Origin of the sequence: Microbacterium sp. 70-16 (assembly GCF_001898315.1) — a bacterium.
In the GTDB taxonomy this organism is placed as follows: Bacteria; Actinomycetota; Actinomycetes; order Actinomycetales; family Microbacteriaceae; genus Microbacterium.
Map to the genome: position 1 here is coordinate 60832 of NZ_MKTQ01000028.1, position 56929 is coordinate 117760.

Consider the following 56929-nt stretch of genomic DNA (forward strand, 5'->3'; position numbering starts at 1 on the left):
TCCTGAGTTATTGTGGTGGCACGCCGACGACCGGCGATGGCGCGGCGCGGCGAGCGGCGAGCGCAGCCTCAGAGCACCGCGTTCCATCTCGGCCGCGCGGGCTCCGCGTCCCACTCGGCGAGGATCTCATCGGCCGAGCCGACCGGGAAGGTCGTCACGAGCCTGCCGCCCAGCGCGTACGCCAGCGCGAAGGGGCCGCCGTCGGCGTGCCGCGCAAGACCGAGGGATGCCACGCTGTCGCCGACGACAGCCGTGCGCGCCTCGGCGCGCGCCAGCAGCCCGGTCATGGCATCCGTCACCCGCTCGAGCGTGGTGCGCGATGACGCCCACGGCACGAACGCGTCGGCGGGCAGCCCGTAGGCCCGCGCGAGGGCGCCGTTGAGCCACCGCTCGCGCTTGAAGCCGTAGGGCGTCGGCACTGTCGACAGCAGGTAGCCGTAGATGTGAAGCAGGCCCGCGTTGCCGATCGGCCAGGCCGCATCGAGCCCCGCGCGTGCGTGCAGGGCGTCGAACAGCGCCTCTGGCACGACGGCGGTTCCGGCGTGCTCGTCGATGACGGTCGACCGTCCCCACCGCGCGAAGCGGCCCGCCGCCGCATCGGCGTCGATCGCCGCGCCGAGCCACGGATGCCGCTCGAGTGCGCCCACCGGGTCGGACTGCGCGTCTGCCACCGCCCCGTCGATGCGCTCGCTCACGGCTCCAGCGTATGGGTGTTCACATGATGTTCACGCCCCGCGGCCATTTCGTCCATACTCATGGGTGATCATGGACACAACGTCCGCCGCTTCGGTGCATACCGGACGCGGACAGAACAAGGAGCACTGTGCGACCCACCATCGTCTTCGACTTCGACGGCACGATCGCCCTCGGCAACGGGCCGATCACGGCGTTCGCACGCGAGATCGGCCGCGCCGCCGGCGACTCGACCTTCGCCGCGCGGGCCGAGCACGAACTCGAGCTGTTCGAGGCCGGAACGGGCGACTACCGCGACGGCTATGACGCCGTCACGCGCACGGCCGTCGCCGACGGGATCACTGCCGAGGTGACCGAGGCGGCCTACGCCGCGTCGCGCGCACAGCTCGCCGCGGGCGAGATCGCCGTCACGCCCCCGCAAGGGCTCGCCGACTTCCTCGCGACCCTGCACACGCGGGCAGATCTCGTGCTCGCCACCAACGCACCCGGCGAGGGCGTGCTCGCGACGCTCGCCGAGTGGAGCCTGGCGGATGCCTTCGACGTGACCCACTTCACGGTCGGCAAGCCCGCGGGGCTCGAGCGCGTGCTGCGCGACGCGCTCGCGCACGGACCGGTGCTGTCGATCGGCGACATCCACGAGTTCGACCTCGCCCCCGCCGCAGCCCTCGGGGCCGACACGGCCCTCGTCGGCGCTACCGCGGCACGCAGCACCGCCGAGGTCACGCTGCGCGCAGCGACGCTCGCCGACCTGTACGACGCGATCCTCGCGTGGGCGGATGCCGCGGCATCCACCCCCTCATGACCCATCCGACCCACCCATCACCAAGCCCGACACCTGGGAACCGAAAGGCACATCTCATGCGCAAGCCCCTCCTGATCACCGGCGTGGCGGCCCTCGCCGCTCTCGCCCTGGCCGGCTGCAGCAGCACGGCCGACCCGTCGGCCTCGACCGACGCCACCACCGAATGGCCCGACTCGATCACGATCTCGCTCGTCCCGTCTGTCGAGGGTGAAGACCTCGCCGAGGCGCTCGACCCGCTGACGACGTACCTGTCCGAGAACCTCGGCATCGAGGTCAAGGGCGTCGTCGCGTCCGACTACGCCGCGACGGTCGAGGCGCTCGGCACCGACCAGGCGCAGGTCATCATCACCGACGCCGGCTCGCTGTACAACGCGACCGAGCGCTACGATGCACAGCTCATCCTGCGCGACGTCCGCTTCGGCGCGACTTCGTACGCGTCGGTCGCGTTCACCAACAACCCCGACAAGTACTGCGACGACGAGCCCACGCTGTCGACGTATGCCGCGAGCGGCATCGAGCTGTCGTACTGCAACGGCATCGAGGCTGCCGGTGAGAACGCGACCGGTCAGGGCCCCGCTGCCCTCGACGCGCTGGCGAAGATCGACGCGGGCACGAAGGTCGCACTGCAGGCGGCGACCTCGCCCGCCGGCTACCAGTACCCCGTCGTCGCGATGCGCGAGGCCGGTATCGACACCGACAACGACATCACGCAGGTGCCGGTCGAGGGCAACAACAACGCCGTCCTCGCCGTCTACCACGGTGACGCCGAGGTCAGCTTCGGTTACTGGGATGCCCGCACGACGGTCACCGACGAGGCTCCCGACGTGGCCGAGAAGGTCGTCGCGTTCGCGTACACCGACATGATCCCCAACGGTGGCGTCGCGGTCTCGAAGTCGCTCCCGGCCGACCTGGTCGCCCAGCTCACCGAGCTCATGGACGGCTACGCCGACTCTTCTGACGAGGCCGCCAGCGTCATGTTCGACCTCGTCGGTCTGTCGGACTGGACGAGCGACACCGCCCCCGAGGAGATCACCCGCTACGGCGAGATCCTCGCGCAGTTCGCGAACTGACACTCATACACGGAGACTCGGTGCATGCATACTGATCCGCACCGCGGACCGCACGGCGCGGAGGTCGAGGGTGCTCCCTCGGCCCCCGCGTCGTGGTCGATCCGCCTGGACGACGTGTCGGTGACCTACCCGAACGGCACGCAGGCGCTGCGCGGCGTCTCGCTCGAGATCGCCGCCGGCGAGATGGTCTCGATCGTGGGGCTGTCGGGCTCGGGCAAGTCCACGCTCATCCGCACGATCAACGGCCTCGTGCCTGCGACCAGCGGCACGGTGGCCGTCGGCCCGCACGTCGTGACGGGCCTGCGCGGCCGGAAGCTCCGCGCCCTGCGCGGCCACATCGGCATGATCTTCCAAGGGTTCAACCTCGCCGACCGCACGAGCGTGTACCGCAACGTGCTCGTCGGCCGGTTCGCGCACTCCCCCACGATCCGGACGCTGCTCGGCATCACGACGCCGCACGACCGCGAGCTGGCGCTGCAGTCGCTGGACTCGGTCGGGATGCTCGAGAAGGTCTGGATGCGCGCGGGTCAGCTCTCCGGCGGCCAGAAGCAGCGCGTCGCGATCGCCCGCGCTCTCACGCAGGAGCCGGCCGTCATGCTCGCCGATGAGCCCGTCGCGAGCCTCGACCCGCCGACCGCGCACGCCGTCATGGACGACCTGCGCCGCGTCAACACCGACGAGGGCCTCACGGTACTCGTCAACATCCACCTCATGGATCTCGCGCGCCAGTACACGACCCGCATGATCGGACTGCGCGGCGGCGAGCTCGTCTACGACGGACCGGCGGCGGATGCCACCGAGGCCGACTTCGAGCAGATCTACGGCCGACCCATCCAGCCCACCGATCGGCTCGACGCGTGAGCGATCTGATCCTCCCCCCGAAGCCGACCGCGCGCCTGCGCACGACCCTCATCGCCGCGGCGTTCCTCGCCTTCACGGTGGCGACGTGCCTGCCCGCGATCGGCGGCATCGAGCTCGACTTCGTCGGCCTCGTCCGCAATTGGGACAACGGCTCGGGCCTCATGGCACAGCTGTTCCAGCCCGACTTCGCCTTCATTCCGCGCACGCTCCAGCCGATGCTCGAGACGCTGCAGATGGCTCTCGTCGGTGCCGTCGCGGCGGCGATCGTGTCGGTGCCGCTCACGCTGTGGGCGGCCGCGCCGACCAACCCGAACGTCTTCACCCGTCGCGCGCTGCGTGCCGTCATCAACGTCATCCGCGCCGTGCCCGACCTCGTCTACGCGACGATCCTCGTCGCGATGGTCGGCGTCGGGGCGCTGCCGGGTGTGCTGACCCTGTTCCTGTTCGACATCGGCATCATCGTCAAGCTCGTCTCAGAGGCGATCGACTCGGCCGACCACGGGTACATGGAGGCGGGATACGCCGCCGGCGGCACGCAGACGCAGATCAACCGCGTGACCGCGCTGCCGCAGTCGTGGCCGCTGTTCGCGAACCAGTGGCTGTACACGCTCGAACTGAACGTCCGCATCTCGGCGATCCTCGGCATCGTCGGCGCGGGCGGCATCGGGCGCCTGCTCGACGAGCGCCGCGCGTTCTACGCGTACGACGATGTCTCGGTCATCATCCTCGAGATCCTCGTCGTCGTGGTGCTGATCGAAGTGGCATCCAATCTCCTTCGGCGGCGCCTCGTATGAGCACCATGACCCGCCCCACACTCGCCCTCGAGGTGCCGCCGCGTCCGTCGCGACTGTGGCCGACCGTCATCACGATCGTCGTCGGACTCGTCGTCGTCGCCGCCACCGCGGGCCTGCCGATCGACTGGTCCGACCTCGGCGAGATCCCCGGCCAGCTCGTGCACTACGGCCGGCTCATGTTCGCGGATCCCAACTGGGAGAAGCTGCCGCGCGCCCTGTTCGAGACGTGGCGCTCGATCTCGATGGCGTGGATCGGCGCGATCCTGTGCGTCGTCGTGTCGATCCCCCTCGGCATGCTCGCGGCGAGCAATGTGGGTCCGGTATGGCTGCGGATGCCGCTGCGCGGGCTGTTCGCGATCATCCGCGCGATCCCCGAGGTGATCATCGCGCTGATCCTTCTGACGGTCACGGGCCTCACCCCGTTCACCGGCGCACTCGCGCTCGGCATCGCGGGCATCGGCACGCAGGGCAAGTGGGTGTACGAGACGATCGAGTCGGTGCAGGAGGGCGCGTCGGAGGCGGTACGCGCCGCGGGCGGTGGCACGGCCGAGGTCACGCGCTGGGCGCTGTGGCCGGCGGCTGCGCCGGCGCTCATGTCGTTCGCGCTGTACCGGTTCGAGATCAACATCCGCACGTCGGCGGTGCTGGGCCTCGTGGGCGCCGGCGGCATCGGCAGCATGCTCGCGAACTACACCAACTTCCGCGAGTGGGATACCGTCGGAATGCTCCTGATCGTCGTGGTCACAGCGACCATGCTGATGGACGCGGTTTCGGGGGCGATCCGCCGCCGGATCACCGGTGGCACGCGCGTGCGGACCCGCCGCGCGCAGCGCGCGACAGTCGAGTAAGAGGAGCCGTGATGTGGACCGGGTCTGCTGACGCCCCGCCGACCGCGCGGATCGCGATGCTCGCGCCCTCGCTGCAGCCGAGCGAGCAGCGCGTCGCCGAGTCGATCGCTGCCGACGTCGAGGCCGCGATCGACCGTACCGCGCAAGAGGTCGCCGACCTCGTCGGTGTGGGGCGCGCGAGCGTCATCCGCACGGCGCAGTCGCTCGGCTACGACGGATACCCGCAGTTGCGCGTCGCGCTCGCGCGCGAGGTCGCGATGGCGACCCCCGCCGCCGAGACCGTCGCCGACGGGACGATGCTGGGCGAGTTGCGCGGCGCCGTCGAGCGGTTCTCGGGCCGGCTCATGCACACGGTGTCGGCGCTGACCGAGGACGACCTCGTCGGCTTCGTGCGGGTGCTCGACGCGTCGCAGCGCGTGCTCGTCGCCGCGAACGGGCTGTCGTCGCCGCTGGGTCTCGATCTCGCGATGCGGCTGATCTCGGCGGGGCGCCCCGCGGAGTACCTGCCCGACACGCTCGGCCAGCAGATCGCCGCAACCCAGCTCGGCGCGGGCTCGGCGTGTCTCGTCGTCTCGGGTTCGGGCGCGAACCGCGCGACGCTCGATGTCATGACCGCGGCGCGCGAGAGCGGCGCGACGGTGCTCGCGATCACGTCGTTCCCGCGCTCCCCTGCCGCCGAACTCGCCGACATCGCGCTCGTCGTCGCGCCGATCAACGACTCGTTCCGTGACGAGCTCGTGCACACGTCGCGCGCGGCGCTCATGCTCGTGACCGAGTCGCTCGTGGGGCTGCTCGTCGCCCAGCGCGGCGAGAGCGCCCGCGTCGCGCAGTCGGCGACGCTGTCGGTGCTGGGGCACTCGCTGTCGGAGTGAGCTTTTCATTCGCCCGAAACACGCCGCCGGTAGCGTGGCGCCATCGCGATGAAGGAGGCGCCATGGCATTCCACGTTCCGATGGTGGACATCTCGGCCTATGTGACGGGCGGGACCGACGCGGAGCGTGCCGACGTCGCCGCCCGCATCGACGAGGCGTGCCGCACGGTGGGATTCATCCAGATCACGGGGCACGGCATCCCGGCATCCATCATCGACGGGCTGACGGATGCCGTGGACCGCTTCTTCGCGCTCGATCTCGCCACCAAGAAGGGGTATCGCACGCCGCCCGAGATCAACCGCGGCTACAGCCCGCCGAAGTCGGAGTCGCTGAGCCTGTCGCTCGGCGTCGAGCAGGCGAGCCGCATGAACGACTTCTTCGAGGCGTTCAACGTGGGGGCATCCGCCGCGGACTACCCGCACGCGACCGACTTGCCGCAACCCGACTACGCCGAGAACGTGTGGCCCGCGGTCGAGGGTTTCGAGCCACAGGTGAGCGCGTACTTCGGTGAGGCGGCGCGGGTCGCGCGCACGATGACGCGCATCTTCACCGACGCCCTCGGGCTGCCGGAGGACTACTTCGCCGTGCGCACCGACCATTCGCTCGATGTCATGCGGATGAACAACTATGCCCTGCCGCCGGGAACCGATGTGACGCTCGACGGTGACCTGGTCGGCATGGGCGAGCACACCGACTTCGGAATCGTGACGATCCTGTGGGCCGACCGCGTGCGGGGCCTGCAGGTGCTGGGCTCGGACGGATCGTGGAACGATGTCGCGCCCGCGGAGGGGGCGCTGCTGATCAACCTGGGCGACATCACGGCGCACCTGACGAACGAGCGATGGATGTCGACGCTGCACCGCGTGAAGCCGCCCGTCATCGACGGGACGATCGAGCGGCGCCGCAGCGTCGCGTTCTTCCACGACGGCAACGTCGACACGGTCATCGAGACCCTGCCGTCCTGCATCGACGAGGAGCACCCCGACTTGTTCGAGCCGGTCACGATCGCCGAGCACATCGCGGCGAAGCTGCGCGGCTCGCGCGCAGGCGTGCTGAACGACCAGGCCGGGCGCGAATCGGCCCGTGTGCTGGCCAGCGATCGGTACTGAGGGACTAGTTACTGGCTGGGCGCCAGTCGCGCGGTATCCGCTTGTGACGTGCGCGGATGCCTATCGCACCATCCGCGCATCGGTGATGAGCGGCGCGTGCGGGTCGATCTGCTCGACTCCGTCGAACCGGAACCGGTTGCGCAGGTAGAACGCGATCGCGCGCGGGTTCTGCTTGGCGACCCACAGCATCGCCGGCCCGGACCCCAGTGCGCCGTCGAGCAGTGCCTGGCCGATGCCTGCGCCGTAGTGCGCGGCGAGCACGTAGATCGCGTACAGCGTGCGCTCGCGCGGCGGCGCTTCGCCCAGTGCTTCTTCGCCCGGTGCGGCTTCGGCCTGCCCTGCTTGGCTCTGCACGGCTTCGCTTGGCCCGACCCACGCGAACCCGACGATGGCTCCGTCGATCTCTGCGACCCGGACGGTCATGTCGTCGCGCGGGTGGGTCAGAACGTGCGCCCACATGCGATGCCGGCGCGCGACGTACTCCGGCGAGAAGTAGTCCTCGGGCAGCAGGTGCGCGTACGCCTCCTTCCACGTCGCGACGTGGAGTTCGGCGATCTGCGACGCGTCGCTCGGGCGTGGCGCACGGATCGTGAAGGGCATGCACCCCATCGTGCCAGGCCGCGTGGCGCCCGCCAGTAGCCTGGTGACGCCGTCAGCGGAGCGCGGCGCGAGGAGACCCATGAAGACGATCGCCGAGAAGCTGCAGATCAAGCCGGGCAACGACGTGCTCATTGCGGGGGCGGATGCCTCGCGGCGCAGCCTGCTCGACCCCCTTCCCGACGGGGTCACGGTGACCGAGGGCATCGGCCGCGCGGTGCGCGACGTCGCGGTGATCTTCGCCGCTGACCGCGCGGCGCTCGACGCGCGGCTCGCGGAGGCGCTGCCTTTTCTGGCCGAGGCACGCGCTTCGTGGATCATCTATCCGAAGGGCAACCGCTCGGACATCAACCGCGACAGCATTTGGCGGCGCGTCGAAGAACTCGGCTGGACTCTCAATGCCAACGTCGCGATCGACGATGCGTGGTCGGCCGTGCGGATGAAACCGCAGGCGTAGTCGACTCAGAACGCGGGGAGATCGGTTGGGTCGAGAGGCGCGTCGAGCAGATACGCCCACGCCGGCCGCCCCGCGGTCGAGGTGACGACGGGTGGCGCGTTCGTGCGGTGTCTTCGCCCCGTTGGCGAGAGGAACTCGAGGACTCCCCCACCGAGTTGCGTGACCTGCCAGGCCGAGGCGTGTTTCAGCGTGTGGTGGTACTTGCAGAGGACCTCGAGGTTGCTGGGGCAGGTCGGCCCGCCGTCTTCGAACGGGATCGTGTGGTCGGGTCGGCGCGGCGGGCGCGGCGACGGCATCCGGGCCACCGGCAGTGCTGGTCACGGGCGGCGATGAGGCGCCGGAGGAGTTTGCTCGGACGGTACGTGTCGAGGCGGAGGGGTTCGTGGGTCACAGGGTGGATCATGACCCGCTGCCACGACGGCGCACACGCCGCAAGAGACCGGGCGATGCCCGGATCGATGGGGCTCTCGCCGTCGAGCAGGGCGGGGTCGTCGTCGAGACCCGCGAGGGTCAGGATCGGGATCGTGACCTGCACCGTCGCACGAATCGCGCCCAGCTCCGTGTCGCCGTCGGCGGTGGGCGCGGCGGTCAGCAGCATGTCGCACATGATGTCGGCGCGGCGCTGATCCAGCGTGCGCTCGTCGGGTGCGTCGGCATCCGCCTCGGCATCCCCTGCACCTTCCGCTCCGGTATCCACCCCGCCATCGCCCGCGCCATCGCCCGCGGCCGCAGCCGCGGCATCCACTTCGCCCTGCGCGATACCCATGGCGGTGAGGCGCTCGAAGATGCCGTGGATGAGGGCCGCGGGGGCGTCGAGCAGCAGGCGTCCCTGGCCGTCGTCGAGATCGTACGTCCGCACCCTCCTCTCTTCCAGGGCACGACGATGGGATGCCTCGATCGTGTCGGGCTGCAGGCGGGCCGCGATCACTCGGGCCTGCGCGCGGGTGGACGGAGCGGTCTCGGACTCGGCGATGGGCAGGATCAGGCGCTCGTACTCGTCGCGGTTCTCGCGCGACAGACACGCACCGCCGTCGATGATCGCCGACGCGTGCCGCTCGTCGATCCGACCCTCGCGCAGCGCCTCGAGGGTCGCGGTGTAGGTGCTGACGAGGGCTGCGCCGTCACCGAGCCAGTTCGAGATCGTCCGCTCACCGACCCGCAACGCCGCCGACAGTTCTGCGAGCACTTCCCGGAGCGGGATGGTGTCGCCGATCTGGTGGCCGGGCCGGGCTGCGTCGCGCTGCGCGACCCGCATCGCGATCAGGTCCAGCGCGTCGGCGCACACCTGCGCACGCTCGGCCTGCAGCCGCGCCATCTCGGCGTGATTCGCCTCAGCACGCGCCACCAGCGCCGACAGCTCCGCCCAGTGCGGGTCGACGCCGGCAGACGCGGCAACGCCGCCAGACCCGGCATCATCGGCACCGAACTCGACCCTCTTGCGGGTCGGTTCCTGCTGCGGATCTTCCATGGCACTCCAGACGTTGGTCATTCAACGTCCGGTTGCACTGCCGGCTCATCCTTGCGACCACTTGAATGGGCGTGGCCGCCGATACCAGACTAGTACATAGTCACTATGATGGCAACACTTTCTGGCATCCATTTCCCGCAATCATTCGTATGAAAATATGAGCTCGACTGCCACGCGCCTGTCGCAAGGCGCCCGCTGCTGTGACGCAGACAGGCAAGCGATCACCCGGCCCACCATCGGCCACGCCCCCTACGCTTGCCCCGTGCCGACTGCAGCCGTGATCACCGAGAGCAGCGACGCCGCGCAACCCGCTCGAAGCGGCCCGGGCGCGCGCCGGATCATCCTCTGGGTCGCCGGTGCGGTGCTGTTGCTCGCAATCACCACCCTGGTGGCGCTGCGCTCGATCTCCGAGGCATCCGGCGACACCGTCTCGGTACTGATCGGCACACTCAACTCGACGCGGCTCTCGAACCTGGTGCTTGCAGCGGCTTTCGCCGCCGTGGCGGTCGGAATCTACCTCATCCCCGTGCCACGGCTGTGGTTGTTGCTGCTGGTTCCCGTGCGCCTCGCGGCGGTGACCGTCGCCGGCCCTGCCGGGCTGGTGGCGCTGGCCAGCTCGTCGGCGACGGCCGCGCCTCTCGTCGCCGACGGGTGCGACACCGGCTACGTGGTCGTCGAGGAGTCCTTCGTGTTCGCCCGGACCGGCACCGTCTACCGCCCGGACGGCTTACTCGCCACTGCCGTCGCCCACACCCGTGGCGAGTACGACTATCGCCCGTTCGCCGACGGCGCCTACACGGTGGTGGACGACGGCGCGCAGCTGGATGTCTGGTACAGCTACGCGTTCGATCCTGCGGCCGCACCCGTGGCGGCCGACGGCGACCCCGCGTTCACACTGCCCACGCTCACCGGCCGCACGCCCGCGTGCGGCCTCAGCACGGGAGCGCGCACACCGATTCCGCCCGAGCCGGCGCTTCCCACCTACACACCCGCCGAGGCGCAAGCACGCCTCGAAGAGATGCTCGCGGCTTCCCTGGACGCGGCGGTCGACCCGGTCTCCGACTCCGCGGGTGCGCCGCTCGACACCGCAGCATTCACGCCGGCCACCACCGCGTGCAACGAGACGGGCACCCGCACGGCGCTCGCACTCACGTTCGCGACCGCCGACAACGCCGCCTCCCTCACGCGGATTCTCCAGATCTGGGATGCCGCGGGCTACTCCCCTGACCGCGCGATGCAGCAGGACATCCGCTACAGCGCGACGCTGCCGGTGGCTCAGATGACCATCCGCGACACGACGACGATCGACGGCCTGATCCACCTGCAGCTCGAGTCGCAGTGCAGCGTGCGCTGAGGCGCGGCATCCCCTCAGCCGCCTCATCAAAAACAATCACGAAAAGATAACGAAGAACCCTTGCCCGCCGTTACCTATCCGTTATAGAGTGCAAGCACGGTAGTTGTTTTGCTGTGGCAGCTACCGACATGTGATTGCAGGACACTCTTGGTGCAAGGGACAAGGGCCGGTCGGAAGCCTCTCCGACCGGCCTCTCTCTTTGCCTGCAACCGCCCGCCACTCACCCGCCGCCACGTAGCCCGCTGTGATGGAATGACCGCATGACCGGCCACGCGATCTCCCTCACCCTCGATGGCACTCCCGATCTGCCCAGCGCCGTGCTGCAGTCGCTCTACCGGATCACCGGCCGCTCGACGGTCGAACTGCGCCGCGCGATCCTCGCCGGCGACGCGCTCTACGCGGCATCCCTCTTCGGCCCCGAACACATCGATGTCGTACCGCGCCTCGAGAAGACGATCGCCTTCCTCACCGACACCGGCCTCGGCTTCACCCTCAGCGAGTCATTCGAGGGCACGGATGCGCCGATCAGCCTCGCCACGCTGCGCGAGATCCTCGAGGTGCCGAGCGCCTGACCGGCGCCCCTCGCACCGCAAGAACGGCGCCCAGACGCGCCATTACTAAACAGAAGCAGAATTCTGACCGATCTTCACACGCAGATTGGCCGGAAGACCCGTCCTTCTTGGGGTCATGCTGGTTGCACGCCACCGAGCCACCGACGGCACGGTCCGCAGAGCTCCACCGCCACCACCGCAAAGGACAGAAGCAATGACTGCTTACGAAGACGACATCCGGGCCGTTCAGTCCCTCAAAGAGCAGCAGGGCGCAAGCTGGGATGCCATCAACCCCGAGTACGTCGCACGGATGCGGGCGCAGAACCGTTTCAAGACCGGTCTCGAGATCGCCCAGTACACCGCCGACATCATGCGCCGCGACATGGTCGAGTACGACGCCGACTCGTCGGTCTACACGCAGTCGCTCGGTGTCTGGCACGGCTTCATCGGGCAGCAGAAGCTCATCTCGATCAAGAAGCACCTCAAGTCGACGAACAAGCGCTACCTGTATCTGTCGGGCTGGATGGTCGCCGCCCTCCGCTCTGAGTTCGGCCCGCTGCCCGACCAGTCGATGCACGAGAAGACGGCCGTCCCCGCGCTGATCGAAGAGCTCTACACGTTCCTGCGCCAGGCGGATGCCCGTGAGCTCGACCTGCTGTTCACGAAGCTCGACGACGCGCGTCTGGCCGGCGACGAGACGGCGGTCGAGTTCATCCAGTCGCAGATCGACAACTACGAGACGCACGTCGTGCCGATCATCGCCGACATCGACGCCGGCTTCGGCAACCCCGAGGCGACGTACCTGCTCGCCAAGAAGATGATCGAGGCGGGTGCCTGCGCGATCCAGATCGAGAACCAGGTCTCGGACGAGAAGCAGTGCGGCCACCAGGACGGCAAGGTCACCGTCCCGCACGAGGACTTCATCGCAAAGATCAACGCGGTGCGCTACGCGTTCCTCGAGCTCGGCATCGACAACGGCGTGATCGTCGCCCGCACCGACTCGCTCGGCGCCGGCCTGACCCAGAAGCTCGCCGTCACGAACGAGCCGGGCGACCTGGGCGACCAGTACAACGCGTTCCTCGACGTCGAGGAGATCTCGCAGGCCGACCTCGGCAACGGCGACGTCATCATCAAGCGCGACGGCAAGCTGCTGCGGCCCAAGCGTCTGGCATCCAACCTGTACCAGTTCCGTTCCGGCACGGGTGAGGACCGTTGCGTGCTCGACTGCATCACGTCGCTGCGCAACGGCGCCGACCTGCTGTGGATCGAGACCGAGAAGCCGCACGTCGAGCAGATCGCCGGAATGGTCGACCGCATCCGCGAGGTGATCCCGAACGCGAAGCTCGTCTATAACAACAGCCCGTCGTTCAACTGGACGCTCAACTTCCGTCAGCAGGCGTACGACCAGCTCGCCGAGCAGGGTGCGGATGTCTCCGCCTACGACCGGGCGGCGCTCATGAGCGTCGAGTACGACGACACCGAGCTGGCGGCGCTGGCGGATGAGAAGATCCGCACGTTCCAGAAGGACGGCTCGGCGCGCGCCGGCATCTTCCACCACCTGATCACCCTGCCGACCTACCACACGGCGGCGCTGTCGACGGATGACCTGGCGAAGGGCTACTTCGCCGAAGAGGGCATGCTCGCCTACGTGAAGAACGTGCAGCGTCGCGAGATCCGCGAGGGCATCGCCACGGTCAAGCACCAGAACATGGCCGGCAGCGACATCGGCGACAACCACAAGGAGTACTTCGCCGGCGACGCGGCCCTCAAGGCCGGCGGCAAGGACAACACCATGAACCAGTTCGGCTGACCGAACGACCAGACAGCGGGGCCCCGGCAGTGAGCAGCCGGGGCCCCGCTCTGTGTCTCGGTGGGGTGGCCCGGACGCCCCGCGAGACTCGCACCGTCCGGCGGGGTGTCACACCCCGCCGCCTCCTCCCCCGCCGCCACCGCCACCGGCCGACCCGCCGCCGCTCGAACCGCCCGAGGTCGACGACGACGAGGACGCCGAGGCCGACAACGACCCGATGCCCGCCGAGAACGACGACGCGTCGAATGACCCGGTGCCGTAGTACCAGTACGGGCCGGATGCCCCCACCGCCGTATAGAGGACGGCGAGTTGGCGCGACCACTCCTTCTCCTGCCCGAACACGACGGCATACGGCAGCAGCTTCTCGTACAGCACGAGCTTCTGGCGCGGGTCGTTCACGTCGATCGGCGCGCGCTCGGCGCCCGACGGCGACTGCAGCATGCGGATGCGATCGGCCTCGGCCCACGCGATGAACTGCTCAAGTCCCTTGAGGTGATCGCGCGTCTCGGCGCCGAGCGCCGTGAGCGGCCGCCGCCCGACGAGCCCGAACACGACGATCAGCACGACCGCGCACAGCACTATCACGATCACCGGCCACAGCGCGGCTGAGCCACCATCGATGATCGCGATGCCGAGCAGGAAGGCGAGCACTCCCGCGCCCACACCGAGCGCGATCGGCCACGCCCGCGTACCTGCCGGGACGGGTCTGCGCAACCCGCGCGTGACGAGTTCGCGTCCCGCCGCCGACAGGATCCGCTGCGCGACCGACGACAGCCGCGTGTCCTGCCGCCCGAACTCGTACTGCTCGCCAGGCCGACCCGACGGGAACAGCCCCTGCAGCAGCATCCGCCCGTCACCGTCGGCACGCGACGGATCGACGAGTTCCGCGGTCAGCTTCGCCTTGCCCATCCACGTGCGAGGACCCTCGATGATGCGCAGCGAACCGACGACGGCCTGCTCGAGCACCTCTGCCGGGATGCCCTTGTTCGGGCGCCCCAGCAGCACCGAACTCTCGAGCGCGTCGACGACGCGTGGCGGCTCGTACTCTGCGATGATCGTCGGCCGCCCCGGCTCATCGGCAAGGGGCTTGCGGCGCGCGCGGATCGCGAGGGCGCCGGCGCCGAGCGCGCCGAGTCCCGCGACGGCCTGGAGCCAGCCGAGCGGCGTCGCGAGGTACGACGTGTCGAACGGGGTGAAGGCGCCGGATTCGAACCCAACCGCCATCGACAGCGTCTGGTTCGGCTCGAGCGCGCCGGCCTCGGCGGTGATGACGGTGCCACCGCCGGCATCGGCCTGCTGCGTGATCGAGTCGCAGGCATCCGTCGCCCCTTGATATCCCTGGTAGCACGACATGCTTCCCGTCAGGCTCGCGGCGAGGTCGGCGCCGACGTGCAAGCGGGCGGTCACCGACCCGAAGTGCTGTGACCAGTCGACGCCGTTTACGTCCCAATAGAACTCGAGGCCCGTGTCGGGGAAGTCCCACGTGACGTTCTCGAGCGTGTAGGTGATGACGTAGGTCTGCTGCCCGTGCACGTACCCGTCGGCCCGCGAGACGACAGAGAACGCGCCGTCGACGTCTTCGATCTCGGATGCCCGCGGGGTGCCGTTCTCGTCGGTGATCGACACCAGGTGTGCGTGCAGCGGCTGCCCGTTGTAGGTGTCGGGGATCATGCGGCGGATGCCCCGGTTCTGGTCGAACTCGGGAAAGACCGCGACGAGGGTCTCGACGACCCGCAGGTGGCTCGTGCCGTCATCGTCGCGGGTCAGGGTGTAGTCGGCGTCGAACGCGTCGAAGGTGAAGTCGTCGACGGAGGCGGGGACGGCACTCAGTACGGTGACGCGGTTCTCTGTCTGGGCCGCGGTCGAGGTTGTCGCCTGTGTTGCGGTCTGGGCTGCCGCGGTTGTCGTCGCGGTTGTCGTCTGCGCGGCGGCGGGGAGGGCGAGCGCGAATGCCCCGAGCAGTCCGGCCAGCAGCGCGATGAGAGTCGTCGAGGTCCGAGTTCGGCTCATGCCCCCACCTTAGGACCGGCCGCCGACGCCGCGGCGTGCCAGCCGCACTACAGTTGACGCCATGACCGATCGTCGCCTCGCCGTGGCCGCCTGGGAGAGTCTCTTCCGCGCGCAGCACGAGGTGTTCCGCGAGGTCAGCAGCGACTTCTGCGACGACGACCTCACGCAGGCCGAGTACGACGTGCTGCTGACGGTCACGCGCGGCGACGAGCACGCGGCGCGGTTGCGCGACGTGACCGCGAACATGCTGATCAGCCAGCCGAGCGTCTCGCGCCTGGTCGACCGCATGGTCACGCGCGGGCTCATCTCCAAGTGCCCCGACCCTCAGGACGGCCGCGGCGCGATCGTGCGCGCGACCGACGCGGGCCTGGCCGCGTTCCGCCGCATCGCGACGGCGCACGGCCGGTCGATCGCCGAGCGGATGTCGGTGCTCAGCGACGACGAGCTCGCGCAGCTGCACGACCTGACGACGAAGCTCCGCCGCGCCTAGGCATCCCCACCCCGGTTTGGGGTCGCGTGGTGTCGCGTCCCGCCCCGCGAAGCGACCACAAGCGACCCCAAACTGGTGCGTCGCCACGTCTGAGGCATCCTCACCCCGGTATCGGGTCGAGTGGTGTCGCATCCCCCAGGGTTTGGGGTCGCGTGCTGTCGCATCCCGCCCCGCGAGGCGACCACAAGCGACCCCAAACTGGTGCGTCGGCCCGACGTGGGCGGCCCGCCCGTCAGGCCGTACGCCGGCGCAGGGTCAGCGCGGCGAGGCCGAGCGAGCCCAGCGCGAACGCCGTGACGATGAGCACCGGCGCCCACAGATCACTGCCGCTCTCGCCCGCCGACACCGCGGTGACGGCGTCGATCGCGTGGCTGAGTGGCAGCCAGTCGCTGATCGCGTAGAGGACATCCGGCATCTGGTCGCGCGGCATGAACAGCCCGCCGAGGATCATCTGCGGGAACACCAGCACGGGCATGAACTGCACGGCCTGGAACTCGGTGCGCGCGAACGCGCTCGCGAGCAGCCCCAGCGCCGTGCCGAGGATCGCGTCGACCACGGCCACGAGCGCGAGTTGCCACAGCGGACCGTCGACGGTCAGCCCGCAGACGTACACGGCGAACGCGACCGTGACGACGGCCTGCAAGACGGCGACGGCGCCGAAGGCGAGCGCGTATCCGAAGATGAAGTCGGCTTTGCCCAGCGGGGTCGTCATGAGGCGCTCGAGCGTGCCGCTGCGTCGCTCGCGCAGCGTCGTGATCGACGTGATGAGGAACATCACGACGAACGGAAACAGCGCCAGGATCGATCCGCCGAACTGGTCGAACACGCCCGTCTGGTCGCTGAACAGCCACGCGAACAGCCCGACGAGCAGGCTCGGCGCGACGAGCATGAGTGCGATCGAGCGCGGGTCGTGGCTGAGCTGACGCAGCACCCGGCCGGCCGTCGCGAGCGTGCGGGCGGGCCTCATGCCGCGGCCTCCCGTTCGATGAGGGTGAGGAACGCGGCATCCGGATCGCTCGTGCCGGTCTCGGCCAGCAGCCCGTCGGGCGTCGTGTCGGCGATGAGCTTTCCGGCGCGCATGAGCAGCAGCCGGTCGCAGCGCAGCGCCTCGTCCATGACGTGGCTCGACACGAGCAGCGTCGCGCCGCCTTCCGCGAGGGTGCGGAACACCTTCCACAGTTCTTCGCGCAGCACCGGATCAAGGCCTACGGTGGGCTCGTCGAGGATGATCAGCTCGGGTGAGCCGAGCATCGCGACCGCGAGCGAGACGCGGTTCTCCTGCCCGCCCGACAGCGACGACACCAGCTGGTCGGCCTGCCCCTGCAGACTCACCTGCCCGATGACACGGTCGATGTCGCCGCGCGGGGCACCGACGACGCCCGCGAAGTAGCGCAGGTTCTGCCGCACGGTCAGGTCGGGGTAGACGGATGCCGCTTGGGTGTCGTACGCGACAAGATGGCGCAGCTGGGCGCTGCCGGCCGGCTCGCCGAGCACCGTCACGGTGCCGCCCGCCGTCTTCTGCACGCCGACGATCGAGCGCATGAGCGTCGTCTTGCCACACCCCGACGGACCGAGCAGCCGCGTGATCGCGCCCGCCGCGATCGTGACGTCGAGCCCGTCGAACACGGTCGTGCGCCCGCGGCGCACCTGCAGGCCGCACACCTCGACCGCTGGCGCTTTCATACTCGGGCCGGGTTGGATGCCTTGCCGTCGAGCCACAGCGTGTCGGAGGCATCGCTGTGCGTCGTGCCGGTGCCGACGTGCTTCGCGTCGATCTTCGGGCCCTTCGTGATCACGTGCACGAGCGCCATGGCGTGGCCTCGCCCGAGGCCGTAGTCCTCGCTCAGCCACGACACGATCTCGCCGGCCTTCGTGCCCGGGCCGAAGCCGCGTTCGCTCGCCTTCTCGATGAACTCGCGCGGAGTGAGGCCGGTCTTGTCCTCGATGTTGTCGAGGTACGCCTGGAAGGACATGCGCTCAGCCTAGGCCTGGGCGCCGACACCTCACCAGCGGTTGTGTACGTCTTCGGCGAAGCCCTCGATGCCCTCGAACGCGATCGTCTCGTCCGCCGTCTCGAACGTGCCTGACCACGCACCGAAGCACTGGTCGGTGCGCGAGGCGACGAATCCGAGGTTCGTCCTCGACCTCTTGTCGTAGAACGGGGTGAACGTCGCGTCGAGGCCACCGCCGGTCACGCGCCACGGCCGCATGACGTCGGCGAGGTCGTAGTTCCAGGCGACCGGCACCGAGATCTTGTGCAGGACGCCACCTGCGATCACGGCGTTCTCGGTCATGCCGGTGCCGTCGGTCCAGCGTCCACCGACCTGGATGCCGAGGCTCCGCCCGTCGGCCAGCACGCCCGATCCGGCGCCCCAGTTCCACGCGATGTCGTACGGCCAGCGGCCGCGTCCGTGGTCGAGCACGGCCCACGCGCCCGCGCGCACGGCGTGCCTACGCCCCTCGATCGCGATGGTGCCGGATGCCGGCAGCGCGACATCCTTCACCGTGTACTGGAACCGGCGATGCGACCACGGCACGACGACGGCGAGCAGGTCGTGATCTGCGGGACGCGTGACGGTGATGTCGAACGAGGCATCCGCCATCTCGGCGTGCAGCCGCCACACCTGCCCGCCGGCGGCGGGGGTCACGGTCGCGGCGAGCCCCTTCGCGCGGGCGATCGCGATGCCGCCGCCGAGCGCCCCCGGCAGCTCGACGTCGTGTGACGGGAGGACCGTCGCGCTGCGACCCCAGGAACGTTCGGTCGCACGGTCGAACACCCACACTTCGTGCACGGCGGCGTAATCGAGCGAAGAGACGGTCAGCGCGACGATGTGCGTCGGCGTGATGACGTTCCAGTACTCCCAGCGCTTGTTGCGCCCCCACCCGTGCCGTCCGCCGATGCCGGACGTGTCGACCAGGGGCGTCCGCGCGAACCCGACCGCGTCGGGATTCAAGGCTCCACCGGGCAGCACGAGCGCGACAGGCTCAGTGAGCTCTCGCTCGCGCGCAGGCGGAACGGGCAGGGCGGATCGGGCGGGCATCGGCATCCTTGCTGACGGACCGAATCGGGTGGATCGATCCTAGCGGTGTGCCGCCGGGGTGGGGGTTGCGCTCGCTTGCGCCCTCACGCGGCGAGCTGCAGGGGCGCCCTCTCCTGATCGGCGTCTGCCGTGCGGCGGAAGATGAGCTTGAAGATGGGGAAGAACACGGCGCACGAGATCAGGGCGTTGATCAGCATCGTCACGACATCGGCGATCGCTTCACCAGCGGGGCCCATGCCCCAGCTTGTGATCAGCAACTCGTAGACGGGCGCCTTGTAGAACCCCTGCAGCGCTGCCGCGCCGAACGTGATGACGACGTACGCGAGGGTGTACCAGAGCGCCGCCCACCACGGGTTGGTGTTGGACTTGAACGTGATGTTGCGCTGTGCGAAGAAGTTGATGACCTGAGCGAAAGCCAGCGTGATCTGAACCGCCAGGAAGTAGGCGAGGCCACCGCCGCCGGCCGGCAGGGCTCCCGCCGCATAGTCGAAGATGAAGTAGTCCGCCCCGACGGGAAGTGCCTGGAACCCGACGTCGACGAGGTCGGTCATCCCGAAGACCCACTTGAACACGGGCATCATCACGAGTTGCAGCACCGTGATCCCGACGTTGAGTCCGGCGAACACGACCAGTTGCGCCAGCGTCGGACGGGCCAGTTCGAAGGCCGCCCAGCGCTGGGCGATGCGAGAGGTCATCTCCCTACGACATCAGCACCGCCGCCGCGCACAGGCATCGATTGCGCAACCGGTCGCTTTCCCCCGCTGAACGGTCGCCGCAGCGTGATTTCAACCAGGCTACGCCGGCCAAGCCCTCGCTACGCCGGGTCGGCTTCCGACAGCAACCGGTCGAGTTCCGCAATAAGTGGCTCGATGTACTTCGCGACGACCACCCACACCGTCTCATAATCGATATCGCCATACTCATGCGCGAGGATGTTGCGCATTCCGATGATCTTGCGCAGATCGGAGATCCGGTCTGCGAGATGAGGGTCGTCGCGTCGCAAACGAACGAGCGCTTCTCCGAGGATTTCCAGCTGACGCTCAACCGCGGAACGCAGGAGCAGCTCCGCGAAGAACCGTTCCTTGGTCACCCCGTCTGTGAACTCGCGTACGGCGTTTCCTGCCGCGCTCGCGTCCCAGAGCAGCTTGGCACTCTCAGGCCGCATACACGTCCTGTGCGCTTTCGAGCACGGACTTCTTGAAGAAGGGGTTCCGCACGGCGTCGGCGACCACCAGATCGACATCTCGCCCGACGATCTCGGCGAGCGCATCCTTGAGCCCGAGGTAGTCATCGAGCCGATCGTCGCGGTCCGGGTGGAAGTCGACGAGGAAGTCGATATCGCTGCGCTCGGGGTCAAACTGATCGGTCAGGACAGACCCGAAGACGCGAAGCCTGCGCACGCCGAATCGTTCGCTCACGCGAGCGATCGCTTCGGTGTCCATCGGCGCGGCGGTAGCCATGGACTCAGTCTCCCAGACGAGGCACGATCGGGCCATGCCGTGAACGCCACCGAACTCCGGCCGCCTACCCCGCCCGGCGCGCGCCGCGTGGGAACAGCAGCCGTAACGAGAACCACTCGCCGCCGGCGTCGATCGAGACGGTGCCGCCGTACGCCGTGGTGGCTGTCTCGATGTTGCGCAGACCGTACCCGTGGCCTTCGCCGCGCTTGCGCGAGACGATCCGCTCTCCCTCGCGGTCCACCGTGCCGTCGAATGTGTTCTCGACGCGCAGCATCACGAAGTCGTCCTGCGCGAACAGCGCCAGGCGCACGAGCCGCGCATCGCGGCTGGGCAGACGCGAAGCCGCCTCGACCGCATTGTCGATCGCGTTGCCGACGATGGCGGTGAGATCGAGTGGCCGCAGAAACTCCAGCAGCGCCCCGTCGGCGACGTACGACACCTGCACGTCGTGTTCCGCGGCGTAGGCGCGCTTCGCCGTCAGCACCGCGTCGAGCACGTGGTTGCCGGTGTGTACGACAGCGCCATACCCGCGGATCGAGTCCTCGAGTTCGTCGACCATGCGGCCACGCGCCGTGGCATCCTGCTCGGCACGCAGCGCGTCGAGGTGGTGCTTCATGTCGTGATACTTGCGGTTGACCTCGTCGATCGAGCGCCGCGTCAGCTCGTACTGCTCGTGCTGACTGCGCAGCAGGTGCTGCATCGCATCGGCATCCCGCCGCATGACCGCCTCGTTGTGCACACGGTGCTGCACGTAGAGCGCGATGAACCCGGCGAGATCGACGAGTGTGCGGATGTAGAAGATCTCCGTGCCGAACCGACTGCTGAACGGAGTGTTCGCACTGATGAAGCTCAGGTTCGAGATGGCGAAGGTCGCGACGGTGATCGCGATCGCCCCGGTGAGCTCCCGTCCACCGACGCGCAGCTGTTGACCCCGGCCGAAGGTGGTGCGCTCGATCCACCACGCGAACGCGAACACGACGGCGTACATGCTCAGCCACAGCAGGGTCTGCAGAAGCGGCTCGAGGTCGGCGGCATAGAACCGATCGAGTTGCCAATAGAGGGATGCCGTCAGCTCGGCCAGCACGAACGCGCGCGCGGCCACGTACCCAGCGCCGACGGCGGTGGCCTCGAGCGACGCCAGCAGCAGACCGAACATGACGGCAGCGGCGGCGAGCATGCCGGGGATCCACAGCGACAGGGGCAGAGACCCGGCCCATGCCTGCGTCGCCAAGAGGGCACCGAGCCCCGCAACGGCGAGGAGAATCGTGCCGATGACGCCGAAGCGCCGCCGCGCGATGACGATGTAGACGAGGCACGCGCCCCACTCGGCGACCGCGGTGAGATGTCGCGGGATGTCCGTGGCGATGTCGACGGCGTCGTTCACGCCGAGATTCCTCGCGCTCCGATGTGCGCCGCGAGAGCGGAGAGGAACTCCTTCTTGCGCGCGCGGCTGATCGGCAGTCTCGTGCCGCCGCGCACGCGACAGTCGTTGGCCTCGGTACCGGTGACGTGCCGCAGGTTCACGAGCAGGCCGCTGTTGCAACGCAGGAACCCGTCGCCTTCGAGCTCGGCCTCCATCGCCTTGATGGTCGAGGCGACCCCATAGTCGGCGTCGAGGGTGTGCACCTCAATGCGGTGCTTGATGCTCTCGATGTACAGGATGTCGCTCACCGCGACCCGATGGTGGGCGCCGTCGACGGCAGTGAACAGCAGCTCGCGGCGCGTGCGCTGCTGCAGGCGCACCAGGACGCGTCGCATCTCCTGCTCGAACGAGGCGTAGGTGACGGGCTTGAGCAGGTAGCTCAGGGCGTCGACCTCGTACCCGCTCACGGCGTAGTGCGGCGAGCTGGTGATGAACACGATGATGACCTCAGAGTCGACCTGCCGGATGCGCCGCGCGGCGGTCATGCCGTCGACCGAGGGCATCTGGATGTCAAGGAACAGGACGTCCCAGTCCGGCCGGTACTCCGCGATGATGTCGGCACCGTCGCGGAAGGCGGCGACATGGAACCGCTCGCCGTGCTCGCGCTGGAACCTGTCCAGGTGAGACAGGACACGGTCGATGGCATGCGGATCATCCTCGACCACACCCACACGGATCACAGGGCTCCCTCCGTCAGCTGAACCCGACCACACGCCGTGCAACATGGTAGGCGAGCGAAGTCACCCGCCGGCCCGTCTCGCCCGGGAGATTGGCACTGGCACCCATCAGCGAACGCCGGGTGCGCGTGTACAGCGCGGGGTGCTCGTCGCGCACCGTACGCCAGAAGTCGTCGCGGGCCGCGAGGTGCTCGGGTGTTCCGCCGCGCGCGAGCGTCGCCGAGGTCACGGCGCAGACGGCTTCGAGGTAGTGCAGCAGTGTCGCGTACAGACCCGCCGGTACGACGCCCGAGCGGACGGCGTCGGCGCCCGGCAGCGCACCCAGCGCGAGGCGGTTCACGCGCAGCTGTTGGTCGGCGCGGCGCACCATGACCGACGCGTTGATCGACTGATCGACGCGCCCGATGAAGTAGCGGTAGAGCTCCACCGGCAGGTAGGCCATCGTCCGCACGTGCCCGAGGGGGAACAGCACGAACAGGTTGTCGACATAGAAGGTGTGCTCGGGCAGGCGCAGACCGCAGGCACGCAACAGCTCGGTGCGGTAGATGATCGCGTGCATCATCAGCACCTGCCTCCGGCTGAACCGGTCGACCTCGTCCCAGCCGAACACGCGGCCGGCGGGGAACACCGAGCCGAACTTCATCGCCTTGGTCGATTTGCCGAGCCGCTCGTGCACGTAGTCCGTGAACAGGGCGTCGACACCACCTGATCGATCGAGCTCGGTGAGCAGGGCCAGCGTCGCGGCGAGCGCGTCACCATCGAGCCAGTCATCGGCGTCGAGCACCTTCAGGTAGGTGCCGCGCGCGGCGGCGATTCCGGCGTTGATCGCGCCACCGTGCCCCGCATTGGCCTGGTGGATCACGCGATACCGGTGCGGATGAGCCTGCGCGTAGGCATCCGCGATCTGCGCCGTGGCATCCTGTGAGCCGTCGTCGATGACCAGCACCTCGACACCGTGCGCGTCGCGCAGCGGGTCGAGGGCTCGGGCCAGGTAGTCCTGCGCGTTGTACGCGGGGACGACGACGGTCAGCAAGACAGGATGCCGGCCGGTCACTTCGCACCCGCCTCAACGGGAGCCTGCTCCGGCACCTGTCGGAAGATGAGCTTGAAGATCGGGTAGAACACCCAGAACGAGATGGCCGAGTTGATGATCATGGTGATCACGTCGGCGACGACCTGGCCCGTCGCGCCCCATCCCCAGATGTTCATGAACAGATCGTAGATCGGGGCCTTGTAGAAGCCCTGCGCCGCGGCGGCGATGAACGTGATGACGACGTACGCCGCCGCGTACCAGGCCGCCGCCACCCACACCGAGGTGTTCGACTTGAACGTGATGTTGCGCTGCAGGAAGAAGTTGATGACCTGAGCGACCAGCAGCGTCAGCTGCACAGCCAGGAAGTACGACAGTCCGCCGCCGCCATCGGGCAGGGGGCCCGCGGCATAGTCGAACATGTAGTACTGGCTGCCGTCGATGTTCGAACCGATCGGCAGCACTTGGAAGCTCACGTCGGTCAGGTCGGTGAACGAGTCGAAGAACCACCGCGAGGCGGGCATCATCGCCAGTTGCAGCACCGTGACCCCGTTGGACAGCAGGAAGAACATGCCGAACTTCGACAGCTCGGGGTGGGAGATCTGGAACCCGGCCCACCATTTCTTGATCGCCGTGAGCATCATGCACTCCTGTTCGATGCGGCCGCGTCGAAGGCGCGCCGCGAGGTCTTCTCTGCGCGACGACCGCTGAAGTAGGCGGCGACGACGCGGCCGAGGCCGCGCAGCGTCTGCCCGTTCACGAGCGTCAGCACCGCATCGGTCAGCCGGCTGGTCGCCATGCCGCCGCTCATCTTCGAGATGACCCGGAAGGGTCCGTTGAAGATGAACAGGATGTTCAGGTCGGGTGTGCCGGATGCCTCGGCCTTGCGGCGCCGGCCGTCGAGGATGCCGAAGGCGAATCGCGCCAGCGGGCTGCGTGCGACCGCGAGGCGATCGATCGAGTCGTTGAGGCCGAGCGGCCCGTCACCCCACACGGCGGAGGGCACCGGCCTGCCGAGCAGGTGGGTGAACGCGGCATCCGTCACCTGATCGAGCTGCGCGCTCTCGTACGCGGCGAGCGCCTGCGGAAGCGCCCGAGCCGGCACCGTGCCGGCGCGCTCGATCTCAGCCCAGAGCGTGGTGTCGTCACTGTGTCGGCCGACCGTGATGCGGAAGCGACCCGCCTCGACCTGCCAGGCTCCGGTCGCGACATCGAAGTGGCGGAAGGTGCGCTCGGTGAACGGCAGGTGCAGCCTGCGCGACTCGCCCGCGGCAAGGCGGACCTTCGCGTACCCCTTCAGCTCAGTGGCCGCGCGCGGCACGGCGCTCTCGCCGACGCGTCCGACGTAGAGCTGCACGACGTCGGCTCCGTCGCGGTCGCCGCTGTTCGTGATCGTCACGCTGGCGCCGTCGTCGCCGACCTCGAGCGCCGTCAGGGCGAAGCTCGTGTAGCTGAGGCCGAACCCGAACGGGAACGCGACGGGGACCTGGGCCGTCCGGTAGTAGCGGTAGCCCACGAACGGTCCCTCGCGGTACTCGGCGGTGCGCTCCGGGCTCGGAAAGACCGCGGCCGGAGTGTCGGACAGACTGTTCGGCATGGTCTCGGCCAGCCGCCCGCCGGGGTTCACGGCGCCGGTGAGCACGTCGACGAGCGCTTCGGCGCCCGCCTGCCCGCCCAGGTAGGCGTGCAGGAGCGCGGCGGTGTCACCGAGCCACGGCCCGGTCTCGACGGGGCCGCCGGCGCTGAGGACGACGACCGTGTTCGGGTTGGCTTCGCGCACGGCGCGCAGCAGGGCGACCTGGGCCGCGGGGAGCTCGAGCGACGAGCGATCGAGGCCTTCCGATTCGGCGATCTCGGGCAGGCCGAGCGCCAGCACGACGACGTCGGCGCGAGCCGCCAGCGCAGACGCCTCGGCGACGAGTGCCGCATCAGGGGTGCCGTCGCGGCGGAAACCGTCGGCGATGCCGACGACATCCAGGCTCGAGGCGGCCGCCGCGTCGGCGAGCGTGCTCAGCCTCGTCGGGTTCACGAGGGAGGATCCGGCACCCTGGTAGCGCGGGTTGCGCACGAAGTCGCCGACCAGGGCGACACGAGTGCCGGATGCCAGGGGCAGCGCCGCATCTTCGTTGCGCAGCAGGACGATCGACTCGCCGGCCGCGCGGCGAGCGAGGGCGTGGTGCGCGTCGACGTTGATCTCGCCGATGCTCGTGCTGATGCGGCGGACGCGATCCACGAGGGTCAGCACCTCGGCGACACGGGCGTCGAGGTCTGCCTCGTCGAGGGTGCCGGCGTCGACGGCGGCGACGATCGCGCGCGCCGAGTCGAAGCCCGGGGAGGGCATCTCGATCGTTCCGCCGGCAGCCACTGCAGCCGCGGCGTCGTTTCCGCCGCCCCAGTCGCTGATGACCGCGCCGTCGAAGCCCCATTCGTCACGCAGGATCTCGGTCAGCAGGTGCGTGTTCTCGTGGGCGTACGTCCCGTTGATGAGGTTGTACGCCGACATGATCGCCCACGGCTGCGCTTCACGGACGACGATCTCGAACGCCGTCAGGTAGATCTCGCGCAGCGTCCGCTCGTCGATCACCGAGTCGCTGACCATGCGGCGCAGCTCTTGACTGTTGACGGCGAAGTGCTTCGGCGTCGCCGCGACGCCTTCGCTCTGGATGCCGCGCACGTAGGCTGCCGCGAGGCGGCCGGCGAGCTCAGGGTCTTCGGAGAAGTACTCGAAGTTGCGCCCGCCGAGGGGGCTGCGCTTGATGTTCAGGCCCGGTCCGAGCAGCACGCCGACACCCTGTGCGGATGCCTCGGCACCCAGAGCCGCGCCGATCTCGGTCGCCAGGTCTTCATCCCAACTGCACGCGACGGTCGCCGCCGTCGGGAAGCACGTCGCCGGCTCAGAGCCGTTGATCCCGAGGTGGTCGGCCGAGCCGACCTGCTTGCGGATGCCGTGCGGGCCATCCGACATCCAGATGGCCGGGATGTCGAACCGCGGGATCTCGCGGGTCTGCCACGTATTCGCGCCGCTGAGCAGTGCGGCCTTCTCGAGCAGCGTGAGTTCGCCGACGAGGGTTGCGATGTCTTTCACGATCGATCTCTCTCGATGTCGTCGTGGCGCGGGGCGCCGGACGTCGTGGGTACGGATGTTCCAGGTGTTGTGGTACGGAGGTTGTGGGTGCCGGCCCGGCGAGCAGAGTTCCGGCCCGGCACCCACGGTTCAGACAGTCGAGGCTGCGGCGTTTCGGTGCCGGCGTACGCGCAGCACGACCATCACGATGGCGGCGGCGATCAGCAGACCCAGAACGCTGGTAATGACGATCTGCCAGACGACCCACGCCGGCGGCGTGTACTCGACCGTCGCCCCGGGGGCCAGCCCGTTCATCGCGTTCGAGTTCGCCACCGTATACAGGATGTTGTGTGTGGCCTCACGGATGTCGGTCACCGCCTTCGCCGACGACGAGTCGTTGAACGACTTGGACGGCTGGAAGGTGAGCATCAGGTCGGACCCGGCGTTGATGCCCTGGTTGGGGTTCATGTACGGGTACAGGTTGAAGTCGGTGATTCCGAAGCCTTCGAAGCCCCACTCGCCGCGCAACACCGTGTCCATGAGAGCGACCGAGCCGCCCGCCCAGGTCGCACCGATCCGATTGAACGAGCTCATAACACCCGCCGCCCCGATCGTGGTCTCCGAGATTGTACCGTCGTCATCCGAGAGGTACTTCACGGTCATCTCGATGTTCTTCACGCCGATCTCGAACGGCTTGAGGTACACCTCGCGGATGGCCTGCTCGGTCGCCCAGGTCGCGATGCCGTTGTTGACGCGGTTCGTCTCCTGCTCGTTCATCGCGAAGTGCTTGATCATCGTGTAGACGCCCTTGGTGCCGACACCGTTGGCGACTGCGGTGAGCATCTGGCCCGACAGCACCGGGTCCTCTGAGTAGTACTCGAAGTTGCGGCCGCCGAACGGCGAGCGGTGCAGGTTGACCGCGGGTGCATACCAGCCGTTGATGTTCTTGAAGATCGCCTCATTGCCGAGCATCACGCCCATTGCCGTCCCCAGTTCGACATCCCACGTCTGTGCGATGAGCACCTCGGACGGGTACGCCGTGCCGTTGATGGCGGAGTTAATGAACGAAGAGAAGCCCGCGGGGCCGTCCGGCTCCAGCGTCTGCGGCTTGCCGATCGAGCCGATGGCGGCCGTCTGGTAGGCACCGTTGAGCAGCATGGCGGTCATGTCGCCCACGCTCAGCGAGTCGAGCAGCTCGTCCCACTGCGCGTCGTCCTTCGCGAGACCGCGCATGTCGATCAGCGAGAGGTCGGAGCTGGCCCCGGTCGTCGGCATGTCGCCGTCGAAGTCGGCCGCGGCCGCCTCGTGATCCCACGCCTCGAAGCCGGCGGCGATCGCGTCGTCGGCGACGAGCATGTCGTCAGTCGGCGCAGTCGGGAACGTCCCGGCGAAATCGGCGCGAGAGAAGACCTGGATCTTGCCCGCCTCACCGTCAGTCGTGAACTGCGTCGACACGTCGTCGAACTGGTTCGTGACCGCCGTCTCGTCCGAGGAGCGGTGCTCGTCGCCGGAGTAGACCACGTCAGCATCCACCGTATAGGTGAACGGCTCGGTGCCTGCGGCGACGGTGTGCGAATCGGTGCGCACGCTCAGCTGGTAGTCGCCCGCCTCGAGCACGTAGGCACGGTTGTCAAGGTAGTCGTACGAGGCCATGTCCTCGACGGCGACCTCGATCACGACCTGCTCACTGGCGCCGGGCTCGATGACGCCGGTCTTGGCGAACCCGCCAAGGACGACCTCAGCCTTCTCGATGCCGCCGCGCGTGTAGGGAGCCGAGTAGTACAACTGCACGACGTCACGGCCTGCGACGGCGCCGGTGTTGGCGACGTCGACGGTGACCGCGATGAGGCCGTCCGTCTCGCCCGCGTCGACGTTCGCGACGGTCCACGAGAAGTCGGTGTAGCTGAGCCCGTAGCCGAACGGGTAGACGACGGCCTCGTCGTAGTCGATGAAGCCTTCGGCGTCGGCGGTCTCGTAGTAGCGGTAGCCGAAGTAGATGCCCTCGGCGTAGTTGACGAACGTTGCGTCGTCGGTGACCTCGGCGTTGGAGGTCGCGCTCTCGGCGACCGAGACCGGGTAGGACGGGGCGAGGTTCGTGTACTGGAAGTCGCCGAAGTTCGCGTAGGTCGGATCCTTCGTGAAGTCGGCGGCCCACAGGTCGACAGTGTGACCGGACGGGTTCACATCGCCGTCGAGGATGCGGCCGAGCGCATTGAACGCCGTCGCACCGGGCGAGCCGGCCAGCAGGATCGCGTCGACGCCGGGGTCGTTCTGCAGGTCTCCGAGCTCGAGCGTCGTGGAGGCGTTGATGACGACCACGACGGTCTCGAAGCTGTCCTTGGCCAGCGCGATGAGGTCGCGCTCGTCCTGGTTCAGTTCGAGCTGGTGCTGACCGGGCTGCGCGTTGGCGTCCCACTCGGTCATGTCCTGGGTGAGGTCGCCGCCTTCGCCGCCGGGGCGGCCGATGAAGATCACGGCCGCGTCGTCGTAGGCGGAGAAGGAGGATGCCTGGGCCTCGTAGTCGGCCACCGGCAGCTCCCCGATGTAGTAGGTGGAGATGTCGGGCCGGTCCATCTCGATGTAGCCGCGCGGGTTGTCGGCGGCGAAGGCCTCGATCGCCGAGAACACCGCGTCGTTCACGCCGAAACCGGCGTTCTCCAGGCCCATGCGGGCGGTGACGGCCGAGTTGGTGTCGACCGAGCCCGAGCCGGAGCCGCCGTAGACGGGGTCTGCGGCGGCCCGGCCGAGCATCGTCACCTGGGCACCGTCGGCGAGGGGAAGTGCGGCGCCCTCGTTCTTGGCGAGGACGATGCCGCCGGCGCCGATCTCCTCGACCAGGTCGAGCGAGGCCGCGTCGACGTCATCGATCGTGTCGTAGTCGGCCTGGTAGTACTCGGTGTCCCAGTCCGCCGATGCATCAGAGTTCGTGAACGTGTAGGTGCCCGATCCGAACTGCGAGGCGATCCACCCGGTCGCGACGTTCATCGCGACGTTGGCGACGACCGTGATGATCGTCACGAGGGCGATGACGGGAATCCAGATCGCCAGGTATTTCTTGTTGGACATTCGAGCCTTGACGGCCGCTCCGCCCGCGGCGGGTCGTGCGTTCACGTCACTTCTCCTTCGGTGCTGTGAGGAATGGGGGTGAGGACGAGCGTTCGAGGACTACTCGGCGACCTCAGTGATGTTGCCGTCCTGGTCGATCTGCCAGGTCTGGCCAGTGGCGGCCGAGTCAGCCTCGATGACGTACTTCCCGTCGGTGATGGTGACCGTGCCGGTGACGCGATCGGCGGCCTCGGACTTGACAAACGGCATCACCAGGAGGCCGTACTTCTCGGTGGGCTGCTTGACGTCACCCGCGAGCATGACCTGTGCCCAGGTCGGGTCTTCGGCAAGAGCGTCCTCGACCGCCTGGCGGGCCGTCTGCAGGTCTTCGGCGACGTCGATCTCGCTCACGTCGACCTGCGAGCTGCCACCGTTGCCGTCGGAAGAGCACGCCGACAGGCCGAATGCGCCGGTCACGGCGATCAGAGTGGCCAGGACGGCGGCGTTGATCTTGTTCTTGTTCACTTTCTCTGCTCCTTCTGTGTCGATCCGGTGCGGAGCTCCGCGCCGGAATCAAGGGGGTTGGCCGCGGCCGACGGCGTTGCCGCCGGCCGCGGCCCGGGATCATCTCGCGACTAGTCGGAGATCACCCCGGCGTAGTTCAGGCCGAAGCCATAGTCGTACACGTTGCCGGCGGCGTCGGTGTAGGGCGTCATGTCCTTGGCGACGTCCTCGTACTGCGCTTCGACGGTGTCCATGTCCTTCGGGAACTGGATCGGCAGGCGACCGGCGGGCTCGTGCACGCCCGTCGCGATGTCGAAGATGGCCTGGTCCGAGGTGCCGAAGCTGACGAGGATGGCGTCGGAGTCCGCCTCGAACTCGGCCGGGATGGTCGGGTTGACCGCCTTGAGAGCCGTGATCACGGGGATGTCCTTACCCGAGTCCTCGACGGCCTTGACGGCCCGCTCGAAGGCGTCCAGGTCAGCGGCGTTCGTGATGAACGCCGTGTTGCCGTAGTACGAGCGGTTCTCGACCGTGCCGTCCGCGAGGATGTCGCCACCGATCGAGGTCTTGCGGACGTTGTCGCCGTCAGCCACGTACTCGCCGTACTGCAGAGAGATGGGGGTCCAGGTCTTCGTGCCGTCCTCGGCGATGGTGAGACCGGCGTTGGTGAACGTACCACCCGAGTTCGGGCTGTCCATCCCCACGATGACAAGGTCGACGTCGGACAGGTCGGGAGCCGTGTAGCTCTTGACCGTGGTGCCGTCTTCCTCGTACTCGACCTCATCGGTCACAACCTCGCCGAAGTACTCCGCGGCGACCTCGAGGTCCAGAGTCGCGCCCTCGGTGTACTCACCCGGGCCGAACGCCCCGGCGATACCGATGTCGTACGACTGCGGGATGTAGACCGTCTTGTCAGACCAGTCGGTGTCGGCCGCGATGGTGCCGTCGTTCTTGAGCATGACCACCGAGTCGAGCTGAGCGTTGTAGCCCGCCTCGACCTTGTCGGCGCTCGCGAGGATCTCAGCGGACTCCTCGGGAACGAGGAACGCGCTCTCGTACAGACCGACCTGGAAGATCATGTTGAGGATGCGCGTGCCCGACTGCTGGAAGCGCGTGAGGGCGTCCACATCCTGCTCGCCAGCCTCGTACTGGTCCTGCCACAGGTCGGCGGCCTCGAGGATGTAGGTCGCGTCGTTGACGCCGCCGAACATGTCGTGACCGGTGCCGAGAACCTTCACGTAGCGCTCGGCCGGGGTCAGATCTTCTGCACCCCACGCCATGCCGAACATCGCGCCCTCGTCGTCGGAGCCGCTCATGACACCCCAGTCGGTGACGATGACGCCCTCGTAGGAGTTGTCATCGCGGAGGATCGACATGCGGCCCGAGTCGTACGCGGTGCCCATCCGGTCGTCGAACAGCGGGTTGCCGTCGGCGTCGAGAGCGATCGAGTACGCGGTCATCACGGATGCCGAGTTGAGCGCGGCCTGGAACACCGAGACGTGCTCATCGAGGTTGTCGCCGGGGTAGACGCCGTACTTGCCGGACTGGGTGTGCGCCTCGCGGCCGCCCTCGCCCGGGCCATCGCCGGAGAAGTGCTTGATCATCGCGTTGACCGACTCGGTGCCCCACTCGTCGGCGCCTTCCGAGCCCTGGAAGCCGTCCACGTACGCAGCGGTGAGCTCGGCAGCCTGCTCGGAGTCCTCACCGAAGGTGCCGGCGACGCGGCTCCAGCGCGGCTCGGTCGCGAGGTCGACCTGCGGCGACAGCGCGGTGGTGATGCCGAGCGCGCGGTACTCCGCGGATGCCATCTCGCCGAACTGTTCGGTGTACTCGGCGTTGAACGTGGCCGCAAGGCCCAGGTTCGACGGCCAGCGCGAGATGTCCGCACCGTCCGCGTTGTAGCCGCCCGAACCGGCGGTCGAGCGCGGGTCCGATGCGAAGTTGACGGGCACGTAGGGGGTGTCGGCGGTGGCGAGCGTCTCGACATACGCCTGCATCTCGTTGACCCACGGCACAGTCTCGTCGGCGTTGCTGCCCGCAGCGTTGAGCACCGCACGGAGGTTCGACTCGTCGAGGTACGTCTTCTGCGCGTCGGTGAGGCCATCGGCGGGCGAGCGCTCGTGCGAGCTGAAGAGCATCAGGCCCGCGATCTGCTCGATCGACATGTCGGCGGCCAGGTCTGCCGCGCGCTCGGACGAGTCGACGCGCCAGTCCTCCCACGTGTCGAGTTCGCCGTTCGCGTTCATGTCTTTGAACGCAAGGGTTGCACCGCCGTCCTCGACCTCCAGCAGTTCAATGCCACCTTCTGCGCCGTACGAGAGCTGTGCACCCCCATTGGGGTTCTCTACGACCACGAAGTCTGTGGTTCCGTCCGAGACCTCGCGGGTCGTGTACGTGGACGCCTCGGCTTCGCCGAACGTGCATCCGCTGAGAGTGATCGCAAGTCCGATCCCGGTGATCGCTGCGATCCCCTTCTTTGGCAGGGCCTTCATTGGCCTATCCCTTTCGTCATTGACGGACACCCGCGCGCACCATGCGCGCGGGCGCTGGCCCCGCCTCTGGGGCCACACCTCGCCACGGGACATGCTGTGTGACGAGAGGTGCATCTCCACGTTCACACGACGCAGGAATGGTCACCCAACGGACCACATGTTCGGTCGGTTCCGGTGCATAGTTGGTCGCCGGCGCGCGGCGGCGTGCAGCGCTATGCGGTTGAGCGCTCATGCGCGCGCGTCAGCGCGTCGCGGCCGGCGGGCATAGCCGCCCACACGTCAGCACTCGACGACGTTGACGGCGAGACCGCCCTCGCTGGTCTCCTTGTACTTGGTCGACATGTCGATGCCGGTCTGGCGCATCGTCTCGACGACAGCATCGAGCGAGACGTAGTGCTCGCCGTCGCCGCGCAGCGCGAGCCGCGCCGCCGTCACCGCGGTGGATGCCGCGATCGCGTTGCGCTCGATGCACGGGATCTGCACGAGCCCGCCGACCGGATCGCACGTCAGCCCGAGGTGGTGCTCCATGGCGATCTCGGCGGCGTTCTCGATCTGCCGATTCGTGCCGCCCATCACGGCGGTCAGCCCACCCGCCGCCATCGCGCACGCCGAACCGACCTCGGCCTGGCATCCGCCCTCGGCACCCGAGATCGAGGCGTTCGCTTTGAACAGCGACCCGAGCGCTGTCGCGGTGAGGAGATACCGGCGGATGCCCCGGCGGCGGTTCGCCTCGGCGATCAGGGCCTCGTCGAGGGGGTCGCTCTCCTCGGTCACCCCGCGACCGGCGGCGGCGTGACCGGCGGCGTCGTGCAGGCCCAAAAGCGCCGAGCCGACGAGCTCACCGTACGGGGTGACGGCGGTCGCCGAGCCGAGCTTCGAGTCGGCGAGAAAGCGCCACCAGTACATCGCGACGGCCGGCACGATCCCGGCGGCACCGTTCGTGGGCGCCGTGACGACGCGGCCGCCCGCCGCGTTCTCCTCGTTGACGGCGAGCGCGAACGCGCCGAGCCACTCCCCCGGCAGCTCGCGGCCACCACCGGCTTCGGCCTCGTCGAGCTGCTCGCGGATGAGACCCGCGCGGCGCTTGACCTTGAGCATCCCGGGCAGCACGCCGCCCGAGTGCAGCCCGGCCTCGACGCAGCCGGCCATCGCGTCCCAGATCGCGTCGAGCCCCGCCGCGACGTCGGCCTCGGGGCGCAGCGCCTCTTCGTTGCGCCGCGCGAGTTCGGCGATCGTGAAGCCGTGCTCATCGCACAGCGCGAGCAGCTCGGCCGACGACGCGTACGCGAACGGGAACGGCGCGACACCGATCTCGCCGACAGCCTCGCCCTCGCGCCGGATGAACCCGCCCCCGATCGAGTAGTACGTCTGCTCGGCGAGCTCCGCGCCGGCGGCATCGAACGCCCGCAGCGTCATCGCATTCGGATGCCCCGGCAAGCGCGTCCGCGGGACGAACGAGATGTCGTCGCGCGCGAACGGCACCGGTACCGCCCCGTCGACGAGCAGGGTCGCGCCGTCTGTCCACCCGGTCCACGCCCCGCGGACGAGCGCCGGGTCGACCGTCTCGGGCTCGTGCCCGGCGAGGCCCGCGACGACGGCATCCGGCGTGCCGTGGCCGAGCCCTGTCGCACCGAGCGATCCGTACAGTGCGCACGTGACGCGTGCAAGACCGGGGAAGCCCGCGATGCGGCGCGCGAAATCACGGGCGGCCCGCAACGGACCTACCGTGTGGGAGCTCGACGGTCCTACTCCGATGGAGAACAGTTCGAACGCCGAAACGTACGCACTCACACAGATGACCCTACGCCCGCTGAAAGGCGACGAGCCCGACCGTGTTGCCTTCGCTGTCGCGGATGAACGCCTGCCATTCCTCGTGCCCCTCGGGCCCGAGCGTGTCGTCGTCATGCCGGAAGATCATGTGCGGCGGCGAGACGATCTCGACGAGCCCGTCGAGGCGTTCGAGCGTCTCGTGGACGTTGTCGACGCGCAGGTACACCAGCGCGCTCGGCGCCTCGTGGTCGAGTAGCAGCCGCACCCCGTCGAGGTCGAAGAACAGCAATCCGGGCGGGTCGAAGCGCGCGAGCGGCGGCCGCCCCAACAGTATCGTGTAGAAGTCCGCGGCACGATCGAGGTCGTCGGCGTGCTGCGCGATCTGGACGAGATTCATCACAAGACCTTTCGCCGGATGCCGTCAGCGTAGCCCCGCACCCGCAATCCCACAGGGCACCCAGGGAAGAACCTAGGCTGGTGGCCAGCCGGAAGGAGTCCCATGACCGCGCTGACCTCGGTCGATGTCGACCGCACCGCAGCCCTCGACGCTGCCGCAGCCGCCGGTCGCACCGACGACGCGTTCCTCGCCCGCTTCGACGAGCAGTTCCCGCGGCTGCACGATCTGTTCGCGCGCCTGTACGGCGAGCGCCGCGACGGGCAGGAACAGTTGGCTCAGACGATCGCCGAGGCATCCGTCTCGTGGAATGCCCGCCCGCTCGAACTGAAGGTGCGCGACGCGCGGCGGGCCGCCGACCCCGACTGGTTCCAGTCAGAGCGCATGCTGGGCGGCGTCTGCTACGTCGACCGGTACGCCGGCAATCTCGCGGGCATCCGCGATCAGATCCCCTATTTCCGCGAGCTCGGGCTCACGTATCTGCACCTCATGCCGCTGTTCGATACTCCCGAGGGCGACAACGACGGCGGCTACGCCGTGTCGAGCTATCGGCGCGTCAACCCGAGCCTGGGCACGATGGCGCAGCTGGCCGACCTCGCCGCCGACCTGCGCACGGCGGGCATCTCGCTCGTGCTGGACTTCATCTTCAACCACACCAGCAACGAGCACGAGTGGGCGCGCGCCGCGGTCGCCGGCGACCCGGCGTTCGCCGACTTCTACCTCATCTTCGACGACCGCGAGATGCCGGATGCCTATGAGCGCACGACCCGCGAGATCTTCCCCGATGATCACGCCGGCTCGTTCGTGCAGCTGGACGACGGCCGCTGGATCTGGTCGACGTTCTACCACTATCAATGGGACCTCAACTACGCGAACCCCGCGGTCTTCCGCGCGATGGCGGGCGAGATGCTCTTCCTCGCGAACCAGGGCGTCGAGGTGCTGCGGATGGATGCCGTCGCGTTCATCTGGAAGAAGCTCGGCACGGCGTGCGAGTCACTGCCCGAAGCCCACCTGCTCTTGCAGGCGTTCAACGCCCTGCTCGCGATGGCGGCGCCCGGCATGATGTTCAAGTCTGAGGCGATCGTGCACCCCGACGAGGTCGTCACCTACATCTCGCCCGGCGAATGCGAGCTCTCGTACAACCCGCTGCAGATGGCGCTGACGTGGGAGGCGCTCGCGACGCGTGACGGGCGGCTGCTGCAGGATGCCCTGGAGCACCGCCACGCGCTGCCGGAGGGCACCGCGTGGGTCAATTACGTGCGCGGTCACGACGACATCGGGTGGACGTTCGCCGATGAGGATGCCGCGAAGCTCGGCATCGACGGGTACGCGCACCGGCAGTTCCTGAACCGTTTCTACACGGGCAGGTTCGAGGGGACGTTCGCGCGCGGAGTCGCCTTCCAAGAGAACCCCGCGACCGGCGATGCGCGCGTCACCGGGACGACGGCATCGCTCGCCGGTGTCGAGGCGGGGGCCGTGGGCGGCGAGGATCGCGTCGTGCTCGCGCACGCGCTGGCGCTGTCGACCGGGGGCATCCCGCTGCTGTATCTCGGCGACGAGGTCGCGCAGCTGAACGACTACTCGTACACCGACGACCCCGTGCGCCGCGGCGACAGCCGGTGGGTACACCGCGGCAACCGGCCGCGCGACCAGTACGCGCGGCGGGATGACCCGTCATCGCCGGCGGGCCGGGTGTTCCGGCGGCTGAGGAAGCTCATCGCGGTGCGCCAGTCGACGCCCGAGTTCGCGGGGAACGCGCTGATCGGGTTCCGCACGCCGCACGCGTCGGTCGTCGGGTTTCAGCGGGTGGGGGCCCAAGCTCAGGGGCCAGCTACGCGCGTGCTGGTGCTGGCGAACGTGGGTGATGCGGCCGTCGAGATCGATCCGCTCACGCTGTCGGGGTTCGAGCGGGCCGCGACAGACCTCGTGCGCTCGAGCGCCATCGATCTCGACGACGGACTCTCCCTGCCGGCACACAGCTTCGTGTGGCTGCGCGTGACACCCTTGTCCTAGCGTCCCCCGCACCTTCCGGAGTCTCCATGCACCTTTCGTCCCGCCGTCCTGCGCGCCTGCCCGCGCGAATTCTGGCCGTGTCCGCCGCCGCGCTGCTGGCGGGTGCTGCGCTGACCGGTTGCTCCGCGTCGGGCGGTCAGAGCAAGACCGATGCCTGCATCGTCGTGGCCAACGGCCTCGAGGCGGTGCAGGAGCAGATCGCCGGCGCCAACACGGCACTGACGACGGGTGACCTGCTGACGGTGCAGGCAAACCTCGCGGATGCCTCGTCCGCCCTCAGCGACCTGGCTCCGCAGGTGACGAACGCCGAGATCTCGCCGATTCTCACCGCCCTCACCTCGGCGCTCGACAAGGCACGCACGGCCGTCACTGACGCCGGCACGCAAGACGCGGATGCCGCGACCGAAGCGCTGCACTCCTCGGCGGGTGATCTGCAGACAGCCGCGACGCAGTTCAACGAGGCCTGCGGCAGCTGACCCGCGCCGCGCCGGATCTCGCCGGTTCCTTGCGGCGCGCCACCGAGGCGTATTGAATGGCGCCAGCGACGCGCCAGGTGTTCGGCCTCGATGCGTGAGCGGATCGGGGGCGATATTCGTGGGAACCACCGTCTTCGAGCGGCATCCGCCCGCGGCATCCGTCGTCGCGCACAGCCTCGACGCGACGCGCTCGGGCGTGTTCTGGATCGACGATCTGCCGCCGTCGCTGCGGCCGAATCGCCCTCCGCTGCGCGGGCGCGTCGCGGCGGATCTCGTCATCGTCGGCGCCGGGTACACGGGACTGTGGACGGCGCTGCTCGCGAAGTTGCGCGACCCGCACCGTCGAGTCGTGGTGATGGAGGCGCAGCGGGTGGGCTGGGCGGCGTCGGGTCGCAACGGCGGATTCTGCGAGGCGAGCCTCACGCACGGGCACGAGAACGGGCTGCGCCGGTGGCCGCGCGAGGTCGAGACGCTCGAGCGGCTCGGGCGGCAAAACCTCGACGAGATCGAGCACACCGTGCGCGAGCTGGGCCTCGACGTGCAGTTCGAGCGGACGGGCGAGCTGGCTCCCGCGATCGAGCCGCACGAGCTCGCGTGGCTCGACGAGTGGTTCACCGACGCGGCGGGCGATGACGACGTCGTGTACCTGGATGAGGCATCCGTGCGTTCGGTCGTGAACTCGCCGACGTACCTCGCCGCGATCTGGGAGAAGAACGCGAGTGCACTCGTGCATCCGGCGCGACTCGCGGCAGAGCTTGCCCGCATCGCCGAAGAGCTCGGTGTCGAGATCTTCGAGCGGTCGCACGTGACGGCGCTGGAGTCGGGGCCGAGTGAGGTGCGGATGCTGACGGATGCCGGGCAGGTCAGCGCCGCGCAGGCGGTGCTCGCGACGAATGTGTTTCCGTCGCTGCTGAAGCGCAATCGGCTGATGACGGTGCCGGTGTACGACTATGCGCTGATGACCGAGCCACTGAGCGCCGCGCAGTGGGCGGAGATCGGCTGGCAGGGTCGGCAGGGCATCGGCGACATGGCGAACCAGTTCCACTACTACCGGCCGACGCAGGACGGGCGGATCCTGTTCGGCGGGTATGACGCGGTCTACCACTACGGCCGGCGGGTGGATCCGCGGTACGAGCACCGGCCCGATGTGTGGGCGAAGCTCGCGAGCCACTTCTTCACGACGTTCCCGCAACTGGAGGGTCTGCGGTTCTCGCACCAGTGGGCGGGCGCGATCGACACGTCGACGCAGTTCACGGCGTTCTTCGGCACGGCGCGCGGCGGGCGCGTCGCGTATGCGGCGGGCTTCACGGGTCTCGGCGTCGGGTCGACGCGGTTCGCCGCCGAGGTGATGCTCGACCTGCTGGCGGGAGGGGAGACCGAGCGCACGCAGCTGGAGATGGTGCGGCGGCGCCCGCTGCCGTTCCCGCCCGAGCCTGCGGCGGCGATCGGCATCAATCTGACGCGCTGGTCGCTGGCCCGGGCCGATCATCACGAGGGCCGCCGCAATCTGCTGCTGAAGACTCTCGACGCTCTCGGCCTAGGCTTCGATTCATGAGCACGTGGGATGACGACGAGGTGGAGTTCGGCGAGCTGGATGCCGGGGTGGTGATCTCTGCACTGTCGGTCGAGGTGCCGTTGACCGCGGTTCCGGCCGCTCGCGTGATGGGCGGTGCCCCGCAGACCGGGTCGGTCGACCTCGATGAGGATATGGGGCTGGGCGTCTGGGAGATGACGGTCGGCGCGATGCGCGACACCGAGGTATCGGAGGTGTTCGTCGTCGTGGCGGGTTCCGCGACCGTGGAGTTCATCGAGCCCGCACTGCCGACGATCGAGCTGTCGCCCGGCGCGATCGTGCGCCTGGAGTCAGGCATGCAGACGGTGTGGACCGTGCGCGAGACCCTCCGCAAGGTGTACCTGGCGTAGCCCTGGCCGCTGCGCGCCCCCGAGATTGAGCGAGCGCGCCAACCCCAGACGTTGAGCGAGCGCAGCGCGACGAAACGCCCATGCCTCAGGCGGCGAGTCGCCACCCGACTCGGGGAGGAGGGTCGAACAGCCACCGCAGCGGCGACTTCGACCGCAGTTCGACGGGCGCCGCCGACTCACCCGGCGGCGGAACGAGGATGAACGCGCCCAGCCCATCGCGCACGATCCTGAATCCGGCAAAGTGCAGATGCACATGGTGATACGTGCACAGCAGGATGCCACGATCGATGTCGGTACGCCCCTCGTCGGCAACCCACTCGTCGATGTGATGCGCTTCGCAGTATGCGGGCGGCCGGTCACAGCCGGGCCACATGCAACCGCCGTCGCGCGCAGCAAGCGCGATGCGCTGTGGCGGGGTGAACAGCCGGTGCTCGCGCCCGACGTCGAGCGGGTTGCCGCACGCGTCGAGCGTCACGTCGATGAACCCGGTTTCGCACAGCGTGCGGTCGAGCACCGATCCCGGGAAGGTGAGGGCGCCGTCCTCGCTGTGCGCGACGGCGAGCAGGCGCCCGAACGCGTCGCGCCGCAGCGGCGTGCCGGACTCGTCACGGTCGCGGATCGTGATCATGCGCACGCCCGCCTGCCGGGTTCCGAACACGTCTTTCGCCTCGGCGGTCGTGCCTGCGCGGAACATGTCGAGCATCAGGTCGTACGCGAGCTGTTCATTCGTGCGCGGATCATCAGCGAGGGACGCCGCCGCCTTCAGCTCGTCTTCGGATACGAATCGCGGACCCCCGCGGCGCGGCCGCAGCGCGGCATCCATCACCGATTGCCACCAGGCGGCTCCGAGATCGTCGAACACGATGTGTCCGTGCGTGCGCCCGTCGGCGTCGACCCGCATGCGGAACGATCGCGCCGCGTAGTGCTCGGCCCAGCGCGCCTCGGCGCCGACCGGATCGATCGCGTCGCGCACCGCCCGCGCGGACGCACCGAGGTCTTCGACGGTGCAGCCGGGCGCCTCGTCGATGAGCTGCTGCGCCGCGATGCGCCACACATCGATCACGTCGCTGTCATCGCGCCCCTCGATCGTGGGTGGTTCGCCCAGCCCTCGGCGAATGACATCGACCTGCGCCCGCGTAATCGCGCCAGACATCAGCGCCGCGCTGAGCGGTTGATGCCACGGCCCGACAGCATCGGCAGCCACAGCAGCCTCGACCAGCTCAGCGGGCCCCGCCCCACCAACATCCGCGCCTTCGGCGAGCGCCTCGCCGACCTTCACGACGCGGATCGCCTCGCCGCGCGGAACGCCGGTGATCTCCTGCACCATCTGCACGGGCGTGCGGAATCCGCCGGTCTGCGCGAGCCCGGCATGCCCGGCCGCGCGCGTGGAACGGCGGGCGATGACGCCCGCGAGGACGACCTCGAGTTTCTGCACCTGACGCGACAACCCCGCGACCGCGTCGAAGGCCTCGCGCACGGAGTCGTCACTGAGCGCGCCGGCGCCACTCATGAGAGCAGCGACCTCGCAATCGAGCTCGGCGAACTGCGCAAGACGGTCGACGCCGTCGCGGAGGTCACCGAGGAATGTCATAGACCCATGATCGCACGTATCAACGTGTATCACAAGACTCTGGACTCAATAAGTTTCAGATATTTGTTCGAACTGCAGAGGTCAAGTTCAACTTGCCCCAAGCTCCCCCGCAAGCAGCGAGAACGTCCGCGCGTGCGCGAGTTCCGCGTGCTTCGCCATGTACCCGAGCACGATGCGCGGCGCCGTCACCGTCGTCGTTTCGCGCACGGTCACGCCGCCGTCGGCATCGCTCTCGGCCGTCGTGACGGTGTCGAGCAGGCATCCCGGCGCCGCGCGCACGCTCCCCCGCATCGAGGTGAGTGAGAGCCGCGTCATCCGCGCAGGAAACCGGATCGTGTAACGTAACGGCCCGAGCGCCGGCCGCTCGACGACGCGCCAGTCCCACCACGGCACACCGTCGTCATTCCCGAATGTGACGATCGTGGCGGAGGCGAGGTACGGGTGCATCCCGCGGTGCCGATCGAGCGTGATGAGGAAGTCGATGACGACCTCCGGCGCGGCGGTGACGCCGGTCGACAGCTCGAACACCCGGGTCGCCATGCGCGTCACACCCGGTCGACGGGCCCGATGACGGATGCCACGTACGCGCGCAGCGCCGGGTCGCACACGTACACGAACGTCCCGCGCATGCCGCGCGTGAGCAGCACGCCGTAGATGTTCCGGATGAACGCGAGCAGGTCTTCGTCGGAGTAGACGATGCCGAGCTGCTTGTTGTTCTCCTTGCCCTTCTTGTCGCGGTACGACTCGCGATCGATGAACAGGCGACCGGTGTCGGCGTCGAACCTCAGATCGGGCCCGATGATGACGCCCGCGTAGTTCAGGTCGTACCCCTGCACCGTGTGGATCGACCCGACTTCGTCGATCGACGCACGACTGTTGATCCAGTCTTTCGTGGTGCTGTTCCACCGCAGCCGCACGCCGTCGAGTTCGATGTCGAAGGCATCCTTGTTCGTGTTGCTCTTCCACTCCCAGGCGTAGCCGGCGACGAGCCGCGCGAGGCCGTCGGCGGCGTTCCGCTGCAGGATTTCGCGCTGCATCGCGCCCAGGTCGTCGAACAGCCGCAGTTCGTAGTCGCCGAGATCCGGCCGCGACCCCGAGGTGACCTCGCCGCGCAGCAGCGCACGGACGAACGCCACGTAGTCGGCACCCGCGCGCACGCGCATCTGCGTCGTCAGCGGGTAACGGCGATGGGATGCCTGTGCACCCGCGACCAGCGACCGCAGCGCGGCCTGCGGAAGGTCGGCGGGGCGCACCGTCTGCTCGGCATCCAGCAGGTAGATCTGGTGTGCGCTGCGGGAGCGGACCCAGTCGAGCTGTGTCTTCGCAGGGTCATCGACGCCGAAGAGCCGCTCGTTGATCGCCGCGAATCGCTTGTTGTTGATGCCCGACGACTGGTTCGCACGCTGGTTCAGCCGGTGCGTCTCGTCGACGATCAGGACGTCCCACGGCTCGTTCGACTCTCCGACCTCGAACGGCGTCACGACCTGCGCCGCACCGAGCCTGGGTGTCTTACGGAACACCTGCCGGATCGACTCACGCAACGACTGCTGCGGCACGACGAAGCCGATCCGCAGTCCGGCGAGCAGCTCCCGGTTCTCGGGCACGAAGTACTCGGCGAACATCGAGTCGGGTTCGATCTCGTCGACATCGTCGTGATCGCGGATGTCGGCAAGTAGCTTCATGAGGAAGATCGCGACGATCGTCTTCCCCGTGCCGGGATGCCCCTCGATGACGCTCGTCGACGCGGCTCCGGTCGCGAGATCCTCGAGCAGCCCGTCGACGATGTCTTCGACGGCGATCGCCTGTTCCGGCGTGAGCACCTTGAACGGCGACAGCTTGAAGAGGTCGCTGTTCTCGATCTCGGGGATGCTGCGCTGGAAGATCCCCTCGGCGCGCAGCTGCTCGAAGACCTCCGCGAAGCCCTCGCGATAGAGGTCGCGTTCGTAGTACTGCGCGTCGACGATGCCCTCGTTGCCGTTCATCACGGTGAACGCGCCATCGCCGGCAAGCCAGCGGATCAGGTGCGACTCGAGGTCGAGGCAGGCCGACTTGTTGAAGGTCTCGTCGATGACGACGCGCACGCTGCGGAAACCCGCCTTCGCAGGGCTGGCGAGATGTTGGCGCATGCGGGATGCCGCGTTGACGGTCTCGCCGACATAGACGGATGCCCCGTTCGTGGCATCCCCGCTGTCGAGCACGTAGACGACGGGCCAGTTGCGGCGATGCTCGCTGCCGCGCGCCCACGCCGACACCGCGTTGGCGTCGAAAGCGAGGCGTTCGATCTCAGAGGGCGTCATACTTCGTGCTCCGCCCCTTCGCGCGCTCGACCGGGTACTTCTGCTCGGTGAGGGCGAGCTTGTCGAGCACGATCTCGTCGAGATCGACGCCGAGCCGCTCGGCGAGCAGGATGCAATATGTCACGACATCCGCGAGCTCTTCGCGCACGCGCGCCGGATCGGCGTCGTCGCTCCACTGGAAGCACTCCAGCAGCTCGGATGCCTCGATCGAGATGCTCTTGGCGAGGTTCGCCGGCGTGTGGAACTGCCCCCACTCGCGCGCCCCGACGAACGCGGTCACCGCCTGCCTGACCCGTTCGCTCGTCACCTCTGTGACGCTACCAGCGGCCCTCGACGCCGCGGCTCAGCCCGCGTGCTCCACCGCAACGACCGTGTCGTAGAGCCCGATCTTGCGGCGTCCTCCGTTGACTGTAATGCCGGTGTACGACAGTGAGGCATCCTCATACCGGCGAAAAGCGAAGACGGCCTGATTCATGTGGCCGGCGTTGAAGACGCCGAGGCCGACGAGCAGGTTGAAGTCGTCGACGGTGAGGCCGGTGACAGCCTTGAACAGCTCGGGCTCGATCTTGGTGATGACGTCGTAGAGCGTGTTCTCGCGGTAATCGGTGAGGTACATGAAGGCCGGGATGCGCGTCGCGAACTTGATCAGCTTCTCTTGGATCTGCTTGCGCTTGGACTTGTACTCCTTCTCCTCCTCGGTGAGCTCCTTCTTCTCACCGGGAGTCAGGTCTTCGCCGCGCTCGGTCTTGGTCTTCTTGACCGACTCGCTCTTGTTCACGACGGTCTCGAACACGTTCGAGCCGAGTGCACGGAAGCCCTCGATGTTCATGACGGCATCCATCGCCGCCGGGTCATCCATGATCTTCCGCAGGGTCGCATTGTCGACGTTGACGAGGATCGCCGACTCCCACTTGCGGGCGAGCAGCGTCGCCGAGGTTCCCGCCATGGCGATGTCGAGGATGCCCCCGGCATCCACCTGCGTCATGTTCGACCCGTCGTACGCGAGCACCGGCAGGAACTTCACGAGTTCTTCGACCGCCTTCTCGGGGTTGCGTTCCTCGGGTGCGAGTCCGATGCCGTACTCGCTCATCTGCCGCAGCGCCCGCGTGGGCGCGAAATCGAAGACGAAGCAGACCGGCTTGAGGATGTCGACGCGCGCGGGATCGTCGCCGTCGGGGTTGCGGATCGTCCACGGCGACTGCACGCGGAACGCCGCCTGGAAGTACGTCTCCGGCGCCTGCAGGTTCCGCAGCATCAGAATCGATGACCACTGCGGCACGGTCACACCGGTCGTGAGCTTGCCCACGGTGAGCGTGATCGTCTTCGTGTCGTACCCGTTGCCGATCGCATCGCGCACGGGCGGCAGCGCGTCGAGCCCGACGCCGACGCCCGGCGCAGACACATTCACGACCGAGTAGTCGTGCCAGAACGCGTTCTGCGGTTCGGCGAGCAGGTTCGCCATGGCGGCGCAGGATGCCGTGCGGGGCAGCATCCAGATCGAGTGCTGGAGGTACGGCAGCAGCCGCGTGTCGGAGTAAGGGAACGGCGGGCGCGTGCCGGCCTTGAGGTAGTCGACCTGCGTCGGCGCGTACTGGCCCCGGATGATGTCGAGCCACTTCTGCACGTCGTCCTTGTGCACGAACTCGGCTACACCGTCGACTACCCGCGCCTCAAAGAACGCATTGAGGTCGAACTCGTCGAATTCGCCCTGACTCGCGATCGCGATGAGCTCCTCGGGCATCTGATAGGTCAGCAGCCGCATCTCGGGCAGGGCCGCGTACGGGTTCGGCTCACTGGGGCGCTCCACAGAGCACGCCGCCATGGCGCGCTGCTCGTCGGTGTAGGTCCAGTTGAAGATCTGCTCTTCGATGAACCGCCCTTCCTTGAGCACCTTGAACGGCGTGCCGGAGAGGTAGAGGTACGAGCGCGCGCGGATCGGCACGAAGGCATCCTCATCGAGCCCGATCTCTTCCAGGTTCTCGGCGAAGGTCTCGAGGTCCTGACTGAACTCGTCTTCGGTCGCCTTCTTCTGCGACTTGGCGTCCTCGCCCTCGAAGAGCTCTTTGGCGGCGTCACGCCAGGCGCCGAAGTGGTACTCGTCGAAGACGACGAGGTCCCACTGCAGTTCGGTGAGCCAGGCATGCTTCGCCTTGAAGTTGCCCGTCGCCTTGTCGCGACCCATGAGGTCTTGGAACGAACCGAAGAACACGAGCGGACGTTCCGGATCGACGGATGCCGGGTCGCCGCCGGTCTTGCGCGACAGGTACTGCCACCCGTTGAAGTCGGTGTGGGTCTTCAGGTCGGTGTCCCAGGCGTCTTCGACGGCGGGCTTGAACGTCACGAGGAGCACGCGCTTCGCACCCATCTTCTTGGCGAGCTGATACGTCGTGAAGGTCTTGCCGAAGCGCATCTTTGCGTTCCAGAGGAACTCGGGCACGGCGTCGGCGTCCTCCGCCCAGCGGCTCGCGAAGTACTCGAGAGTCTTCTCGACGGCGGACGCCTGTTCGTCGCGCATCCCGAAGGTCGCGTGGTGCGTGCCCTCGTAAGTGACGCCGGCGCGGAGTTCGGCGATCGCCGTCTTGACGTCGTCGGCGGAGCAGCGCATCCACTCCTTGCTTGACTCGAAGACGACGTTCTCGAAGCCCTTGTCGATGAGTCGGCGGCGCACCTCGACGTCGGTGATGAGCGGCCCGTCGGGACGCTCGGCCGACTCGTCGACCTCGACCGTGTAGTCGACGCGGGTCTGCCCCTGCGACTCCTTGATGCGGGTGTTGACGTCGCGCGTCGTCTGGCCGACCTTGAGGCACCCGCGCCACCGCCGCGCGACCTCGTCGGATGACCAGGCGTACAGGCGCGGATGCGCGGCGGGCTTGGCGGGGAGGAGCTCGGACTCAGGCCTCGTCATTCGAACTCACCGGCCCAGCTGACATCCTTAATGAAACGCGCCATGAACGCACGGTCCGCGGCCGAAAGCCCATACTTCACCGCGAGACGGTCATCGTCCCACCGTTCGGCGAAGTCCTGAGTCGGCGCAAGTGCGTACACAGATTTGGTGACATGCTGCGACACCCGCAGGAGGTTCACCATGAAGCGAAAGAACTGCGTCCCCATGTAAGACGCCGCGCTTCTCGCCGTCTCCGCATCTGCGAACGGCCCGACGACAAGGTAGGTCTCGCTGCACACATCCCCTGTGCCGACAACGATGGGCCGCGAAAGTACGAGGTGCGGGTAGTCGTCGCTACCGGGACTCGCATATGGCACGAAGAGCTTGACGGCGCCTATGAGCTCGCGCCCCACCTCGACTCGAGCAGGCTCGATGTAGTCGATCCCACCATTTCGGTACATTCGCAGGTATCCGGGTCGCGATGCACTTGCACCGCGCATCTTGGTGTCGAGCCCGAAGGGCTTCCTCGCACTGACCAGCCGGCTGAACTGTCGGTCGGGAGGCAACGACAGGAGTCCGTCCGAAGCCGGCCGCTCAACGGCAACCACTTTCCGCAGGATATCGAGACCCTCGTTGTAGCGAACGAAAGTATCGAGCCCCGGCTCGAGCATTGGCCGGCTGGACGACGAAGTGATCCGACCGCCCTCGTGAGTGGTCACCTGCGTCGCACCGGGGTGGTCACGGTCCCACAGGAAAACGCAGATGCCTCCTCGATTATTGACACCGGGGAAGACGTCGGTCGTGTCCGGATAATCCTGGAGTTGTCGAATACGGCCATCTCTGAGCATGCCAGCTCTGAACTCACCGAGCCCCTTGCCACCCGCGTACCATCGAGCGGGAATCACGAGAGAGAGGTAGCGCGGGTCCATGCTTCGCGCCTTCTCCACGAACTTGTCGTATATCGGCGCCGCACTAGAACCCGCGCCACCATCATCAAGCTGGTACGGCGGGTTCCCAATGATGACGTCGAACTGCACGTCGGCTCCAAACATGCGTGCGAGCAGCGCCCGCGGATCGGTGGTGTGGATGAAGGCGTACGCGTGGGTCTCCAGCTCGTCGCCCCGCCCGTAGCCGCTCTTTCCGGCCCCGCAGTACGCGCACTTGTCGCCGGCCCAGGTGTGCTCGGTGCGCTCGAACCAGATGTTGCCCCAGTCGCGGTCGAAGCTCTTCGCGATGGAATGCTCGCCCGTGGCATCCTTCGAGCAATAGACACTGCGACGCGCGAGCAGTGCGGTGAGCTGCGTGATGCCGATGCCGTAGACCTGCCTCGTTAGGATGTGATCGACCCGTTCCTGTAGGTCGGGGATCACGTCGGCGAGACCGTCCGTGAGCCGCGCGGTGATCTCGCGCAGGAAGACGCCCGACTTGGTGAACGGGTCAAGGAAGGTGACGTCGGGGTTCTGCCAGATCGAGGCTCCGCCGTGGGCATCCGCCCAGGCATCCGCCACCGTGTCGAGCATCTGGTTCGCGAGCTCGGGAGGCGTGAACACCTCATCGTTCGAGAGGTTCGCGATGCAGGTCAGGACGTCGGGATTGTGCCCACGCAGCGCGAAGCTCGCCTGGCCTTCGAGAATGGGTGTCGTCATTCGGTGCTCCCCAGCGCGATGTCGTCGACGGTCATGGCCGGATACGTGCGCACCGGCGTGAAGATCTCGTGCTCTTCGAAGGCGTCGAAAAGCGTCCCGGATGCCGCCGAGCGCTGCGTCAGCGCGTCGAAGCGGAAGTCGCGGCGCTGGTACTTTCCGCGCCCGAGGTAGCCCCACTCGGGGAAGACGATGGGCTCGCCCGTGGCATCCGTCATTGCGAGCGCGTCGCCCTGCACGATGTTCACCGCGAGCACCGCGCGTGCGGCGAGAACCAGCGAATCGGCTGGTTCAAGCTTTAGCACCCGGGCGAAAGTACCCTCGAGGTTCTCGCGGCACTCGGCAGCATTGTCGGCCAGCAGCTCGATGCCGTACACGCACATCAGCGCGAACAGGGCGTAGCGCCGCTTCTCGAAGGCGCTCTTGCCGTACCGCGTCTGCACCGCGGCGAGCTTGCGCTCGAGGATCGGCACGAGGAAGTTGCCCGATCCACACGCCGGCTCGAGGAACCGCGAATCGATGCGCTCGGTCTCACCTTTGACGAGGTTGAGCATGTCGTCGACGAGCCAGCGCGGCGTGAACACCTCGCCGTGATCGGCCACGCGCTGGCGCGACTTCACCAGCTTCTCGTCCCCCATGCCACGGCCCTCCCGATCAGATCGAGCCTACGGTACAAGTACCCGGGGACATGCGCCCTGGTCAGGGCAACCGGGAGCGCACACCCTTGATGGATGCCCCGAGTCCCGTCTGCCGCAGCCGCCCACATCGGCGAGCAGATCCGCGCGATCCGGGTGGGCTACTCGATGACGCACGACCAGCTCGCCGCGCGCACCGGCATCGACTCGTCGAACATCCGCAGCTACGAGAGCGGCCGCGCGATGCCCAGCGTCCACACCCTGATCCGCATCGCGGATGCCCTCGACACCGAGCCGGGCCGTCTGCTCGAGGGCGTCACCCTCGAGCAGTTCGACGGCGGCGTGAACGGGCGCCGCGCGGGCTGAGTCGCCGCCTCCTCCCCAATCGCAGAACTCCGGGAGTTGTCCACCGATCACGGCGTCTGGCTGCCGCGGGCGTTGCGCGGCTGGCAGAGTCAGGGCATCCGGTTCACAATGGGGGCGTGTACATGTCGGTCGAACTGCTCGCGACGCTGATCAGCGCATTCACGCTGCTGCTCGGCTTCCTCGGCGTGATCGGCTGGCTAGCCAATCGCTTCGATCGCCAACTCGACGGGCTCGAGCAGAACCTCGGGGCGCGTATCGACAGACTCGACGCACGCATCGGCGGCGTCGAGCACAGCCTCGGGGCGCGCATCGACGGCGTCGAGCACAGCCTCGGGGCGCGCATCGACGGCGTCGAGACCAGGCTCGGAGCGCGGATCGACGGCGTCGAGACCAGGCTCGGAGCGCGGATGGACAAGCTCGACGCCCGCATCGACGGGGTCGAGCACAGTCTCGGGGCGCGCATGGACAAGCTCGACGCGCGCATGGACAAGCTCGAGAACCGGGTTGACGAGGTCTACCGCGAGGTTGTCGAGGTCAAGATCGCCGTCGCCCGCATCGAGGGACCACCGCGGCACCTCGTGCTCAGCCGCTGAATCGCGCGTGCACGGCCCGATAGGGCGGCCACACGTCGAACGAGCCTGCTTTTGGTCGCGCCGCGGGCGCTCAAGGAGCGCAAATGGCTCTGCGGCGGGCCAAAACCCAGCCATTTGCGCTCCTCGAAGCGCGACCCCGCGTCAGCGGGTGACAGCGAACGGGTCGAACCCCTCGGGCAGCAGCGGCACAGGCGCCACGGTGCTGGCGATGTCGAGCGTCGCGCCGGTCGCGGCGGATTCCTGCGCCGACAGCATGACGTCGAGCACGTGGTACCCGAGCTCGCCCGTCGCGATGTGCGAGCGACCCTCATTCAGAGCGCGCGCCATGTCGAGCACGCCGAGGCCTCGGCCGACGACCGTGCCCTGCTGCTCAATCTCGATCCACTCCTGCGCACCCCGATCGCCGTCGGTGATCGTGCCCACGGGCTTCACATACGCAATGCGCCCCTCGAACATGTTCGGGTCGGGCAGCACGATCGACCCCTCCGACCCGTGGATCTCGACAATCCCCGCGCGCTCGAGCGCCGAATCGAAGCTCAGCAGGTGCGTGCCGTGCTGTCCGCCGGCGAACGACGTCAGCACCTGCACGGTCGACGGCACCTCAACCGGGAACGTCTCCCCCGCCCGCGGCCCGCTGCGGATCGTGCGCTCGAGCTGCGGCCGCGACCCCCGCGCGGCGACCGCGGCGATCGGTCCGAGCAGGCTCACGAGCGCCGAGAAGTAGTACGGCCCCATGTCCAGCAGCGGCCCGGCGCCTTCGGCGAACAAGAAGGCGGGCTCGGGATGCCAGGCATCCGGCCCCTGCGTCTGAAACGTCGTCTGCACGAACAGCGGCGTCCCGATGACGCCGTCAAGGATCGCCCGCTTCGCCGTCTGGAACCCCGGCCCGAGCAGCGTGTCGGGCGCCGAGCCGATGCGCACACCCGCGGCATCCGCGAGCGCCAAGAGTTCCTGCACCGAGGCGCGGTCGAGGCCGATCGGCTTCTCGGTCCACACGTGCTTTCCGGCCGCCACCGCAGCCTTCGACACCGCGACGTGCACCGCCGGGATCGTCAGGTTCACGACCAGTTCGACGTCGGGGTTACCCAGGACGTCCTCGGCGCCGCCCCACGACGGGATGCCGTGCTCTTCCGCCTTCGCGTGGGCGCGCTCGGGGATCAGATCGCCGACGGCGACGACCTTCACATCCGGAAAGGACGTCAGGTTCTCGAGGTAGGTCTGGCTGATGACGCCGGTGCCGATGATCCCGACGCCGAGGGGCCCACCGGTCACGCGACGAACCCGCCATCCTTCAGGAACGCCAGGCTGGCCGCGACGTCGTCGAACACGTCGCCGGGCGCCCGGTCGTACTCGATGACGGCGTACCGGATGCCGCTGCCCGCCCGCAGCGCCGCCGCGAGCGGCACGTCTCCGGTGCCGGCGTGACGCTGGTCGAGGCTGTCCGATCCGAACTCCGGCGCGCCGGGCGCCCATGGGTTGGATGCCGGGACAACACCGTCCTTGACGTGCACGGCCGTGAGACGGTCGCCGAGGCGCGCGACGAGGGCCGGCACGTCCTGACCGCCGGTCAACGCCCAGAACAGGTCAAGCTCGAGCTGCACGCGCGGGTCGGCGAGCGACACGAAGCGCTCGTACGCGCTCTGCCCGTCGAAGCTCGCCACGAACTCCTGCGCGTGGTTGTGGTAGCCGACGCTCAGGCCGAATCCGGCGGCCGTTTCGACGAGCGCGTTGAGGCGCTCGGCGATGTCGGCGACGCCTTCTTCGGTGAGCCAGCGCTCGGGCGCGACGAACGGGTCGATCACGGTCTGGATGCCGATCTGAGCCGCCGCCTCGAACACGACCTCCGGCGCGGGCGTCGGGATCGAGCCGTCCGGCGTCCACAGTTCGTCAGTCAGCAGGGGCGCGTGACCCGTCGGGGATGCCAGGCCACTGGCATCCAGGGCCGCGCGAATCTCGTCGGGGCGGCCGACGAAATCGAACGCCTCGACCTTGCGCAGGCCGATCGCGGCGAGCTTGTCGAGCGAGCCCGGCATGTCGGCGGTGAACTCTCCCGCAAGCGAATAGAGCTGAACGGATGCCTCGGGCAGTGAGGCTGCGGGAAGGGTCATGGCACGTCCTTCTGTGTACGTCGACGTCACGGCAGCTGAGCCGTCACGACGCCGACGCTACCACAAAACTTCCGCTTGGAGGTTTGTTCTTCAGGAACCCCAGACGCCCGCGCGACCACGACGTGCTGACTCAGGATCTCTCCCAGCTTTCGATGCCGCCCGGCACCACGTCGAAGAGCGGATGGGCCGTCGGCGTCGACAGCTGCCACCGCTGGGCGTCTTCTGGGCTGCGCGCGGCGAGTTTCGCACCGAGATGTGTCCATTCGTAGTCGATTTGCCCGGCGGTCACCGAGAGCCTCGGAGCCTCGGAGCCTGTCACAAGAATCCTGCTCTCATCGAAGCGATATCCTCGCGTCTTCGACTCTTGGTGAAGCCCATGCAAATACCATCCGATCGCCGCCAGAGGGTTCGCGCTGTCGCGAAATCGGACGAGCTGCGGATGGTGCCGGTAGCCCTTCGTTCGACCGGCCAGCACGGCCTGAGCAAGCAGCGCCTCGCGCCATCCGGCGACCAGGCCCGCTCTATCCAAATGCGCAGGGTGCAGCGACCAGATTCTCATCGCGTCCCCCGTTCGGCATCCGGCATCTTCGCGAGCTTCGACGGCCACCAGATCTTCGGTCCGATGTCGTAGGCAAGGGCCGGCACCAGCAGCGTGCGAACGACGAAGGTGTCCAGCAGCACCCCGAAGGCGACGATGAAGGCGAGCTGCACCAGGAAGAGGATCGGAAGCACCGAGAGCGCCGCGAAGGTCGCGGCGAGCACGAGGCCGGCAGAGGTGATGACCCCTCCGGTGACCGAAAGCCCTCGCAGAACCCCGCGCCTGGTGCCGTGGATGAGGGACTCCTCTCGCACGCGGGTCATCAGAAAGATGTTGTAGTCGATACCGAGTGCGACCAAGAAGATGAAGCCGAACAGCGGCACCGCGGGGTCCGCTCCCGGAAACTCGAAGATCCCGTTGAACACCAGTGCTGATACGCCCATCGCTGTGCCGAACGAGATCACCGTGGTCAGAATGAGCAGCCCGACGCACCACTCCGGGTGAGCGCGGCATCCCTGCAGCCCGTTCATCGCTGCTCCGATTCCTCGGCAGCAGCAAGTTGTGCGGCGACGTACCGGGACATGGCTTCCTCAACGCACTCGTCGAACGTCGGGCGACCGGTCGCGGCCCCGGCGCCCCGCAGCGTCATCGCCCACCCCCACGCGCAACCCGACGCACAGCCCGCCAGGCGACGTCGTAGTCGACATCGCGGACGAACACGAGATCGCTCACAACCTCGTCGAGCCGCATCCGCACGTCGTGATCCAACTGACCCGACTCCTCGTACCGTCCGAGCCCATTCACCGCACTCGCCCCTTCCCAGCAGGGTGCCGGTCCATGCAGCCACGTGTCGCAGCTACGGGCCACACGTGCCCCTCACGCGCCGCGTCCACAGCCGACTGCCCCTTCGCCTCTAGTAGGTCCTGATCAGCCCGCGGGTGGCGCGACAGATGCCTCGCTTGCCCGATCGCTGTCCGCAACGCGCCGAGGAACGCACCCACGTCGTCGAGGCTCATCAGCTCGTCACCAACCCGCACACCCCACGCAGCGTCGATCCGCTCGGCAGTGATCGGGAACCTGTAGTCAGGACGCGCAAGCACGTCCCCGGCCGTAAGCGTCATTGTGGTCCTCCTTGTCACCCGCGCGCTCTGCGCGGTGGACGACCATTGACGCTCGAAAAGGCACCCACCGGAAGTCGCACAACCGGCCGTCAGGCGCGGGATGCGCGCAGTTACGGGCGCCCCGTCGTGGAGCGCCCGTCAGCGTCGGTGCGGCCTGCCCGCACACACGAGCAATTACGATTTCGTAACAGATCCACGACCGGCGCCAGCGAACGCACCACACACGACCGAGGGGTCATCGGAAGGTGAGCGTGAGCGGGTCGTACCCGTGCTCGGCATCGATACGCGCCTCGATCTCGGCGAGCTCAGCGCGCTGCGCGTCGGTCGCCTCACTGAAGTACTCCAGGTCGAGGTGGTGGCGCTCCAGGAACGCCTCGAACGCGGCCGTCTGCGCGGCCTGCCACGCCTTCTCGCGGTCGTCAGTCGAGCTCCACATGGCCACCACCGTAGATCCAGCCCCCGACCCGCGCCAGCCGTTGGCACTCAGACAGGTCAGGCGCCGGGCCGACACACGCGGCCCATAGCGGGGCCGCTGCCACGACGTCGCTGACCGCCGCGGGAGCCCAGAATCGTGAGCGCTTGGGGCACGCTTGGGGCACGCACCCTCCGACGAATGGCGCCAGAAAGCGCCTCAGCCCCCATCTACGGACAAGCGAAAAGCCCCGGGCGACCGGGGCTCTTCTACTGTCTCAACACAGTGTGCGCCCGAAGGGACTCGAACCCCTAACCTTCTGATCCGTAGTCAGATGCTCTATCCATTGAGCTACGGGCGCATGCCTTCACTCTCGCGAAGGCCGTAGGCAAGCTTAGCGCACGCGCGAGCATCCGACGAATCGGCGCCGCTACTCGAGCTCGGCGGGGTCGACGCCACCCGCCGGCAGGGCTCCGTCGGTCACGATCTCGGGGATCTCGCCGGCCGCGATGAGCTTCTGCTGCGCCCTCGCGGTGCGCCGGTGCGCGCGCAGTTTCGGCAGGTCCACGAGCCGCAGCGCCTGCATGCGTGCGGTGCGCATGCGCTCGTAGTCCGGTTCGAGATCGGGGCGGGATGCCTCGATGCGCAGCGTGCGGTCGATGTTCTTCGCGACCTCGGCCCACGCGGCGTCCCGAGCATCCGAAATGAGCTTGCGCAGCTCTTCGTCGTCCTCGGCGCGGCGCCGCAGCTCGCTGGCCACGTGTAGCGACTGCTTCTCGCGGTGGCGCAGGTTGCGCACGTCGCGGGCACGGTAGTCGTGCGTCCCGTCGGAGTCGGAGTGTCGCGTGCGCGCCCGCTTGCGCTCGCGCTCGGTGCGCGCGGCATCCTCTTCTGCCTCGACGGCGAGCGCCTCAAGCGCCTCCCGCGCTTCGGGCACGTAGCGGTCAGGATTGAAGTCCTCACCCTCGGCGAGGATGTGCACGAGAATCGTGTTCTTCAGGCTCAGCCGAGTCGCCGCCGACGCGATGTAGAGCCCCTCGGCGACGACATCGCGCGTGCGCACCCGCTTCTTGCCGACCACGGAACCCCCTCCCCTCGATCCTACGGAACTCGACGACAGCGCGGGGATGGGAACAGGCGGCACAAACCGCACGGCCCGAATTTGAACCCCGCGCCGATGCCCGTCATAGGAACCGCATAGCGTGGCGACGCTGAATGGAACTCACGAAAACTGTCAGGAGCATCCATGGACCAGCTTGCCGCCATCACACTCGATCTCACCGCCATCGCGGTGCTCGCCTTCGCGGTGTACTACCCCCGCCACCGCCGCCGCGACCTTGCCGTCGCGTTCGTAGGCGTGAACGTGGGCGTGCTGGCCGTATCGATGGTGCTCGCCGACGCGACCGTCGGCGCGGGCCTCGGCCTCGGCCTGTTCGGCGTACTGTCGATCATCCGCCTGCGCTCGCGTGAGATCGAGCAGAGCGAGATGTCGTACTACTTCGCAGCGCTCGCGATCGGCCTCATCTCGGGTCTGGCCGCGAACATCAGCCTGCTCAGTGTCGGACTCGTCGCCCTCGTGGTGGCGGTGATCGCCATCGTCGACAGCCCGTCGCTGCTGCGCCGCTCGCGCGAGCAGCAGCTCGTGCTCGACCGCGCGTACCCCGACGAGGCTGAAGCCCGCGCCGCCGTCGAGACCCTGCTCGGCACGACTGTGCACCGACTGTCGGTGCGCAGCCTCGACCTCGTCTCCGACACGACGGTCGTCGACGTGCGCTACAACGCCCCGCGCCCCGGATCGGCGCCCACCCGCCGCGACGCGACGCTCGACACCCTGCACACCCTGGAGACCACCCGATGACCGCCGCCGGCCCGACCCGCGCGACAGCCCGCGCCATCGCCCGACTGCAGCCGGTCGACCTCGACGAGCTCAACGCCGAAGCCGAGCTGCAGACTCGCGTCGACCGCAAGTACATCGTGCCGCGCACGGCACTGGCATCCGTCCTCGCCGACCTTCCCGCGGGCGCGCGCGTGCTCGAGATCGACGGCGAGCGCGCCCTCCGCTACGCGTCGCAGTACTTCGATACCCCCTCGTTGGACAGCTACTTCGGCGCCGCGCGCGGCCACCGCCGCCGCTTCAAGGTGCGCGCCCGCACGTACGTCGACTCGGGTGGCTCGTTCCTCGAGGTCAAGACCCGCGGCGGACGCTCGGCCACCGTCAAGGCCCGCGTGCCCGTGCACGGCGACACCCTCGACGACGACGCGGTCGCCTACGCGACCGACCTGCTGGCGGATGCCGGAATTCCGGATGCCCCGCACCTGGCCGCCACCCTCGAGCCGGTGCTCGTGACGCAGTACCGGCGTGCGACGCTACTGCTGCCGGCCGGGTTCTCGGGAGACTCGTCGCGCGGCACGATCGACACCGAGCTGACCTGGATCTCGCACGACGGTCGCGTGCTCGACCTGCCCGAGTTCGTCATCGTCGAGACGAAGTCGGGCCAGCGCGCCGGCGTCCTCGATCGCGCACTCTGGCGGCACGGGCACCGACCCGCCACGGTCTCGAAGTACGGCACCGGCATGGCCGCGTTGCATCCGGAGCTGCCCGCGCACAAGTGGCATCGTGCGCTGTCGCACGAGTTCGCGACGGCCGCGCCGCACCCCGTCGCGGCGTGATGCGGGCGGATGGCGTACCGAAATACTGCTCGGTGGGGCTGGTGAGTGCTCCGGGCGTGCTGTGAGGGCACTGCTGTCACATCGAGCAGGACTTCAGCACGCCGGGCCCCTCGGCCCCGGCGAAAGGGCGGCCGGGCATCGGCCTACAGCGCCGCGATGGTCCAGGCGGCCTCGGCGGACTCGCCCGGTTCGAGGACGATCAAGCCCGTGTCGAACGGGTAGCGCGCGTCGTTGAAGGCATCCGGCGCGCACGTCATCGGCTCGACGGCGAGCCCGGCACGGTGGAACGGCTGCGCCGGCCCGCCGGGCAGGTCGGCGGTGTGCACCTGCACCCAGGGGCACGCGGCATCCCAGCTCATCGCGACACCCGAACCCGACGGGTCGGTCAGCCGCACCGTCGCGCGGCCGTCGTCGCCGCCCGTGATCCCCGTGTAGGCGTGGTCGATCTCGACGGCGCCGAGCACGCGCGACGCGCGCCAGTCGAAACGCTCCGGTTCGTGCTCCGCGACGTCGTGCAGCGCGACGGGGCTCAGCCGATCGGGCGTGACCTCAAGCACGACGGATGCCGGCAGCTCGAACGTCCAGGTGTCCAGGGCGCCCGGCCCGGCGACGAGATAGGGGTGTGGGCCGGTGCCGAACGGCGCGGCATCCGCCCCTTCATTCACTGCGCGCACGACCTGCGTCAGCCCGCCGGCGCCGAGTCGGTAGGTCGTCTCGACGCGCACCCGCCACGGGTAGCTCGTCTGCGGCACGATGACGGCCTGCAGCGTGACGGCGTCATCCGACAGGGCGGTCACCTCGAAATCGAGCCAGCCGGCGAAGCCGTGCAGCGCATGCCCACGGTTGGGCTCGGTCAGCGCGAGCTCATACTCGACCCCGCCGAAGTCGTACCGCCCTTCGACGACCCGGTTCGGCCACGGCGCGAGCACCGCGCCGCGGAACCCGGGCCGCACCTCGTCGGCGTTGAACGGCA

56 protein-coding genes, 1 tRNA gene and 1 pseudogene (1 of these 58 cut by a window edge) are annotated in these 56929 nt (G+C 68.3%); 20 read left to right on the forward strand and 38 right to left on the reverse strand.

Features of this window, described 5'->3' with window-relative positions:
* Nucleotides 1–68: 68 nt before the first annotated feature.
* On the reverse strand, nt 69–695 hold the full coding sequence (locus BGO46_RS12415) for an amino acid deaminase (RefSeq protein WP_292676710.1): 627 nt from the start codon (nt 693–695) through the stop codon (nt 69–71).
* Between the two features lie 128 nt (nt 696–823).
* On the opposite strand from BGO46_RS12415, the gene BGO46_RS12420 reads away from it, so the two are divergent.
* From BGO46_RS12420 to BGO46_RS12450, 7 genes are all read left to right on the forward strand, one after another.
* On the forward strand, nt 824–1495 hold the full coding sequence (locus tag BGO46_RS12420) for an HAD family hydrolase (RefSeq protein WP_292676708.1): 672 nt from the start codon (nt 824–826) through the stop codon (nt 1493–1495).
* A gap of 56 nt (nt 1496–1551) precedes the next feature.
* A complete protein-coding gene (phnD, locus tag BGO46_RS12425) occupies nt 1552–2565 on the forward strand; it encodes a phosphate/phosphite/phosphonate ABC transporter substrate-binding protein (RefSeq protein ID WP_292676706.1) in 1014 nt (337 codons plus the stop codon).
* A 24-nt stretch (nt 2566–2589) separates the two neighbouring features.
* Nucleotides 2590–3426, forward strand: a complete 837-nt coding sequence (gene phnC, locus BGO46_RS12430; RefSeq protein ID WP_292676704.1) for a phosphonate ABC transporter ATP-binding protein — start codon at nt 2590–2592, stop codon at nt 3424–3426.
* The gene (gene phnE, locus BGO46_RS12435) at nt 3423–4220 is read left to right on the forward strand and encodes a phosphonate ABC transporter, permease protein PhnE (RefSeq protein WP_292676702.1); all 798 of its coding nucleotides are present in this window, start codon (nt 3423–3425) and stop codon (nt 4218–4220) included. The genes phnC and phnE (BGO46_RS12435) overlap by 4 nt, the downstream gene beginning before the upstream one ends.
* A 5-nt stretch (nt 4221–4225) precedes the next feature.
* A complete protein-coding gene (phnE, locus tag BGO46_RS12440; RefSeq protein ID WP_292676701.1) occupies nt 4226–5068 on the forward strand; it encodes a phosphonate ABC transporter, permease protein PhnE in 843 nt (280 codons plus the stop codon).
* Between the two features lie 11 nt (nt 5069–5079).
* Nucleotides 5080–5940 carry a MurR/RpiR family transcriptional regulator gene (locus tag BGO46_RS12445; protein ID WP_292676699.1) on the forward strand — a complete coding sequence of 287 codons (861 nt, stop codon included), beginning with the start codon at nt 5080–5082 and terminating at the stop codon, nt 5938–5940.
* Between the two features lie 62 nt (nt 5941–6002).
* Nucleotides 6003–7049 carry a 2-oxoglutarate and iron-dependent oxygenase domain-containing protein gene (locus BGO46_RS12450; RefSeq protein WP_292676697.1) on the forward strand — a complete coding sequence of 349 codons (1047 nt, stop codon included), beginning with the start codon at nt 6003–6005 and terminating at the stop codon, nt 7047–7049.
* Nucleotides 7050–7109: 60 nt separating this feature from the next.
* Here the strand turns inward: BGO46_RS12450 and BGO46_RS12455 are convergent, their stop codons facing one another.
* Nucleotides 7110–7649: a GNAT family N-acetyltransferase gene (locus BGO46_RS12455; protein WP_292676695.1), complete on the reverse strand. Its 540-nt coding sequence runs from the start codon at nt 7647–7649 to the stop codon at nt 7110–7112.
* On the opposite strand from BGO46_RS12455, the gene BGO46_RS12460 reads away from it, so the two are divergent.
* Nucleotides 7648–8103: a DUF3052 domain-containing protein gene (locus BGO46_RS12460; RefSeq protein ID WP_292676693.1), complete on the forward strand. Its 456-nt coding sequence runs from the start codon at nt 7648–7650 to the stop codon at nt 8101–8103. The two genes, BGO46_RS12455 and BGO46_RS12460, sit on opposite strands and share 2 nt — an antisense overlap.
* Before the next feature lie 5 nt (nt 8104–8108).
* Here the strand turns inward: BGO46_RS12460 and BGO46_RS14660 are convergent, their stop codons facing one another.
* Entirely contained in the window at nt 8109–8399 is a 291-nt protein-coding gene (locus BGO46_RS14660; RefSeq protein WP_366246834.1) for an HNH endonuclease signature motif containing protein, read from the reverse strand.
* Nucleotides 8288–9592, reverse strand: coding sequence for a DUF222 domain-containing protein (locus tag BGO46_RS12465; protein WP_292676691.1), 1305 nt, complete (start codon nt 9590–9592; stop codon nt 8288–8290). The genes BGO46_RS14660 and BGO46_RS12465 overlap by 112 nt, the downstream gene beginning before the upstream one ends.
* A gap of 241 nt (nt 9593–9833) precedes the next feature.
* Between BGO46_RS12465 and BGO46_RS12470 the strand changes: the two genes are divergently transcribed.
* The 3 genes from BGO46_RS12470 to BGO46_RS12480 all read left to right on the forward strand — a co-directional run bounded on the left by BGO46_RS12470 (nt 9834) and on the right by BGO46_RS12480 (nt 13286).
* Nucleotides 9834–10925: a hypothetical protein gene (locus tag BGO46_RS12470; RefSeq protein WP_292676689.1), complete on the forward strand. Its 1092-nt coding sequence runs from the start codon at nt 9834–9836 to the stop codon at nt 10923–10925.
* A gap of 260 nt (nt 10926–11185) precedes the next feature.
* Nucleotides 11186–11497, forward strand: a complete 312-nt coding sequence (locus tag BGO46_RS12475; protein ID WP_292676687.1) for a hypothetical protein — start codon at nt 11186–11188, stop codon at nt 11495–11497.
* A 193-nt stretch (nt 11498–11690) separates the two neighbouring features.
* A complete protein-coding gene (locus BGO46_RS12480) occupies nt 11691–13286 on the forward strand; it encodes an isocitrate lyase (protein ID WP_292676685.1) in 1596 nt (531 codons plus the stop codon).
* Between the two features lie 108 nt (nt 13287–13394).
* Here BGO46_RS12480 and BGO46_RS12485 read toward each other — a convergent pair whose 3' ends face one another.
* Nucleotides 13395–15296 carry a DUF2207 domain-containing protein gene (locus tag BGO46_RS12485; RefSeq protein ID WP_292676683.1) on the reverse strand — a complete coding sequence of 634 codons (1902 nt, stop codon included), beginning with the start codon at nt 15294–15296 and terminating at the stop codon, nt 13395–13397.
* Nucleotides 15297–15357: 61 nt separating this feature from the next.
* Here BGO46_RS12485 and BGO46_RS12490 point away from each other — a divergent pair, with 61 nt between their 5' ends.
* A complete protein-coding gene (locus BGO46_RS12490) occupies nt 15358–15786 on the forward strand; it encodes a MarR family transcriptional regulator (RefSeq protein ID WP_292676681.1) in 429 nt (142 codons plus the stop codon).
* A 232-nt stretch (nt 15787–16018) separates the two neighbouring features.
* On the opposite strand, the gene BGO46_RS12495 is transcribed toward BGO46_RS12490, so the two are convergent.
* From BGO46_RS12495 to BGO46_RS12575, 17 genes are all read right to left on the reverse strand, one after another.
* Nucleotides 16019–16753 (reverse strand): ABC transporter permease, encoded by a 735-nt coding sequence (locus BGO46_RS12495; protein ID WP_292676679.1) that lies wholly within the window; start codon nt 16751–16753, stop codon nt 16019–16021.
* Nucleotides 16750–17469: an ABC transporter ATP-binding protein gene (locus BGO46_RS12500; RefSeq protein WP_292676677.1), complete on the reverse strand. Its 720-nt coding sequence runs from the start codon at nt 17467–17469 to the stop codon at nt 16750–16752. Before BGO46_RS12500 ends, BGO46_RS12495 begins: the two co-directional genes overlap by 4 nt.
* Nucleotides 17466–17759: a DUF4287 domain-containing protein gene (locus BGO46_RS12505; RefSeq protein ID WP_292676675.1), complete on the reverse strand. Its 294-nt coding sequence runs from the start codon at nt 17757–17759 to the stop codon at nt 17466–17468. Before BGO46_RS12505 ends, BGO46_RS12500 begins: the two co-directional genes overlap by 4 nt.
* A 30-nt stretch (nt 17760–17789) precedes the next feature.
* Complete coding sequence (locus tag BGO46_RS12510) at nt 17790–18827, reverse strand: DUF2804 domain-containing protein (protein ID WP_292676673.1); 1038 nt, start codon at nt 18825–18827, stop codon at nt 17790–17792.
* Nucleotides 18828–18910: 83 nt separating this feature from the next.
* Nucleotides 18911–19522: a hypothetical protein gene (locus tag BGO46_RS12515; protein WP_292676671.1), complete on the reverse strand. Its 612-nt coding sequence runs from the start codon at nt 19520–19522 to the stop codon at nt 18911–18913.
* A 119-nt stretch (nt 19523–19641) separates the two neighbouring features.
* The gene (locus BGO46_RS12520; RefSeq protein ID WP_366246835.1) at nt 19642–20097 is read right to left on the reverse strand and encodes a HepT-like ribonuclease domain-containing protein; all 456 of its coding nucleotides are present in this window, start codon (nt 20095–20097) and stop codon (nt 19642–19644) included.
* Nucleotides 19982–20287 (reverse strand): nucleotidyltransferase domain-containing protein, encoded by a 306-nt coding sequence (locus BGO46_RS12525; RefSeq protein ID WP_292897820.1) that lies wholly within the window; start codon nt 20285–20287, stop codon nt 19982–19984. Before BGO46_RS12525 ends, BGO46_RS12520 begins: the two co-directional genes overlap by 116 nt.
* Before the next feature lie 64 nt (nt 20288–20351).
* Nucleotides 20352–21671 (reverse strand): sensor histidine kinase, encoded by a 1320-nt coding sequence (locus tag BGO46_RS12530; protein ID WP_292676666.1) that lies wholly within the window; start codon nt 21669–21671, stop codon nt 20352–20354.
* The gene (locus BGO46_RS12535) at nt 21668–22390 is read right to left on the reverse strand and encodes a LytTR family DNA-binding domain-containing protein (protein ID WP_292676664.1); all 723 of its coding nucleotides are present in this window, start codon (nt 22388–22390) and stop codon (nt 21668–21670) included. The genes BGO46_RS12530 and BGO46_RS12535 overlap by 4 nt, the downstream gene beginning before the upstream one ends.
* 13 nt (nt 22391–22403) lie before the next feature.
* Entirely contained in the window at nt 22404–23441 is a 1038-nt protein-coding gene (locus BGO46_RS12540) for a glycosyltransferase family A protein (protein ID WP_292676662.1), read from the reverse strand.
* Entirely contained in the window at nt 23438–24061 is a 624-nt protein-coding gene (locus tag BGO46_RS12545; RefSeq protein ID WP_292676660.1) for a hypothetical protein, read from the reverse strand. Before BGO46_RS12545 ends, BGO46_RS12540 begins: the two co-directional genes overlap by 4 nt.
* Entirely contained in the window at nt 24058–26559 is a 2502-nt protein-coding gene (locus BGO46_RS12550) for a glycoside hydrolase family 3 C-terminal domain-containing protein (protein WP_292676923.1), read from the reverse strand. The genes BGO46_RS12545 and BGO46_RS12550 overlap by 4 nt, the downstream gene beginning before the upstream one ends.
* Nucleotides 26560–26631: 72 nt before the next feature.
* The gene (locus BGO46_RS12555) at nt 26632–29592 is read right to left on the reverse strand and encodes a glycoside hydrolase family 3 protein (RefSeq protein ID WP_292676659.1); all 2961 of its coding nucleotides are present in this window, start codon (nt 29590–29592) and stop codon (nt 26632–26634) included.
* Between the two features lie 54 nt (nt 29593–29646).
* A complete protein-coding gene (locus BGO46_RS12560; RefSeq protein WP_292676657.1) occupies nt 29647–30051 on the reverse strand; it encodes a hypothetical protein in 405 nt (134 codons plus the stop codon).
* Nucleotides 30052–30161: 110 nt separating this feature from the next.
* Nucleotides 30162–32522 (reverse strand): glycoside hydrolase family 3 N-terminal domain-containing protein, encoded by a 2361-nt coding sequence (locus BGO46_RS12565; protein WP_292676655.1) that lies wholly within the window; start codon nt 32520–32522, stop codon nt 30162–30164.
* Between the two features lie 279 nt (nt 32523–32801).
* Nucleotides 32802–34313: an L-serine ammonia-lyase, iron-sulfur-dependent, subunit alpha gene (locus tag BGO46_RS12570; protein ID WP_292676653.1), complete on the reverse strand. Its 1512-nt coding sequence runs from the start codon at nt 34311–34313 to the stop codon at nt 32802–32804.
* Nucleotides 34314–34323: 10 nt separating this feature from the next.
* Complete coding sequence (locus tag BGO46_RS12575) at nt 34324–34689, reverse strand: methylmalonyl-CoA epimerase (protein ID WP_292676651.1); 366 nt, start codon at nt 34687–34689, stop codon at nt 34324–34326.
* Nucleotides 34690–34791: 102 nt separating this feature from the next.
* Between BGO46_RS12575 and BGO46_RS12580 the strand changes: the two genes are divergently transcribed.
* The 4 genes from BGO46_RS12580 (at nt 34792) to BGO46_RS12595 (ending at nt 39098) form a co-directional block, all read left to right on the forward strand.
* Nucleotides 34792–36699, forward strand: coding sequence for an alpha-amylase family protein (locus BGO46_RS12580; RefSeq protein ID WP_292897816.1), 1908 nt, complete (start codon nt 34792–34794; stop codon nt 36697–36699).
* Between the two features lie 77 nt (nt 36700–36776).
* Entirely contained in the window at nt 36777–37175 is a 399-nt protein-coding gene (locus BGO46_RS12585) for a hypothetical protein (protein WP_292676649.1), read from the forward strand.
* Between the two features lie 118 nt (nt 37176–37293).
* Nucleotides 37294–38730 (forward strand): FAD-dependent oxidoreductase, encoded by a 1437-nt coding sequence (locus tag BGO46_RS12590; RefSeq protein ID WP_292676647.1) that lies wholly within the window; start codon nt 37294–37296, stop codon nt 38728–38730.
* The gene (locus tag BGO46_RS12595) at nt 38727–39098 is read left to right on the forward strand and encodes a cupin domain-containing protein (RefSeq protein ID WP_292676645.1); all 372 of its coding nucleotides are present in this window, start codon (nt 38727–38729) and stop codon (nt 39096–39098) included. The genes BGO46_RS12590 and BGO46_RS12595 overlap by 4 nt, the downstream gene beginning before the upstream one ends.
* Nucleotides 39099–39183: 85 nt before the next feature.
* Here the strand turns inward: BGO46_RS12595 and BGO46_RS12600 are convergent, their stop codons facing one another.
* From BGO46_RS12600 to BGO46_RS12630, 7 genes are all read right to left on the reverse strand, one after another.
* Nucleotides 39184–40689, reverse strand: coding sequence for an HNH endonuclease signature motif containing protein (locus tag BGO46_RS12600; protein ID WP_292676643.1), 1506 nt, complete (start codon nt 40687–40689; stop codon nt 39184–39186).
* An 87-nt stretch (nt 40690–40776) separates the two neighbouring features.
* Nucleotides 40777–41229, reverse strand: coding sequence for a hypothetical protein (locus BGO46_RS12605; protein ID WP_292676641.1), 453 nt, complete (start codon nt 41227–41229; stop codon nt 40777–40779).
* A 5-nt stretch (nt 41230–41234) separates the two neighbouring features.
* Entirely contained in the window at nt 41235–42986 is a 1752-nt protein-coding gene (locus BGO46_RS12610) for a DUF2075 domain-containing protein (RefSeq protein WP_292676640.1), read from the reverse strand.
* The gene (locus BGO46_RS12615; RefSeq protein WP_292676638.1) at nt 42973–43293 is read right to left on the reverse strand and encodes a nucleotide pyrophosphohydrolase; all 321 of its coding nucleotides are present in this window, start codon (nt 43291–43293) and stop codon (nt 42973–42975) included. Before BGO46_RS12615 ends, BGO46_RS12610 begins: the two co-directional genes overlap by 14 nt.
* 36 nt (nt 43294–43329) lie before the next feature.
* Entirely contained in the window at nt 43330–45891 is a 2562-nt protein-coding gene (locus BGO46_RS12620) for a GIY-YIG nuclease family protein (RefSeq protein ID WP_292676636.1), read from the reverse strand.
* On the reverse strand, nt 45888–47516 hold the full coding sequence (locus BGO46_RS12625; protein ID WP_292676635.1) for an Eco57I restriction-modification methylase domain-containing protein: 1629 nt from the start codon (nt 47514–47516) through the stop codon (nt 45888–45890). The genes BGO46_RS12620 and BGO46_RS12625 overlap by 4 nt, the downstream gene beginning before the upstream one ends.
* On the reverse strand, nt 47513–48151 hold the full coding sequence (locus BGO46_RS12630; protein WP_292676633.1) for an N-6 DNA methylase: 639 nt from the start codon (nt 48149–48151) through the stop codon (nt 47513–47515). The genes BGO46_RS12625 and BGO46_RS12630 overlap by 4 nt, the downstream gene beginning before the upstream one ends.
* Before the next feature lie 93 nt (nt 48152–48244).
* Between BGO46_RS12630 and BGO46_RS12635 the strand changes: the two genes are divergently transcribed.
* On the forward strand, nt 48245–48514 hold the full coding sequence (locus tag BGO46_RS12635) for a helix-turn-helix transcriptional regulator (protein ID WP_292676631.1): 270 nt from the start codon (nt 48245–48247) through the stop codon (nt 48512–48514).
* Nucleotides 48515–48630: 116 nt separating this feature from the next.
* Nucleotides 48631–49107 carry a hypothetical protein gene (locus tag BGO46_RS12640; RefSeq protein WP_292676629.1) on the forward strand — a complete coding sequence of 159 codons (477 nt, stop codon included), beginning with the start codon at nt 48631–48633 and terminating at the stop codon, nt 49105–49107.
* A 141-nt stretch (nt 49108–49248) separates the two neighbouring features.
* On the opposite strand, the gene BGO46_RS12645 is transcribed toward BGO46_RS12640, so the two are convergent.
* From BGO46_RS12645 to BGO46_RS12680, 8 genes and pseudogenes are all read right to left on the reverse strand, one after another.
* Entirely contained in the window at nt 49249–50379 is a 1131-nt protein-coding gene (locus tag BGO46_RS12645) for a Gfo/Idh/MocA family oxidoreductase (protein ID WP_292676627.1), read from the reverse strand.
* Nucleotides 50376–51215, reverse strand: coding sequence for a sugar phosphate isomerase/epimerase (locus BGO46_RS12650; protein ID WP_292676625.1), 840 nt, complete (start codon nt 51213–51215; stop codon nt 50376–50378). Before BGO46_RS12650 ends, BGO46_RS12645 begins: the two co-directional genes overlap by 4 nt.
* A 130-nt stretch (nt 51216–51345) precedes the next feature.
* Nucleotides 51346–51774, reverse strand: coding sequence for a pyrimidine dimer DNA glycosylase/endonuclease V (locus BGO46_RS12655; RefSeq protein WP_292676623.1), 429 nt, complete (start codon nt 51772–51774; stop codon nt 51346–51348).
* Nucleotides 51771–52235: pseudogene (locus tag BGO46_RS12660) on the reverse strand (MMPL family transporter); the annotation flags it as partial. The gene BGO46_RS12655 and the pseudogene BGO46_RS12660, both read right to left, overlap by 4 nt.
* Nucleotides 52236–52398: 163 nt before the next feature.
* On the reverse strand, nt 52399–52557 hold the full coding sequence (locus tag BGO46_RS12665) for a hypothetical protein (protein WP_292676621.1): 159 nt from the start codon (nt 52555–52557) through the stop codon (nt 52399–52401).
* A 552-nt stretch (nt 52558–53109) separates the two neighbouring features.
* Nucleotides 53110–53310, reverse strand: a complete 201-nt coding sequence (locus BGO46_RS12670) for a hypothetical protein (protein WP_292676619.1) — start codon at nt 53308–53310, stop codon at nt 53110–53112.
* Between the two features lie 264 nt (nt 53311–53574).
* A tRNA-Arg gene (locus BGO46_RS12675) sits at nt 53575–53647 on the reverse strand.
* Between the two features lie 69 nt (nt 53648–53716).
* Nucleotides 53717–54367 (reverse strand): asparagine synthase, encoded by a 651-nt coding sequence (locus BGO46_RS12680; RefSeq protein WP_292676617.1) that lies wholly within the window; start codon nt 54365–54367, stop codon nt 53717–53719.
* A gap of 165 nt (nt 54368–54532) precedes the next feature.
* On the opposite strand from BGO46_RS12680, the gene BGO46_RS12685 reads away from it, so the two are divergent.
* On the forward strand, nt 54533–55144 hold the full coding sequence (locus BGO46_RS12685) for a DUF4956 domain-containing protein (RefSeq protein WP_292676615.1): 612 nt from the start codon (nt 54533–54535) through the stop codon (nt 55142–55144).
* The gene (locus BGO46_RS12690) at nt 55141–55956 is read left to right on the forward strand and encodes a polyphosphate polymerase domain-containing protein (protein ID WP_292676613.1); all 816 of its coding nucleotides are present in this window, start codon (nt 55141–55143) and stop codon (nt 55954–55956) included. The genes BGO46_RS12685 and BGO46_RS12690 overlap by 4 nt, the downstream gene beginning before the upstream one ends.
* Before the next feature lie 143 nt (nt 55957–56099).
* Here BGO46_RS12690 and BGO46_RS12695 read toward each other — a convergent pair whose 3' ends face one another.
* A protein-coding gene (locus BGO46_RS12695) for an aldose 1-epimerase family protein (RefSeq protein WP_292676611.1) crosses the window boundary here: on the reverse strand, nt 56100–56929 show its 3' portion. The gene runs 121 nt beyond the window's last position; the window shows 830 of its 951 coding nt (coding positions 122–951); its start codon lies beyond the right edge, outside the window; the stop codon is at nt 56100–56102.

Coding starts and splice junctions, on each gene's coding strand:
- phnD (WP_292676706.1), top strand. CDS start 1,552: ATGCGCAAGCCCCTCCTGATCACCGGCGTGGCGGCCCTCGCCGCTCTC.
- phnC (WP_292676704.1), top strand. CDS start 2,590: ATGCATACTGATCCGCACCGCGGACCGCACGGCGCGGAGGTCGAGGGT.
- phnE (WP_292676701.1), top strand. CDS start 4,226: ATGACCCGCCCCACACTCGCCCTCGAGGTGCCGCCGCGTCCGTCGCGA.
- BGO46_RS12445 (WP_292676699.1), top strand. CDS start 5,080: ATGTGGACCGGGTCTGCTGACGCCCCGCCGACCGCGCGGATCGCGATG.
- BGO46_RS12450 (WP_292676697.1), top strand. CDS start 6,003: ATGGCATTCCACGTTCCGATGGTGGACATCTCGGCCTATGTGACGGGC.
- BGO46_RS12460 (WP_292676693.1), top strand. CDS start 7,648: ATGCACCCCATCGTGCCAGGCCGCGTGGCGCCCGCCAGTAGCCTGGTG.
- BGO46_RS12455 (WP_292676695.1), bottom strand. CDS start 7,649: ATGCCCTTCACGATCCGTGCGCCACGCCCGAGCGACGCGTCGCAGATC.
- BGO46_RS14660 (WP_366246834.1), bottom strand. CDS start 8,399: ATGCCGTCGCCGCGCCCGCCGCGCCGACCCGACCACACGATCCCGTTC.
- BGO46_RS12465 (WP_292676691.1), bottom strand. CDS start 9,592: ATGACCAACGTCTGGAGTGCCATGGAAGATCCGCAGCAGGAACCGACC.
- BGO46_RS12475 (WP_292676687.1), top strand. CDS start 11,186: ATGACCGGCCACGCGATCTCCCTCACCCTCGATGGCACTCCCGATCTG.
- BGO46_RS12480 (WP_292676685.1), top strand. CDS start 11,691: ATGACTGCTTACGAAGACGACATCCGGGCCGTTCAGTCCCTCAAAGAG.
- BGO46_RS12485 (WP_292676683.1), bottom strand. CDS start 15,296: ATGAGCCGAACTCGGACCTCGACGACTCTCATCGCGCTGCTGGCCGGA.
- BGO46_RS12490 (WP_292676681.1), top strand. CDS start 15,358: ATGACCGATCGTCGCCTCGCCGTGGCCGCCTGGGAGAGTCTCTTCCGC.
- BGO46_RS12495 (WP_292676679.1), bottom strand. CDS start 16,753: ATGAGGCCCGCCCGCACGCTCGCGACGGCCGGCCGGGTGCTGCGTCAG.
- BGO46_RS12500 (WP_292676677.1), bottom strand. CDS start 17,469: ATGAAAGCGCCAGCGGTCGAGGTGTGCGGCCTGCAGGTGCGCCGCGGG.
- BGO46_RS12505 (WP_292676675.1), bottom strand. CDS start 17,759: ATGTCCTTCCAGGCGTACCTCGACAACATCGAGGACAAGACCGGCCTC.
- BGO46_RS12510 (WP_292676673.1), bottom strand. CDS start 18,827: ATGCCCGCCCGATCCGCCCTGCCCGTTCCGCCTGCGCGCGAGCGAGAG.
- BGO46_RS12515 (WP_292676671.1), bottom strand. CDS start 19,522: ATGACCTCTCGCATCGCCCAGCGCTGGGCGGCCTTCGAACTGGCCCGT.
- BGO46_RS12520 (WP_366246835.1), bottom strand. CDS start 20,097: ATGCGCTCGCCGAGATCGTCGGGCGAGATGTCGATCTGGTGGTCGCCG.
- BGO46_RS12525 (WP_292897820.1), bottom strand. CDS start 20,287: ATGGCTACCGCCGCGCCGATGGACACCGAAGCGATCGCTCGCGTGAGC.
- BGO46_RS12545 (WP_292676660.1), bottom strand. CDS start 24,061: ATGATGCTCACGGCGATCAAGAAATGGTGGGCCGGGTTCCAGATCTCC.
- BGO46_RS12565 (WP_292676655.1), bottom strand. CDS start 32,522: ATGAAGGCCCTGCCAAAGAAGGGGATCGCAGCGATCACCGGGATCGGA.
- BGO46_RS12575 (WP_292676651.1), bottom strand. CDS start 34,689: ATGAATCTCGTCCAGATCGCGCAGCACGCCGACGACCTCGATCGTGCC.
- BGO46_RS12580 (WP_292897816.1), top strand. CDS start 34,792: ATGACCGCGCTGACCTCGGTCGATGTCGACCGCACCGCAGCCCTCGAC.
- BGO46_RS12595 (WP_292676645.1), top strand. CDS start 38,727: ATGAGCACGTGGGATGACGACGAGGTGGAGTTCGGCGAGCTGGATGCC.
- BGO46_RS12600 (WP_292676643.1), bottom strand. CDS start 40,689: ATGACATTCCTCGGTGACCTCCGCGACGGCGTCGACCGTCTTGCGCAG.
- BGO46_RS12605 (WP_292676641.1), bottom strand. CDS start 41,229: ATGGCGACCCGGGTGTTCGAGCTGTCGACCGGCGTCACCGCCGCGCCG.
- BGO46_RS12610 (WP_292676640.1), bottom strand. CDS start 42,986: ATGACGCCCTCTGAGATCGAACGCCTCGCTTTCGACGCCAACGCGGTG.
- BGO46_RS12620 (WP_292676636.1), bottom strand. CDS start 45,891: ATGACGAGGCCTGAGTCCGAGCTCCTCCCCGCCAAGCCCGCCGCGCAT.
- BGO46_RS12625 (WP_292676635.1), bottom strand. CDS start 47,516: ATGACGACACCCATTCTCGAAGGCCAGGCGAGCTTCGCGCTGCGTGGG.
- BGO46_RS12630 (WP_292676633.1), bottom strand. CDS start 48,151: ATGGGGGACGAGAAGCTGGTGAAGTCGCGCCAGCGCGTGGCCGATCAC.
- BGO46_RS12635 (WP_292676631.1), top strand. CDS start 48,245: ATGCCCCGAGTCCCGTCTGCCGCAGCCGCCCACATCGGCGAGCAGATC.
- BGO46_RS12650 (WP_292676625.1), bottom strand. CDS start 51,215: ATGACCCTTCCCGCAGCCTCACTGCCCGAGGCATCCGTTCAGCTCTAT.
- BGO46_RS12655 (WP_292676623.1), bottom strand. CDS start 51,774: ATGAGAATCTGGTCGCTGCACCCTGCGCATTTGGATAGAGCGGGCCTG.
- BGO46_RS12670 (WP_292676619.1), bottom strand. CDS start 53,310: ATGTGGAGCTCGACTGACGACCGCGAGAAGGCGTGGCAGGCCGCGCAG.
- BGO46_RS12685 (WP_292676615.1), top strand. CDS start 54,533: ATGGACCAGCTTGCCGCCATCACACTCGATCTCACCGCCATCGCGGTG.
- BGO46_RS12690 (WP_292676613.1), top strand. CDS start 55,141: ATGACCGCCGCCGGCCCGACCCGCGCGACAGCCCGCGCCATCGCCCGA.